Annotated in this window: 55 protein-coding genes (2 of these 55 running past the window's edge); 26 read left to right on the top strand and 29 right to left on the bottom strand. The window is 64.3% G+C overall.

Features of this window, described 5'->3' with window-relative positions; translation table 11 throughout:
• A protein-coding gene (locus tag ACFQL3_RS17440) for an MATE family efflux transporter (RefSeq protein ID WP_377056644.1) crosses the window boundary here: on the top strand, window positions 1–1,437 show its 3' portion. The gene continues 54 nt to the left of window position 1, outside the view; the window shows 1,437 of its 1,491 coding nt (coding positions 55–1,491); its start codon lies off the left edge, out of view; the stop codon is at window positions 1,435–1,437.
• A gap of 24 nt (window positions 1,438–1,461) precedes the next feature.
• Here ACFQL3_RS17440 and ACFQL3_RS17435 read toward each other — a convergent pair whose 3' ends face one another.
• Window positions 1,462–2,745: an adenosylhomocysteinase gene (locus tag ACFQL3_RS17435; RefSeq protein ID WP_377056642.1), complete on the bottom strand. Its 1,284-nt coding sequence runs from the start codon at window positions 2,743–2,745 to the stop codon at window positions 1,462–1,464.
• Window positions 2,746–2,879: 134 nt separating this feature from the next.
• On the opposite strand from ACFQL3_RS17435, the gene ACFQL3_RS17430 reads away from it, so the two are divergent.
• Together ACFQL3_RS17430 and ACFQL3_RS17425 are read left to right on the top strand one after the other, a co-directional pair.
• Entirely contained in the window at window positions 2,880–3,152 is a 273-nt protein-coding gene (locus tag ACFQL3_RS17430) for an AbrB/MazE/SpoVT family DNA-binding domain-containing protein (RefSeq protein WP_377056640.1), read from the top strand.
• Complete coding sequence (locus ACFQL3_RS17425) at window positions 3,152–3,589, top strand: type II toxin-antitoxin system VapC family toxin (protein ID WP_377056638.1); 438 nt, start codon at window positions 3,152–3,154, stop codon at window positions 3,587–3,589. Before ACFQL3_RS17430 ends, ACFQL3_RS17425 begins: the two co-directional genes overlap by 1 nt.
• 24 nt (window positions 3,590–3,613) lie before the next feature.
• On the opposite strand, the gene psmB is transcribed toward ACFQL3_RS17425, so the two are convergent.
• Both psmB and psmA read right to left on the bottom strand, forming a co-directional pair.
• Entirely contained in the window at window positions 3,614–4,303 is a 690-nt protein-coding gene (gene psmB, locus ACFQL3_RS17420; RefSeq protein ID WP_377056636.1) for an archaeal proteasome endopeptidase complex subunit beta, read from the bottom strand.
• Window positions 4,296–5,027, bottom strand: coding sequence for an archaeal proteasome endopeptidase complex subunit alpha (gene psmA, locus ACFQL3_RS17415; protein WP_377056634.1), 732 nt, complete (start codon window positions 5,025–5,027; stop codon window positions 4,296–4,298). Before psmA ends, psmB begins: the two co-directional genes overlap by 8 nt.
• A 312-nt stretch (window positions 5,028–5,339) precedes the next feature.
• Between psmA and ACFQL3_RS17410 the strand changes: the two genes are divergently transcribed.
• Window positions 5,340–6,659 (top strand): MATE family efflux transporter, encoded by a 1,320-nt coding sequence (locus tag ACFQL3_RS17410; protein WP_377057139.1) that lies wholly within the window; start codon window positions 5,340–5,342, stop codon window positions 6,657–6,659.
• Window positions 6,660–6,687: 28 nt separating this feature from the next.
• On the opposite strand, the gene ACFQL3_RS17405 is transcribed toward ACFQL3_RS17410, so the two are convergent.
• Both ACFQL3_RS17405 and ACFQL3_RS17400 read right to left on the bottom strand, forming a co-directional pair.
• Window positions 6,688–7,638, bottom strand: coding sequence for a hypothetical protein (locus tag ACFQL3_RS17405; protein WP_377056632.1), 951 nt, complete (start codon window positions 7,636–7,638; stop codon window positions 6,688–6,690).
• Window positions 7,639–7,782: 144 nt separating this feature from the next.
• Entirely contained in the window at window positions 7,783–9,084 is a 1,302-nt protein-coding gene (locus tag ACFQL3_RS17400; protein WP_377056630.1) for an amidohydrolase, read from the bottom strand.
• An 83-nt stretch (window positions 9,085–9,167) separates the two neighbouring features.
• On the opposite strand from ACFQL3_RS17400, the gene hisG reads away from it, so the two are divergent.
• Window positions 9,168–10,028: an ATP phosphoribosyltransferase gene (gene hisG, locus ACFQL3_RS17395; protein ID WP_377056628.1), complete on the top strand. Its 861-nt coding sequence runs from the start codon at window positions 9,168–9,170 to the stop codon at window positions 10,026–10,028.
• A gap of 4 nt (window positions 10,029–10,032) precedes the next feature.
• Here hisG and ACFQL3_RS17390 read toward each other — a convergent pair whose 3' ends face one another.
• From ACFQL3_RS17390 to ACFQL3_RS17380, 3 genes are all read right to left on the bottom strand, one after another.
• Window positions 10,033–10,389, bottom strand: coding sequence for an SHOCT domain-containing protein (locus ACFQL3_RS17390; RefSeq protein ID WP_377056626.1), 357 nt, complete (start codon window positions 10,387–10,389; stop codon window positions 10,033–10,035).
• Between the two features lie 242 nt (window positions 10,390–10,631).
• The gene (locus ACFQL3_RS17385; RefSeq protein ID WP_377056624.1) at window positions 10,632–10,988 is read right to left on the bottom strand and encodes a DUF7473 family protein; all 357 of its coding nucleotides are present in this window, start codon (window positions 10,986–10,988) and stop codon (window positions 10,632–10,634) included.
• A gap of 72 nt (window positions 10,989–11,060) precedes the next feature.
• Entirely contained in the window at window positions 11,061–11,621 is a 561-nt protein-coding gene (locus tag ACFQL3_RS17380) for a TATA-box-binding protein (protein WP_377056622.1), read from the bottom strand.
• A 137-nt stretch (window positions 11,622–11,758) separates the two neighbouring features.
• Here ACFQL3_RS17380 and ACFQL3_RS17375 point away from each other — a divergent pair, with 137 nt between their 5' ends.
• A complete protein-coding gene (locus ACFQL3_RS17375; protein ID WP_377057138.1) occupies window positions 11,759–12,829 on the top strand; it encodes a methyltransferase domain-containing protein in 1,071 nt (356 codons plus the stop codon).
• A 77-nt stretch (window positions 12,830–12,906) separates the two neighbouring features.
• Here ACFQL3_RS17375 and ACFQL3_RS17370 read toward each other — a convergent pair whose 3' ends face one another.
• Complete coding sequence (locus tag ACFQL3_RS17370) at window positions 12,907–13,926, bottom strand: AAA family ATPase (RefSeq protein ID WP_377056620.1); 1,020 nt, start codon at window positions 13,924–13,926, stop codon at window positions 12,907–12,909.
• Window positions 13,927–14,011: 85 nt separating this feature from the next.
• Here ACFQL3_RS17370 and rnz point away from each other — a divergent pair, with 85 nt between their 5' ends.
• The 3 genes from rnz (at window position 14,012) to ACFQL3_RS17355 (ending at window position 17,261) form a co-directional block, all read left to right on the top strand.
• Window positions 14,012–14,938, top strand: a complete 927-nt coding sequence (gene rnz / locus ACFQL3_RS17365) for a ribonuclease Z (protein WP_377056618.1) — start codon at window positions 14,012–14,014, stop codon at window positions 14,936–14,938.
• A gap of 80 nt (window positions 14,939–15,018) precedes the next feature.
• On the top strand, window positions 15,019–15,237 hold the full coding sequence (locus ACFQL3_RS17360) for a hypothetical protein (protein ID WP_377056616.1): 219 nt from the start codon (window positions 15,019–15,021) through the stop codon (window positions 15,235–15,237).
• A 41-nt stretch (window positions 15,238–15,278) separates the two neighbouring features.
• The gene (locus tag ACFQL3_RS17355; protein ID WP_377056614.1) at window positions 15,279–17,261 is read left to right on the top strand and encodes a DUF460 domain-containing protein; all 1,983 of its coding nucleotides are present in this window, start codon (window positions 15,279–15,281) and stop codon (window positions 17,259–17,261) included.
• Here the strand turns inward: ACFQL3_RS17355 and ACFQL3_RS17350 are convergent.
• Window positions 17,258–17,446, bottom strand: a complete 189-nt coding sequence (locus ACFQL3_RS17350; RefSeq protein WP_377056612.1) for a DUF7470 family protein — start codon at window positions 17,444–17,446, stop codon at window positions 17,258–17,260. The genes ACFQL3_RS17355 and ACFQL3_RS17350 overlap by 4 nt on opposite strands.
• Window positions 17,447–17,540: 94 nt before the next feature.
• Here ACFQL3_RS17350 and eif1A point away from each other — a divergent pair, with 94 nt between their 5' ends.
• From eif1A to ACFQL3_RS17335, 3 genes are all read left to right on the top strand, one after another.
• Window positions 17,541–17,825 (top strand): translation initiation factor eIF-1A, encoded by a 285-nt coding sequence (gene eif1A / locus ACFQL3_RS17345; RefSeq protein WP_377056610.1) that lies wholly within the window; start codon window positions 17,541–17,543, stop codon window positions 17,823–17,825.
• 61 nt (window positions 17,826–17,886) lie between these two features.
• Window positions 17,887–18,765 (top strand): serine/threonine-protein kinase Rio1, encoded by an 879-nt coding sequence (rio1, locus tag ACFQL3_RS17340; protein ID WP_377056608.1) that lies wholly within the window; start codon window positions 17,887–17,889, stop codon window positions 18,763–18,765.
• A complete protein-coding gene (locus tag ACFQL3_RS17335) occupies window positions 18,762–19,319 on the top strand; it encodes a GNAT family N-acetyltransferase (protein WP_377056606.1) in 558 nt (185 codons plus the stop codon). The genes rio1 and ACFQL3_RS17335 overlap by 4 nt, the downstream gene beginning before the upstream one ends.
• Here the strand turns inward: ACFQL3_RS17335 and trpB are convergent.
• Window positions 19,316–20,476, bottom strand: a complete 1,161-nt coding sequence (gene trpB / locus ACFQL3_RS17330; RefSeq protein ID WP_377056604.1) for a tryptophan synthase subunit beta — start codon at window positions 20,474–20,476, stop codon at window positions 19,316–19,318. The genes ACFQL3_RS17335 and trpB overlap by 4 nt on opposite strands.
• A 76-nt stretch (window positions 20,477–20,552) precedes the next feature.
• Window positions 20,553–20,750 (bottom strand): ubiquitin-like small modifier protein SAMP2, encoded by a 198-nt coding sequence (samp2, locus tag ACFQL3_RS17325; protein ID WP_377056602.1) that lies wholly within the window; start codon window positions 20,748–20,750, stop codon window positions 20,553–20,555.
• A gap of 96 nt (window positions 20,751–20,846) precedes the next feature.
• Between samp2 and ACFQL3_RS17320 the strand changes: the two genes are divergently transcribed.
• The gene (locus tag ACFQL3_RS17320; RefSeq protein WP_377056600.1) at window positions 20,847–21,845 is read left to right on the top strand and encodes a replication factor C small subunit; all 999 of its coding nucleotides are present in this window, start codon (window positions 20,847–20,849) and stop codon (window positions 21,843–21,845) included.
• Between the two features lie 51 nt (window positions 21,846–21,896).
• Here ACFQL3_RS17320 and ACFQL3_RS17315 read toward each other — a convergent pair whose 3' ends face one another.
• From ACFQL3_RS17315 to ACFQL3_RS17305, 3 genes are all read right to left on the bottom strand, one after another.
• Complete coding sequence (locus ACFQL3_RS17315) at window positions 21,897–22,388, bottom strand: hypothetical protein (RefSeq protein WP_377056598.1); 492 nt, start codon at window positions 22,386–22,388, stop codon at window positions 21,897–21,899.
• 152 nt (window positions 22,389–22,540) lie between these two features.
• Window positions 22,541–23,299, bottom strand: a complete 759-nt coding sequence (locus ACFQL3_RS17310; protein WP_377056596.1) for a helix-turn-helix transcriptional regulator — start codon at window positions 23,297–23,299, stop codon at window positions 22,541–22,543.
• A 64-nt stretch (window positions 23,300–23,363) separates the two neighbouring features.
• Entirely contained in the window at window positions 23,364–23,873 is a 510-nt protein-coding gene (locus tag ACFQL3_RS17305; protein ID WP_377056594.1) for a TspO/MBR family protein, read from the bottom strand.
• 80 nt (window positions 23,874–23,953) lie between these two features.
• Here ACFQL3_RS17305 and ACFQL3_RS17300 point away from each other — a divergent pair, with 80 nt between their 5' ends.
• Entirely contained in the window at window positions 23,954–26,140 is a 2,187-nt protein-coding gene (locus ACFQL3_RS17300) for an ATP-dependent DNA helicase (protein ID WP_377056592.1), read from the top strand.
• 41 nt (window positions 26,141–26,181) lie between these two features.
• Window positions 26,182–26,949, top strand: a complete 768-nt coding sequence (locus ACFQL3_RS17295; protein WP_377056590.1) for a DUF7537 family lipoprotein — start codon at window positions 26,182–26,184, stop codon at window positions 26,947–26,949.
• Window positions 26,950–26,967: 18 nt separating this feature from the next.
• On the opposite strand, the gene ACFQL3_RS17290 is transcribed toward ACFQL3_RS17295, so the two are convergent.
• The 3 genes from ACFQL3_RS17290 to ACFQL3_RS17280 form a co-directional block, all read right to left on the bottom strand.
• The gene (locus ACFQL3_RS17290; RefSeq protein WP_377056588.1) at window positions 26,968–27,543 is read right to left on the bottom strand and encodes a GNAT family N-acetyltransferase; all 576 of its coding nucleotides are present in this window, start codon (window positions 27,541–27,543) and stop codon (window positions 26,968–26,970) included.
• A 198-nt stretch (window positions 27,544–27,741) separates the two neighbouring features.
• Entirely contained in the window at window positions 27,742–28,254 is a 513-nt protein-coding gene (gene cgi121, locus ACFQL3_RS17285; RefSeq protein ID WP_377056586.1) for a KEOPS complex subunit Cgi121, read from the bottom strand.
• Window positions 28,255–30,600, bottom strand: coding sequence for an ATP-dependent DNA helicase (locus ACFQL3_RS17280; RefSeq protein WP_377056584.1), 2,346 nt, complete (start codon window positions 30,598–30,600; stop codon window positions 28,255–28,257).
• A gap of 121 nt (window positions 30,601–30,721) precedes the next feature.
• Between ACFQL3_RS17280 and ACFQL3_RS17275 the strand changes: the two genes are divergently transcribed.
• A complete protein-coding gene (locus tag ACFQL3_RS17275) occupies window positions 30,722–30,967 on the top strand; it encodes a ferredoxin (RefSeq protein ID WP_377056582.1) in 246 nt (81 codons plus the stop codon).
• Between the two features lie 286 nt (window positions 30,968–31,253).
• On the opposite strand, the gene mdh is transcribed toward ACFQL3_RS17275, so the two are convergent.
• The gene (mdh, locus tag ACFQL3_RS17270) at window positions 31,254–32,168 is read right to left on the bottom strand and encodes a malate dehydrogenase (protein ID WP_377056580.1); all 915 of its coding nucleotides are present in this window, start codon (window positions 32,166–32,168) and stop codon (window positions 31,254–31,256) included.
• A 177-nt stretch (window positions 32,169–32,345) separates the two neighbouring features.
• Here mdh and ACFQL3_RS17265 point away from each other — a divergent pair, with 177 nt between their 5' ends.
• The 3 genes from ACFQL3_RS17265 to ACFQL3_RS17255 all read left to right on the top strand — a co-directional run bounded on the left by ACFQL3_RS17265 (window position 32,346) and on the right by ACFQL3_RS17255 (window position 33,924).
• On the top strand, window positions 32,346–32,840 hold the full coding sequence (locus ACFQL3_RS17265) for a hypothetical protein (protein WP_377056578.1): 495 nt from the start codon (window positions 32,346–32,348) through the stop codon (window positions 32,838–32,840).
• Window positions 32,841–32,892: 52 nt separating this feature from the next.
• Window positions 32,893–33,498: an Sjogren's syndrome/scleroderma autoantigen 1 family protein gene (locus ACFQL3_RS17260; RefSeq protein WP_377056576.1), complete on the top strand. Its 606-nt coding sequence runs from the start codon at window positions 32,893–32,895 to the stop codon at window positions 33,496–33,498.
• Between the two features lie 66 nt (window positions 33,499–33,564).
• Window positions 33,565–33,924 (top strand): hypothetical protein, encoded by a 360-nt coding sequence (locus ACFQL3_RS17255; protein ID WP_377056574.1) that lies wholly within the window; start codon window positions 33,565–33,567, stop codon window positions 33,922–33,924.
• Between the two features lie 48 nt (window positions 33,925–33,972).
• Here the strand turns inward: ACFQL3_RS17255 and fmdA are convergent, their stop codons facing one another.
• From fmdA to ACFQL3_RS17230, 5 genes are all read right to left on the bottom strand, one after another.
• Window positions 33,973–35,247: a formamidase gene (gene fmdA, locus ACFQL3_RS17250; protein ID WP_377056572.1), complete on the bottom strand. Its 1,275-nt coding sequence runs from the start codon at window positions 35,245–35,247 to the stop codon at window positions 33,973–33,975.
• Between the two features lie 125 nt (window positions 35,248–35,372).
• On the bottom strand, window positions 35,373–37,052 hold the full coding sequence (gene thsA / locus ACFQL3_RS17245) for a thermosome subunit alpha (protein WP_377056570.1): 1,680 nt from the start codon (window positions 37,050–37,052) through the stop codon (window positions 35,373–35,375).
• A gap of 99 nt (window positions 37,053–37,151) precedes the next feature.
• Window positions 37,152–37,691 (bottom strand): peptide-methionine (S)-S-oxide reductase MsrA, encoded by a 540-nt coding sequence (msrA, locus tag ACFQL3_RS17240; RefSeq protein WP_377056568.1) that lies wholly within the window; start codon window positions 37,689–37,691, stop codon window positions 37,152–37,154.
• Window positions 37,692–37,761: 70 nt separating this feature from the next.
• Entirely contained in the window at window positions 37,762–39,108 is a 1,347-nt protein-coding gene (locus ACFQL3_RS17235; protein WP_377056566.1) for a cytochrome P450, read from the bottom strand.
• Window positions 39,109–39,167: 59 nt separating this feature from the next.
• On the bottom strand, window positions 39,168–41,582 hold the full coding sequence (locus ACFQL3_RS17230) for a DEAD/DEAH box helicase (protein WP_377056564.1): 2,415 nt from the start codon (window positions 41,580–41,582) through the stop codon (window positions 39,168–39,170).
• Window positions 41,583–41,689: 107 nt separating this feature from the next.
• Here ACFQL3_RS17230 and ACFQL3_RS17225 point away from each other — a divergent pair, with 107 nt between their 5' ends.
• The 3 genes from ACFQL3_RS17225 to ACFQL3_RS17215 all read left to right on the top strand — a co-directional run bounded on the left by ACFQL3_RS17225 (window position 41,690) and on the right by ACFQL3_RS17215 (window position 44,653).
• Window positions 41,690–42,787 carry a mechanosensitive ion channel family protein gene (locus ACFQL3_RS17225; protein ID WP_377056562.1) on the top strand — a complete coding sequence of 366 codons (1,098 nt, stop codon included), beginning with the start codon at window positions 41,690–41,692 and terminating at the stop codon, window positions 42,785–42,787.
• A 72-nt stretch (window positions 42,788–42,859) separates the two neighbouring features.
• A complete protein-coding gene (locus ACFQL3_RS17220) occupies window positions 42,860–43,378 on the top strand; it encodes a cation:proton antiporter regulatory subunit (RefSeq protein WP_377056560.1) in 519 nt (172 codons plus the stop codon).
• Window positions 43,379–44,653, top strand: a complete 1,275-nt coding sequence (locus ACFQL3_RS17215) for a cation:proton antiporter (RefSeq protein ID WP_377056558.1) — start codon at window positions 43,379–43,381, stop codon at window positions 44,651–44,653.
• A gap of 45 nt (window positions 44,654–44,698) precedes the next feature.
• Here ACFQL3_RS17215 and ACFQL3_RS17210 read toward each other — a convergent pair whose 3' ends face one another.
• Both ACFQL3_RS17210 and ACFQL3_RS17205 read right to left on the bottom strand, forming a co-directional pair.
• On the bottom strand, window positions 44,699–45,937 hold the full coding sequence (locus tag ACFQL3_RS17210) for a cation:proton antiporter regulatory subunit (protein ID WP_377056556.1): 1,239 nt from the start codon (window positions 45,935–45,937) through the stop codon (window positions 44,699–44,701).
• Window positions 45,934–47,172, bottom strand: a complete 1,239-nt coding sequence (locus ACFQL3_RS17205) for a TrkA C-terminal domain-containing protein (protein WP_377056554.1) — start codon at window positions 47,170–47,172, stop codon at window positions 45,934–45,936. Before ACFQL3_RS17205 ends, ACFQL3_RS17210 begins: the two co-directional genes overlap by 4 nt.
• 181 nt (window positions 47,173–47,353) lie before the next feature.
• Here ACFQL3_RS17205 and ACFQL3_RS17200 point away from each other — a divergent pair, with 181 nt between their 5' ends.
• Window positions 47,354–49,612, top strand: coding sequence for a response regulator (locus tag ACFQL3_RS17200; RefSeq protein WP_377056552.1), 2,259 nt, complete (start codon window positions 47,354–47,356; stop codon window positions 49,610–49,612).
• 55 nt (window positions 49,613–49,667) lie between these two features.
• On the top strand, window positions 49,668–50,510 hold the full coding sequence (locus ACFQL3_RS17195; protein ID WP_377056550.1) for a universal stress protein: 843 nt from the start codon (window positions 49,668–49,670) through the stop codon (window positions 50,508–50,510).
• Window positions 50,511–50,514: 4 nt separating this feature from the next.
• On the opposite strand, the gene ACFQL3_RS17190 is transcribed toward ACFQL3_RS17195, so the two are convergent.
• From ACFQL3_RS17190 to ACFQL3_RS17180, 3 genes are read right to left on the bottom strand one after another with little or no spacing between them, the layout of a single operon-like run.
• Window positions 50,515–51,090: a dolichol kinase gene (locus ACFQL3_RS17190; protein ID WP_377056548.1), complete on the bottom strand. Its 576-nt coding sequence runs from the start codon at window positions 51,088–51,090 to the stop codon at window positions 50,515–50,517.
• On the bottom strand, window positions 51,091–52,839 hold the full coding sequence (gene glyS / locus ACFQL3_RS17185; RefSeq protein ID WP_377056546.1) for a glycine--tRNA ligase: 1,749 nt from the start codon (window positions 52,837–52,839) through the stop codon (window positions 51,091–51,093).
• The gene (locus tag ACFQL3_RS17180; protein WP_377056544.1) at window positions 52,832–53,683 is read right to left on the bottom strand and encodes a CBS domain-containing protein; all 852 of its coding nucleotides are present in this window, start codon (window positions 53,681–53,683) and stop codon (window positions 52,832–52,834) included. The genes glyS and ACFQL3_RS17180 overlap by 8 nt, the downstream gene beginning before the upstream one ends.
• Before the next feature lie 151 nt (window positions 53,684–53,834).
• Here ACFQL3_RS17180 and ACFQL3_RS17175 point away from each other — a divergent pair, with 151 nt between their 5' ends.
• Entirely contained in the window at window positions 53,835–54,002 is a 168-nt protein-coding gene (locus ACFQL3_RS17175; RefSeq protein WP_377056542.1) for a DUF7556 family protein, read from the top strand.
• A gap of 58 nt (window positions 54,003–54,060) precedes the next feature.
• Window positions 54,061–55,507: the 5' portion of an NAD-dependent DNA ligase LigA gene (ligA, locus tag ACFQL3_RS17170; RefSeq protein WP_377056540.1), read on the top strand. The gene runs 623 nt beyond the window's last position; 1,447 of the gene's 2,070 nt are visible here — the first part of the coding sequence; the start codon lies at window positions 54,061–54,063; its stop codon lies beyond the right edge, outside the window.

Raw genomic sequence — 55,507 nt, 5'->3', positions numbered from 1 at the left:
CTCGTTCTTGCGGGTCCCATAGTCGCCTCACAGCTCCTGCAGGTCACCTACAACCTGATCGACACGTACTTCGTCGGACGCCTCGGTGCGGACGCCGTCGCCGCGCTCGGCTTTGCGCTTCCCTTTGCCTTCCTGATGATCAGCGTCGGGAGCGGGCTGACCGTCGCCGGAACGGTGCTGGTCGCCCAGCACAAGGGTGCGGGCAACGAGGAGAGAGTCGCCCGCGTCGCCGGCCAGACGATCACGTTCGTCTCTATTACCTCCGTACTACTGGCCGCGATGGGCTACCTGCTCGCGCCCATCCTGCTGCCGTACATCGGCACCGATCCCGGCACAGCGACCCATCAGATGGCCGTCGAGTACACCCGGACTATCTTCATCGGCGTCGTCTTCATGTTCGGCTTCTTCATCTTCCAGGCCATCCTCCGTGGGTGGGGCGACACGCGGACACCGCTGTATCTGATGGTGCTCAGCGTGAGCATCAACGTCCTGCTAGATCCGTTCTTGATCCTCGGCTTCGAGGGCAACCCGTTGTTCGCGTGGGTCGGTCTGGTCGACCTCCAGGCTGACCTGCTCGCCGCGACGGGCTTTACCGGCTACGGCGTGCAGGGTGCTGCCGTCGCCACCGTCTTCTCGCGGGGCGTCGGCGCAGCCATCGGCTTCTGGTTGCTGTTTACCGGCCGGGTCGGCATCGACCTCTCGCTCGCGGATCTCAAACCCGAACTCGACGTGGTCCGGAAGATCATCGACGTCGGCGGGCCCTCCGGCCTCGAACGCGGTGCGGACTCGCTGGCGTACACCGGTATGACGGCGCTGGTGGGGCTGGTGAGCGCCGACGCCGTCGCCGCCTACGGGATCGGAAACCGGATCAACACGCTGGTCTATCTCCCCGCTGTCGGCCTGGCACAGGGCACCGAAACCGCAGTCGGACAGAGCCTCGGCGCAGGCAAACAGGGCCGAGCGCGCAAGGCCGTCCTGCTCAGTTCGGGGATTATCTTCGGCGTCCTCGCCGTCTTCAGCCTGCTCGCGTTCGTCTTCGCCGAGGCTATCGTCTCGGTCTTCATCGAGGGCGAGGGGGCCGAGGCCGTCGTCCGGATGGGGACGGACTACTTCAAGATCATCGGCCCGACCTACGTGTTCATGGGCCTGTTTCAGGTCATCAACGCCGGCTTTCGCGGCGCTGGTAGCACTCGCACGGCGTTTCTCTTTTCCGCGCTCGCCCAGTGGGGCCTGCGGATCCCGCCGACGCTGGTGTTCATCACGGCGCTCTCGATGGGCGCGATGGGCGTCTGGTGGGGCATCGCCTTCTCGCACGTCGCCGCCGCCGGCGTCGTTGCTGTCTGGTTCGTCGTCGGGAACTGGGATCAGGGCGTGATCGACAGCGACGAGAGCGAGGAATCAGCAGACGCTACCACAGCCGTCGAAACCGCAGAATAGCCGCAAAGAAGCGGGTTTGAGCGCTTACGTCCCGTGGTCCCAGCTACTCATGTACTCGGCCTGCTCGTCGGAGAGCGAGTCGAACTCCACACCCTCGGCGTGGAGTTTGATCTCGGCGATCTCCCGGTCCAGGTCGTCCGGGACGTCGTGGGCGCCGGCCGCGTACTCGTCACCGTTCTGGGCGATTTCGCGGGCGGCGACGGCCTGAATCCCGAAGCTCTGGTCCATCACTTCGACGGGGTGGCCCAGCGCGATGGGGCTGGCGAGGTTGACCAGACGACCCTCGGCGAGGACGTTGAGGCGGCGGCCGTCGTCGAGTTCGTACGTCTGGACGCCGTCTCGGGCCTCGTAGGTGTCGACTGCGAGGTCCGATAGCTGATCGAGGTTGACCTCGACGTCGAAGTGGCCCGCGTTGGCGAGCAGAACGCCGTCCTGCATGGCCTCGAAGTGTTCATCGGTGATGACGTCGCGGTTCCCGGTCGTGGTGATGAAGACGTCGCCCTCTTTCGCGGCTTCGGCCATCGGCTTGACCTCGTAGCCTTCCATGTGGGCTTCGAGCGCGCGGCGTGGTTCGACTTCGGTGACGATGACGTCCGCGTTCTGGCCCGAGGCCTTCTTCGCGACGCCGCGGCCACAGTCGCCGTAGCCGGCGACGACGAGGGTCTTGCCGGCCCACGAGAGGTTCGTCGTCATGGCGATGTTCGCCAGCGAGGACTCACCGGTGCCGTGAACGTTGTCGAACAACCGCTTCATCGGCGTGTCGTTGACGGCAAAGACCGGGTAGTCGAGCGCGTCGTCCTCGTCCATCGCGCGCAGGCGGTGGACGCCGGTAGTGGTCTCCTCACAGCCACCGACGATGGAGTCGATCAGTTCGGGGTACTCCTCGTGGATGCGGAAGATCAGGTCCGCGCCGTCGTCGACCGTAATCGTCGGTTCGTGGTCGATAACGGCGTCGATGGCGGCGTAGTACTCCTCGTCGTCGACGCCGCGTTTCGCGTAGCTACTGATGTGGTCGTGCTCGTCCAGCGCCGCGCTGACGTCGTCGTGGGTGGAGAGGGGGTTACAGCCGGTGATCGCCACGTCAGCACCGCCTTCCGCGAGCAGTTCGACCAGACACGCCGTCTTCGCTTCGACGTGCATCGCCATCCCGATGCGCTGGCCCTCCAGGGGCTGGTCGGCGACGAAGTCGTCGCGAAGCGCGTTCAGAATCGGCATGTGCTGGCGTGCCCAGTCCATCTTTCGGTGGCCGTCCTCGCGAGCGCCCTCGACGTCGTCGAGGTGCTCGGAGATCGGCTGGTAATCACTCATGCTCGAACGGAGGGCCAGCATCTCCTTTACGCTACCGGACCTGTCTCGGATCTCGGTACGAAGTGATTCGTTATTAACGAGTGCATATCACATGTAGGGCAACATGTATATGAAGAGACGCAGTATTTCGTGATATGGCAACCGACGGAACACCCGAAGAAACGAAAGTTAGTGACCGTGGGATGGTCACTGTCCCCGCTTCGCTCCGCCGACGGCTGGACATCGAACCTGGCGACAGGCTCCGCTGGGACGTCGACAAAGAAGGAAATCTGTCCGTAGAGATCGTTCGCCAGCGATACGGGGCATTCGACGACGACGATCTACAGGCCGATCTCGGGAGCGATGGCCTCGAGGGACACGATGTTGCAGGATACGAATCCGATCCAACGTTTGAAGAGGATAACTGATGGGAAGAGCTGTCGTCGATACGAACGTCCTCATTGATTACAAGAACACGAGAGCAGACGATCGCCACCGACGAGCAGTCGATATCGTTCGGGGCATCGACAGCGGAGAACTACCGACCGGTGTGGTAACAGATAGTGTCCTGCTAGAGACGTTGAACTGGATTCACGAGCGTCAACGTCACGATATTGCTATCGACCTCCGTCAACGCCTGTCCGAATCAGCAGGCTTCGAGATCGTTCACTCGGCACAAGCCGACTTTCACCGAGCAGTAGAACTGTTCGAAACCTACGAGGGCCTCGCCTTCGGAGATGCGACGATCGCGGCATACATGGAACGGACGGAGTTAGAGTATCTGTATACCTGGGACGATGACTTCGACGCCCTCGATAGTTGTATCCGGCTATCGAGCGCCGAAAACCCGTTCGACAGCCAGTAGACGGCCCAATGGAAAAACCCGACGCTACAGCACGTCGTCGAAGTCCTTGTGGCCCTCGATCTCGACGCCGTCGCCCGTGATGTCGGCGAGGAAGACGCCGTTGCCGCTAGCGGTGTCGCGCTCGGTCGCGCTGTGGACGGCGCGAGCGACGAGTGTGCGGGTCTCCTCCAGCGAGAGGCCCTCCTCGTAATCGTTTTCGAGGACGCCGTAGGCGACCTGCATCCCGCTCCCCGTGACCGTGTAGTCGTCGGAAACGACGCCGCCTGCGGGGTCGATGCTGTAGACGTGACTGCCCTCTGCGTCGACGCCGCCGAGGATCGGGTTGATCGCGCGGAACGGGCCGCCGCGGGCGTAGTTGCCGGCCATCGTCGCCAGCGCGGGGATGCTCATCGATTCGCCACGGCGGGTCTCGTACAGCGCCGCCTCCGACCGAAGCGAGCGGATGAACGACTGTGCACCGCCGACGGAACCGACGAGCGTCATCGCCGCCGTCGGGTGAATCGGCTCAACCTTCTGGACGTCCTTGTTCGAGACGAAGCGGCCGCCGAGACTGGCGCGCATGTCGGTACCGATTACGACGCCGTCCTCGGTGGCGATGCCCACCGTCGTCGTTCCGGTCGACGTGACCACATCGTCGTCGTTTCGGGATTCGTGACCGTTTGGCGGGCCGAGTTTGGGGTCCATCGGCGACCGACCGGTGTTCCAGTTACTCATCGAAGCTCATCTCCGCAAAGATCGCTTCGAGGTCGTCGTGGGCCACGGTCCGGTAGGTTTCGTCGTCGACCGGCACGGTGGCGACCTCCACGTCGTCTGCAGTGAGGTCATCCTCGACGGTCTCCTCGAGCGCGCCGAGTGCGAGGTCGATCCCGCCGTCGAGATCGAGATTGTCGTCGTAGTGGTCGTCCAGGAACGCCTGGCTGTCCTCGCGGCCGCCGCCGATGGCGACTGCCTGCCACTCGTAGTCGGTACCCGAGGGGTCAGTCTCGAACAGGCGCGGCGTACCGTCTTCGACACCCGCGACGAGCAGGGCGACGCCGAACGGGCGCGCGCCGCCGGTCTGGGTGTACTCCTGGATGTGGTCGGTTACTGCGCGGGTCAGCGTCTCGACACCGATCGTCTCGCCGTAGCGGAGCTGTTCCGTCTGAGCGCGCTGGCGCGCGACGTCGACGAGTTTGCGCGCGTCGGCGACGTGGCCGGCGCTGGCGATACCGACATGATCGTCGGCTCGGTGGATCTTCTCGACGCTGGAGCGCTCCATGAGCGGCGAGCGAACGCTTCGGTTCGCGGCGATCACGACGCCGTCGGGCGTCCGGACGCCGACGCTCGCGGTACCGCGCTTGACTGCTTCGCGGGCGTACTCGACCTGATAGAGGCGACCGTCGGGCGAGAATATCGTCGTCCCGCGGTCGTAGGCCTGCTGTTGGGATTGATTTTGCATTTGAGTACGGTCACCGGCCGATCGACCGGCTAACCTTACCCATGGTAGGGTATTTTAAGGTAAAGGCCTTGCGTAGCACGAAGATCGTGCGACGGCCGGAGCGACGCGCGCCCGGGCATCCGGCGTCGCGTTCGAAGGCCGATCACGATCCCCACGGGCAACAAACTCCGGTCGACCGGTAGTTCCCCTTCCTCAACGTTCAACTATCACCTCCACCAAGCGGAGTTAGTGAGCGATTCGAGCACCGATTCGACCGGATGGGCCCGCCTCAGATCGGTCTGGCAGTCGGTGTTCGCTCTCTCGTGGCCGGTGATGACCGAGCAGGTGTTGCGAACGCTGATGCGGACGACCGACGTGATCGTCGCTGGGTTCTTTTCGCCAGCGGCCATCACCGCCGTCGGGCTAGCGGATATCTACGCCCGGCTACCGCTCTGGTTCGGGTTGGGCGTCGGCGACGGCGCGATTGCACTATCGAGTCAGGACACCGGCAGTGGCGCGAGCGCCAACCGCGACGAAGCGGTGAGCACGGCGCTCACGCTGGGCCTGCTCGCCGGGATCCCCTTCGTCGTCTTCGGGTTGCTGTTCGAACAGGCCGCCATCGGCGTACTCGGAGCCGAACAGGACGTCGTGGTGATCGGCGCGAGCTATCTCGCCGTCATCCTCTTTTCCTCGCCGGCGCGGCATACGACCCTGATCGCCGCCAAGTCGATCCAGGGCACTGGCGACACGCGGACGCCGATGTACGTCAATCTCGCCAGCAACGTCCTCAACATCGGACTGACGGTCGGGTTGGCGTTCGGCGTCGCCGGGATACCCGAGTACGGCGTGGTCGGTATCGCAATCGCGACGGCGGTCGCGGACGTCTTTGCGGCGGTCGTCTTCCTGCTGGTCCTCGGAAGCGAGGCAAGCGAGATCAGTCTCATCCGCCCCTCCGATCACGTCATCGCTAAACAACTCGTGGTCATCAGCGCGCCGCGGATCGCGGAAGGGCTCTCGGAAGTCGTCGCACAGTTCCCCTTCAACGCCATCCTGCTCACGTTCGGGACGGAGGTCAACGCCGCCTACCACATCGGGATGCGGCTCTACCAGCAGGTCGCCGCACCGCTCTCGCGGGGCTACGGCGTCGCGGCGAACGTCCTCGTCGGGCAGGCGCTCGGCCGCGGCGAACCGGAGAGCGCCTACTACGACGGGCTGGCGACGGCTGCACTGGGGGCGCTCACCGTGGGCGGCCTCGGCGGTGTGCTCTTTTTCGTCGCCGACGAGTTCGTCCGCATCTTCACGCGTGATCCGGTGACGATCGGCTATGCCGTCAACTTCGCTCGGGCCTACGCCGTCGCTACCGTGCTCATCGGCCCGTACGCCATCCTCGCCGGTGCGCTCCGGGGCGGTAGCGAGACGCGCCCGCCCTTCGTCGCCAAAGTGACCGGGACGTTCGTCTTCCTGCTCGGCGTCACCTACGTCGGCGGCGTCCACCTGGAGTACGGCGTCCTCGCCGCCTACGTCGCCATCGTCGCCGACTACGTCTGGCGCGACCTATTCCTCGGGAGCGTCTACTACCAGCGGGACTGGCTCAACCGTGGCACCAGACTGATGCGCGAACGTGGGAGTATAGACGGCGCTAGCGAGGAGTGAGCTACAAAAAGAAACGCTACGGAACCGATCAGACGTCGGCGTCGTCGCCGTCAGTCTGCTCTTCGGTGTCGTCCGCGTCAGTGTCGTCCTCTTCCGTTTCGTCCTCGTCCACGTCGTCACCGCCCGGTCCAGCGTTGGCCGGCGGACCGCGTTTGTCTTCCTCGTCGTCTTCGTCGGCGTCGTCATCGCTCGGTCCTGCGTTGGCCGGCGGTCCCTGCTTGTCGTCGTCCTCACCGTCAGGACCTGCGTGCTCTGGCGGACCCGCGTGGTCCGGAATCTTGTCAGCTGCCGGGTTGTTGTCAGTCACAAACTGGGCGACCTGCAGACCCATCGGCCCACTAACGTCTTCGTCCTGCAGGGTCGCGACGAACGAGGACACTTCCTGTCCGAAGTTCGTCGCTGCGTCATCAGGCGATAGCGTGACGGTCGTCTCACCGGTTCGCTCGCCGTCGGTCGCCGTCAACGTGACTTCGACCGCATCCTCGGGCGTGGGGAGTTCGACCGTGCCGTTCTCGTCGGTCGTGTACTCCTCAGTACCGTCGTAGGTGTAGTCCTCTTCTTCCTCTTCAGCCTCGTCCTCTTCTTCCGCTTCGTCTTCCTCAGACTCTTCGTCGTCTTCGGATTCTTCCTCGTCTTCGTCCGATCCGTCGTCCTCAGTCTCTTCTTCCTCTGTAGACGTTTCATCGGACTCTTCGTCGTCCGATTCGTCGTCCTCAGTCTCTTCTTCGGTCTCTTCTTCCTCTTCAGTCTCTTCTTCATCCTCGACATCGTCGTCGACGATTTCGAGAGTCACGTTCGCGCCCTCGACGGGCCCGTCGGTGTCGTTGACCGTGACGACGTTGTCATCGGAGACGGTGATCGTCAGGTCCTCTGTATCATCTTCTGCCACAGCCGCTCCCGCGGCCGCCGGTGCCACGAGCGACGCAATCATCAGCACGGCACCGAGGATTGCGAACAGTTGAGTACGGTTGCGTGTCATCTGTACTGATACCAGACAGGTCAGTATGATAAAGGGAGAGTCTCGTTCAGTCGGTTCAGACGATCTGGCAAGTAAATTGCAACCTATCAAAAGCCGTTACAGAGTTTAATACCTCTTCTAAACGTTTAACTTCGATATGCAGAGTCAGTCGTCCGCTTCCGCACGGGCGACCAGCGATGCGGCGTGGTCGGTCGCGGATTCGATTACGGCCTCCTCGTCGAGGGACAGAACCTCGCGATTGCGCATCAGAACCTCGCCGTCGACCACCGTATGCCGGACGTCACTGCCCGAAACGGCGTAGGACAGGTGGCTCACGAGGTCGTGGGGCGGGGACAGTCGCGGGGCGTCGAGGTCGATGACCGCGAGGTCGGCGTTGGCACCGGGTTCGATGCGGCCGCTGTCGAAACCGAGCGCGTCGGCGCTACCGGTCGTCGCGAGCGAGAAGGCGGTTTCGGCGTCGACCGCGCTGGCGTCGTCGGCCGCGAGTTTGCCGATCATGGCGGCGTCGCGGATCTCGTCGAACATGTCGAGGTCGTTGTTCGAGGCCGCGCCGTCGGTGCCGAGACCGACTGTGACGCCCGCGTCGAGCAGGTCCTGAACTGGAGCCATCCCACTGGCGAGTTTCATGTTCGAGGCCGGACAGTGGATCGCTGCCGCGCCCGAGTCTGCGAGCAGTTCGATCTCCCGGTCGTCGACGTGAACGCAGTGAGCGAGATAGTCGTCGGCACCGAGCATCCCGTGTTCGTCGGCGAACTCGATGGGCCTGAGGCTCTGCTCGTCGACGATAGGGGCGACCTCGCCCGGCGTCTCGTTGGCGTGGTAATGCAGCGGGACGTCGAGGCCCCGCGCCCCTTCGACGAAGTCGGAGAAGTACTCGGTGGCGACGGTCGTCAGGCTATGGGGCATCACGGCAGTAGTGATCCTGTCGTCCTCGATGTCGTCGTACTTGCCGGCGATTTCGACGCTCGTCTGGACGTCTTCGGCGGCCGCCTCGTCGTCTTTCGCGACGGTGACGGTGGCGTGACCGACACGGGCGCGCAGACCGCTTTCCTCGATCGCCTCGACGATGTTGGGCACCATGAAGTACATGTCGCCGAAGGCGGTCGTCCCGGACTTGATCATCTCCAGCACGCCGAGTTTCGTCCCGGCGTAGACGTCCTCGGGCGTCAACTCGGCCTCGGTCGGCCAGATATCCTCCTGTAGCCAGCGGTCGAGCGGCTTGTCGTCGGCGTAGCCACGCAGTAGCGTCATCGCGACGTGACAGTGGGCGTTGACGAGGCCGGGAATCACCAGCGAGTCCTCCGCGTCGAGATACTCGTCCTCGCCCTCGATATCGGGGCCGATCTCCAGGATCTCGCCGGCGTCCTGATCGACCAGCACGTCGGCGTCTATCACGGACATATCGGGACGGAGAACCTTCCCGCCCGCGATTCGCAATGTCGTCATGGCGCGGAGTTCGGAGGGGAGCCAGTTAACCGAACCGGTGCAGGCCGAAACACAGTTGACCCGGGGCCGCGAAGCCACTGGCAATGCGAATCGCTGTCCCCAACAAAGGTCGTCTACACGAGCCAGCACTCGATCTGTTGGAGCGCTCGGGCCTGCACGTCGTCGATGGCGCGGATCGGAAACTGTACGCCGAGACGGTCGATCCGGATGTCACGCTACTGTTCGCCCGCGCGGCTGACATCCCAAAGTACGTCAGCGACGGCGCGGCCGACGTGGGCATCACCGGCCACGACCAGCTCGCGGAGGCCGCCCCCGAAAACGTCACCGAACTGCTGGATCTCGGCTTCGGGCAGTGCCGACTCGTCCTCGCATCACCCGAAGAGGGAGACATCAAGAGCGTCGAGCAACTAGATGGGAAGCAGGTCGCCACCGAGTTCCCGACGATTGCTCGGAACTACTTCGACGAGCAGGGTGTCGACCCCGACATCGTCGAGGTTACCGGTGCGACAGAGCTCACCCCGCACGTCGAGATGGCCGACGCCATTATCGACATCACGAGCACGGGGACGACGCTCAAAGTCAATCGGCTCGGGATCATCGACGAGGTGCTCGACAGTTCAGTACGGCTGTTCGCCCGCGACGACGTGCTCGACGACGACAAGGTCGGCCAGATCGAGACCGCGCTCTCGTCGGTGCTGAGCGCGGACGGCAAACGCTATCTGATGATGAACGTCCCCGAGAGCCGCCTCGACGCGGTCCGTGACGTGATCCCCGGTATGGGCGGCCCCACAGTCATGGACATCGCCAGCGAGAACGGCACGGACGGGATGGTCGCGGTCCACGCGGTCGTCGACGAGCGGGACGTCTTCGAGACGATCACCGAGGTAAAATCCGAGGGGGCAAGCGATATCCTCGTAACAGAGATCGAACGACTCGTCGAGTAACGCCTCAGCGCTCCTCACGAAGCCGTTCGCGCCGGCGCTCGAACTCCTCGTCGGAGAGGTCCCCCCGAGCGTACGCGGTGCGGAGTTCTTCGAGCGCAGCGTCTTCTTGCTCCTGTCCACCGTCGCGGAGGCCGACGTACAGCAGATACACCAGCGCGATGAACAACAGCAGCGGCACGATGCCGAACAGGCCGAACCAGCCGCCGCCACCGGGTGCCATGTGGCCGCCGACGCCGCCGACGCCGCCGACGCCGCCGAAGCCACCGAACAGGATCATCGATCCCATCCACAGCATCGGCAGGAGGACGAGGAGACCGACGACGAGCAACACCGCGCGCAGCACACCGCTGTCGTTGCTCATGCTACCACCGCCGCCGCTGCTGTCGCGTTCCGGTGTGTCATCCCGACGTGAGTGCCGGTCACCGAACTGTCGATAGCGTCTGCGAGGGCGTGGTGAATCATACGAGTCACGCTAGTACGTACGACGGCTTCTCAGTTAGCGGTGGGGGTGAAAACTCATCTGTGAAAACAGCCCATGGCGTTTCTAAGCATATTTAACACCGTTTTAGTGACGAGACCGTTCGTGCAGCCGTTTCTGCGGCGTCAGATAAGCAGCGAAGTGAGCACGGACCCGAGCAGAATGCTGATCGCGAAGTGAGAGATCGTAATCGCGCCAGCGAAGCGTCGGTCGGTGTCGTACAACCGCTTGATAGCGAAGTAATCGGCGACGAGTGCCGCGATAATGACGAGGAGTACTTCGGGACCCCCACCCAGCAACTGGACCCCGACGACGATGAGGACGGCGGGGACAGCACCGACCATCAGTCCGTGCTCGATGCGGACGTCGCCGAGCACGAACCGGGCGGCCAGATGCGCGGTAATGCCGTAAAAGACGGTCACGATGAGAAGCGTCCCGAGCACGGCCGGAATCGTCTCGGGAACGACAGAGAGAGCTATCATATGTCGGTGTTCCAGTGGGTGAACTTGTAAATGCTGATCTACTGTGCTCGAAGAATCGGTATCGAAGAGTCGTTACTCCAGCAGGCCGAGGTCTTCGAGGCGGGAGACGATCTTGTCGACGGCGTGCTCGGCGTCGACGGGCTTTTTGCCGCCGGTGATGACGAGTTTGCCGCTACCGAACAGCAGCGCAACGACTTCCGGATCGTCGAGACGGTAGACGAGGCCGGGGAACTGCTCGGGTTCGTACTCGATGTTTTCGAGACCGAGACCGATCGCGATGGCGTTCAGATTGAGGTTGTGACCCAGATCCGCAGACGTAACGATGTTCTGGACGACGATTTCGGGATCCTCGTTGACGTTGATCTCCAGGTCACGGAGTTTGTCGAAGACGATCCGCAGACTCTCGTGGACGTCGTCGGTCGACTTCGCGCCAGTACAGACGATCTTACCGGAGCGGAAGATGAGCGCGGCCGACTTGGGCTCCTGGGTGCGGTAGACGAGACCGGGGAACTGCTCGGGATCGTAATCCGCGCCTTCGAGGTCCATTGCGACGCTCTGGAGATCGAGCTCCTGTCCGATCCCCGTCGAAGCGACGACGTTTTCGATATTGATAGTTTCCTTGGGGTCGCTCATAGTACGTTTAAAGGTTGTATTTAAGCTTTATAAAGGTTGATGCCACGGAACCATACGTTGGGTTCCTTGCAGGTCAACGATCCGAAATGACAGCCGAAACCGGCCGATTCTTGAGCGACGGCGACCCATCATCACGTGTGTACCTGCTGGAACTCGGCGGCGAAGACGACCGGTTCGGGGCCTGTGAGGCGGCGAGCGCCGCCAGCGGTGCCGAGTTGATCGCGCCGGGCGTCGTACGGGCACCCGCAATCGACCGCGAGAAGGTCTCGAAACTCGCGTACACGCGCCGAGCGAGCGAACTCGTCGGGACAGCAGACGCGGACGTCCGGAGCGCCGAGGCGTTGCTCTCCGCGGCACCGCTCGACCGCTCCGGCTCTGTCGCGGTGCGCGCCGTCGACGTCCGGGCGAGCACCGGTATCGATACCCAGCGCGTCGAGCGCGCGCTCGGCGACGTGCTCGTCGACCGGGGGTTCTCGGTGGACCTCGACGACCCAGACCACGTCCTGCAGGCGGTATTTTCCGGGGAAGTGGCGTGGGAGCGCGACGGCGATATCGACCCACGCGAGGCCGTCACGGCCGGCACCGCCACCCCCGTTCCGATCGAAGACGACCCCAAGAGACTCTGCGCTCTGGGCTGGCTTGCGGTCGAGAGCGTCCGGGAGTACGGGTCGCGCGCGCCGACCGACCGCCCCTTCTTCCAGCCTGGAAGCATGGATCCGCTGCTGGCGCGCGCACTGGTGAACATCGCCGGTGCGGAGCCCGGTCGAACGCTCGTCGATCCGATGTGTGGCACCGGCGGCGTCCTGATCGAGGGAGGACTGGTCGGCGCGTCGGTGCTCGGCGTCGACGCCCAGGACAAGATGGTCCGCGGAGCGGCCCGGAACCTCGCCGACGCCGTCGACGAGGAGCACGTCCTCGGCACCCTGCGCGGCGACGCGACCCACCTCCCGCTGCCAGACGGCGCCGCCGACGCCGTGGTCTTCGACGCTCCCTACGGTCGCCAGTCGAAAATCGCCAATCTGGATCTCTCGGATCTGGTCGCGGGCGCGCTTGCCGAAGCGCGCCGCATCGCGGACCGCGCGGTCGTCGTCGCGGACCGCTCGTGGGAACAGGAAGCGAGAGCGGCCGACTGGACGGTCGACGCGCGATTCGAGCGACGCGTCCACCGCTCGCTAACGCGCTATGTCCTCGTACTAAGTAGCGAGTAACCCGTTTCTCGGCCAATACTACGTCTATTGAAGTGTAGAGCTGCGGTTCCCGAAGTGTATGACTACAAAATTCGCAGTTAGGCTTCGGCCGACCAGGTCAACTCCGGCAGTCGCGAGAGCAGATGCGAGACGTGCAGGCGGTCATTCGTTCCCTCGGTGAGATCCAGATCGATCTCGCCCGCCAGGCGATAGAGCTTCGTCTGCCGGTCGCCGTCGTATCGGGACTGTGCGATCCGCAGGATATCCTGAACGACTTCCTCGCCCGAGAGTCCCTCGTCGACGAGCAGGTCATCGAGCGTCGAGCGGGCGTCGGTGAACTCGCCCGCCTCGGCGGCGTCTAGCATCTCCTTGACCTGATCGTCGGTACCGACCTCGCCGAGCGCCTCGTAGGCGGCGTTGCGGGTGATCTCACCCTCCTGCTCGTAGGTCGTCTGCACACCCAGAATCGCCTTGCGGAGGTCGCCATCGGCGTAGCCCGCAATGAACTTGATGCCGTTCTGGTCGAACTCGGCGTCCTCGGCGACGGCGATCCGTTCGAGCACGGTCGCTATCTCCTCGTGGGTCGGTGCGCGGACCGGTACCGGGAAACATCGCGAGCGGATCGGCGGGATGAGCTTGGTCGGCTGACGCGTCGTGATGACGAACTGCGTGGTCTGGTGATGCCGCTCCATCACGCGCCGCAGCGCCTGCTGGAAGTCCTCGCGGATCGCCTCGGCGTTGTCCAGCACGATCGTCTTGTAGGAGCCGGAGACCGGCGCGTAGCTGGCCGATTCCTTGAGGACGTGATTGATCATGTCGCGTTTCGCCATCGAACTGCGCCCCTCGAGAAACGAGGCGAAGCGCGGGTCGTTCTTGATCTCCGTCTTCGTCCGGTCGAAGAAATCCGCGACGTTGATCTCGATCAGATCGTTGTCCGGGTCCTCGTGGGCTTCGGCAGCGAGCGCGCGGACGGCGGCGGTCTTGCCGCTCCCCGGCGGGCCGTGAAGCACCAGGTTCAGCGGGTCGTCGACGCCGCGCTGGAGATACTCGCGGACGTCGTCCTGGGGCAGCTCGTCCAGATCGGGGGCGTGCACGTCGGTCCACAGCGGCGAGTCCATTACCCGGTCGTAGCGCTCGCGGGGGTAAGAATCGGTCGGTCGGGATCCGAAGCCGGTTTACCGGGCGGGCGACCAGTGAGAGGTAATGACGCTTCGCGTGACGTTTCTGGGGACCAGCGGGGCCGTACCGACAACCAGACGCAACCCCAGCGCGATTTCGGTCGCCCGCGAAGGCGACCACCTCCTGTTCGACTGCGCCGAGGGCACCCAGCGCCAGATGATGCGCTTTGGCACCGGCTTCGACGTCTCGCATCTCTTTATTACCCATACCCACGGCGATCACACCTACGGGCTGCCCGGCCTGCTGGACACGATGGATTTCAACGACCGCGAGACGGGGATGACGATTCACGTCCCGCCGGGCGAAAAGGGCAGTATCAAGGCCTTCATCGAGTCCGCAGGCGGGCGACCCTCCTTTCCGCTCCGGATCAACGAGGTCGGCTACGACGACGTGGTGCTCCGGACCGACGAGTACGTGGTCCGCACCTTCCCCGTCGACCATCGGACGACCGCAGTCGGCTACGCCCTGATCGAGGACGACCGGAAGGGCCGCTTCGACCGCGAGCACGCCGAGGAACTCGGCGTTCCCGTCGGGCCGAAGTTCTCGCAACTCCACGAGGGCGAGCCAGTAGAACTCGACGACGGGGCGGTCGTCGACCCCGAGCAGGTCGTCGGTGAGCCACGGCCCGGCCGGACGTTCGTCTACACCGGCGACACTCGACCCAGCGACGAGACAGTCGATATCGCCGAGAACGCCGACCTGCTCGTCCACGACGCCACCTTCGCCGAGGACCGACTCGACCGCGCTCTGAAGACTGGCCACTCGACGGCAAGCGAGGCCGCCGGGGTCGCCCAGCGCGCGGACGCGAAACGCCTCGCACTCGTCCACATCTCCTCGCGGTATACCGGCGACGTGAGCGACCACCGCCTGGAGGCCAGCGAAGCGTTCGACGGCGAGGTGTTCGTCCCCGACGACGGCGATACCGTCGACGTGCCGTTTCCGGACTCCTGAGCGCCTCAGACCGGGGCAGCGCCGATACTTAGCGCTGAAAAACGGGAGATTTTATCAGCTAGTCGTCACGATATCCGAATATGGCGAGCGAGCCCTCCACCGAAGAGCTCGAACAACGGATCGACGACCTGGAAACACGACTCGACGCCACTATCACGAAAATTCAGCTCCTCGTCGCGGCGGGAATCACACTCCCCCTCGTCCTGATTGCGTTCCTGATTTCGCCGGAGGTAGGGATCGTTCTCGGCCTGACAGTGCTGTTCGCCGGGGGCGCAGTCTGGGGTCAGACGAAGGGGTAACGGGGACAAGATTCACTTACCGTCACCGCTTACCACGGTACGTGAGCCATCGAACGAGTGCGCTCGACGCCGTCGTCTTCGGCGTCGACATCCAGAGTGGGGATGTTCGGGGATCGACACCTTCCTACGCGCTGTGTATCCACGACGGCGAGTCGCTCGAACGCGACGTCGTCACCTATCGAAAGCTCCGTCGGCTGATCGAGGATCGCGAACCGGCGATGCTCGCCACCGACAACATGTACGAACTCGCCGAGAACAAGGATGCCCTCGTCGGGTTTCTGGGGAGCCTCCCCGACGGAACCCGCCTCGTGCAGGTAACCGGCGACGAACAGCCCGAACCACTCTCGCGGGTCGCCAAGCGCCACGGCGTCCCCTACGGCAAAGAGCCGATGAAAGAGGCCGAGGCGGCCGCGCGACTCGCCGCCCAGAACGTCGGCCACGAGGTGTCGGCCTTTACAGATACGACGGAAGTCAAGGTCTCTCGCGGCCGCTCGACCGGCAAGGGCGGCTTCAGCCAGGACCGCTACACGCGCCGGATCCACGGCTCGGTCAAGCGTCGCGCCCGCGACGTCGAGAGCGTACTCGACGACGCGAATCTGGAGTACGAGATGGACGTCACCGAGAAGTACGGCGGCTACAGCAACGCCGTCTTCGAGGTATCGGCGCGGCCACAGGACATCCCGCTCTCGCGCGAACGCTCGGGGGACACGCGGATCGAAATCGAGCGCGAACGCCGCGACGGCATCGAGTTCCATCCCCTCGCCAAGCGCCGGGATCACGTCATCGTCGGGATCGATCCCGGCACGACGACCGCGGTCGCAGTCGTCTCGCTCGACGGCGACCTGCTGGACGTGCTGAGTACCCGTACGGCGGACACCGCGGCGGTGATCGAGTGGATCATCGAACGCGGGCGGCCGGTCGTGCTTGCCGCAGACGTCACGCCGATGCCCGAGACCGTCGAGAAGATCCGGCGAAGCTTCGACGCCGCACCGTGGACGCCCGACACTGATCTGCCGATCGACACCAAACAACACCGCACCCGCGATCACAGTTACAACAACGATCATGAACGGGACGCGATGGCCGCCGCGCTGTTTGCCTTCGACGACCACGAGGACCAGTTCCGGCGCATCGCCCGCAAGGTGCCGAGCGCGTTCGAGCGCGGCGAGGTGACCGCCGAGGTGGTGCGCAACGACGAGTCCGTCGAAACGGTGATCCAGCGCCTGCGCGAGGACGAGGAAGAAGAGATTGCGGAGTCAGAGCACACGCCGCGCGAACTAACCGACGACGAAAAACGGATCCGCGACCTGGAGCGCCAGGTCGAGCGCCTCGAAGAGCACGTCGAGAGCCTCGAAGGCACCATCACCGAGAAGGACGACCGGATCGAGGAACTCGAAAGCGAACTCTCCGACGCGCGACGCGAGGAGCGCCGCGAGGCGCGTGAACGCCGCGACGTCACGCGCTTGCAACGGAAGAACGAACGGCTCGAACGCCAGGTCGAAGACGCCGAAGAGCGGGCCGAGGACATCGAAGCGAAACTCGACCGACTCAAAGAGCTCTGGAAACTCGATCACTCGAACTTCGCGGACGTCTCGGCGAAGAAGAAAGACCTCGTTCCGGTCAAGCCCGTCGAGAAATTCACGACGAACGCGCTCGAAGCGGCCCACGAGCAGTACGGACTCGCCGAGGACGACGTGATCTATCTCCGGGACGCCAGCGGTGCGGGCCGCAGTACGGCCGAACGGCTGGTCGACGTCGAGCCACAGGTCGTCCTGAAAAACGGCGGAAACCTCTCGGACATCGCCGACGAGATCCTCTTCGAGCACGGAATCCCGGTCGGACCGGTGTCGGACGTCCGGATGCAGGAAGTGGACGAACTCGCGGTCGCTCGGGGAGCAGACATCGAGAGCGTCATCGACGACTGGGAGGACCGGGCCGAGGAGCGCCGCAAAGAACGGAAAACGGAGATGGTCGATCAACTCATCACCGAGCATCGGGCCGACGACGAGCGCTCTAGCCTCTAGAGCATCCCGCCCATTCCCATCGAACCCATCACGCTCTGGATCAGCGAGCGCACCACGAGGCCGAGACCGGCGACGATCAGCGCCAGGCCGCCCGCGATAAGGAGGTTCTGAGTGGCGATAAGCACGATTCCGCCGAGCAGTGCCAGCAGGCCGACGATGCCGGCCGCACCGAGTCGTTTGATCATACCGTCGGTGGTCGGGGCGCGTACAATAATCCGATGGTTTCGGGCCGGAAGCGACTCCACCGAATTTAAAACCTCACCTGACCAATATTCCAGTATGAGCGACGACAACGGACGAAACGACCTCAGGATGCCCGACGAGGACGAGGTCTTTGCCGAGGTCACGAACATGCTCGGAGCGAACCGCGTGAAAGTGCGTTGTGCAGACGGCGAGGAGCGGACGGCACGGATTCCCGGCAAGATGCAAAAACGCATCTGGATCCGCGAGGACGACATCGTTCTCGTCGAACCGTGGGACTGGCAGGACGAGAAAGCCGACATCACGTGGCGCTACGAGAAGCAAGAAGCGGACCAGTTGCGCGAGGAAGGCCACATTAGATAGCGCGGTCCGCGCCGGACCCAGAACGCATCCTTTTACCGCTGGATCGCCAAGGGAATGGTAGATGACAGGCGAGTACGGCTTGCTCGAACCCAACGAGTCGGACACCCCCGACGACGAATTCGAGCAGATCGACGTCAGCGATACCGAGGCCGATCGGATCGCCCGCAAGCGGGATCGGAAGTTCAGCCAGTTCCGCGAACGGATCAAGGACTCCGACGGGTTCAAAGTCGACGACGGAGCCTTCGACGATGCCACATTCGCCGCGCTGTACAAACTCGTTCAGGACGGCTACGTCGACGCCATCGGCGGGCCGCTCTCGACCGGCAAGGAGGCGAACGTCTACAACGCGCTCGCCGGCGACCGATCGCTGGAGATGCTACGAGAGGGCGAAGAGGAGGTCGCGATGAAGGTGTACCGCACCCGCGCGACCAACTTCCAGGACATGCGCGAGTACCTCATCGGCGACCCGCGCTTCGAGGAACTCGGCGACAAGAGAAAGATCGTGATGGCCTGGACGCGCAAGGAACTCTCGAACCTGGAACGCGCCCGGAAAGCCGGGGTTCGCGTCCCGCGGCCGATCACCACGGAGCGAAACGTCCTCATCATGGAGTACATCGGCACCGAGGACAGTCGCTCGAAGCGGCTTGCGGAAGTCCAGATCGAGAACCCCGAGACGGCCTACGAGGTCGTCCGCGAGTACATCCGCCGACTATACTCCGCCGGACTCGTTCACGGCGACCTCAGCGAGTACAACGTGCTCTTTTACGACGGCGAACTGGTCGTCATCGATGTCGGGCAGGCGGTGACGATCCACCATCAGAACGCTGAAGAGTTCCTCGAACGGGACTGCGAGAACGTCGCCTCGTTTTTCCGCCGGCAGGGGATGGAAGTGAGCGGCGACGAACTGCTGGACTGGGTTCACGAGAACGCCGACGTATGAGCGGCCTCGTCTGTCGGTCGTACGACCCACGGGACGCGAGCGCGATCCGCCGCGTCGACGAACTGTCCCTGGCCGAGACCGAGACCAACCCGGACGACATTCCCGATAACGACGACCTCGCGGACGTACAGGCGTCGTATCCCGACGCTGGCGGCGAGTTCGTCGTCGGCGTCGTCGAGGACAGGGAGATGCTCCCCGGTGCGGACGACCGCTCGTTCGAGGACGTCGGAACCCACGACGGCTATGTGGTCGCAATCGGCGGCTACCTCCCCAGCGAGACGGGCTACGCCGACGAGCGGAGCGTGGCGGGCGGGGCGGAACTCCACCGGATGCGCGTCCATCCCGCCGCTCAACGACAGGGGTTCGCGCGCAAGCTACTGGCCGACCTCGAATCACGTATCGTGGCGGCAGGATACGATCCGATACTGGCGACGACGGCGCGACGACAGCGCAAGGCCGTCGCGTTCTATCCCAGCGCCGGCTACGCGCAGGTCGGCGAGTCGACGATGGGCGAGTACGACCTCGTCCACTTCGAAAAACGGATCGAGTCCTAGCTCAGATCGAACCGCTCGGCGGCGGTCTGCATGTCCTTGTCGCCCCGGCCACAGAGGTTGACGAGAATCGTGTCGTGACGGTCTTCTTCGGCGAGTTTGATCGCGAGCGCGATAGCGTGACTCGGCTCCAGCGCGGGGATGATCCCTTCGGTCTCGCTGAGTTCGCGAAAGGCCGCCAGCGCCTCCTCGTCGGAGACGGCGTGGTACTCGGCACGTCCGAGTGCCTGCAGGGCGGCGTGTTCGGGGCCGACGGCGGGGTAGTCGAGGCCCGCCGAGATAGAGTGGTTCTCGGTGTCGTCGTCGATCATCTGCGTCTTCATGCCCTGGAAGATCTGTGGCTCTTCCTTTCGCGTCTTCGAGAGCGGCGCGGAGTGGTGTTCGTCGTCGATCCCCCCGGGCTCTGCGCCGTAGAAGGCGACGTCGTCGTCCTTGAACGCGTGCCAGAGACCGAGAGAGTTCGATCCGCCGCCGACACAGGCAACACAGGCATCCGGCAGTTCGCCGTGTTGTTCCTGGATCTGTTCGCGGGCCTCCTCGCCGATCACCGACTGGAACTCACGAACCATCCGCGGGAACGGGTCGGGGCCGACCACGCTCCCGACCAGATAGTGGGTCTCCTCAGTGTTCTCGACCAGATCCTCCAGCGCGGCGTCGACGGCCTCGGCTAGCCCCTCGTTGCCACGAGTGACCTCCCGGACCTCGGCGCCCATCAGGCGCATCCGGAAGACGTTCATCTCCTGACGCTGGATATCCTTGCGACCCATGTAGATTGTCGTATCGATGTCCAGGAGCGCGCCGACCATCGCCGTCGCAGTGCCGTGCTGGCCGGCCCCCGTTTCGGCGATCAGCCGTTCCTTTCCGGCGCGTTTCGCGAGGAGGGCCTGTCCCAGCGTGTTGTTGAGTTTGTGCGCCCCACCGTGGAGGAGATCCTCGTGCTTGAAGTAGATCTCAGCGTCGTAGCGCTCGCTAAGGGATTCGGCATAGAACACCGGTGTCGGGCGGCCCGCGAAATGTTTCAGGTAGTAGGATAGCTCCGACTGAAACTCCTCGTCGTCGACGAACCGATCGAACGCCGCTGCTAGCTCTTCGAGCGGTTCTTCGAGCGGTTCCGGCACGTGTCGTCCGCCGAACTCTCCGAACTTGCCATCAGATGACATACCCCACCATTGGAGCGAATCATCCTAAATCGTGTGGTGGCGGCTGTCTGGAAACGAACAGTCGGGACCCGCCGGGCTATCCGCCCTTGATCAGTCTGAGAACGGTGACGTGCTCTGCCTCGACCGGTTGATCCTCGGGGACCGGGCGGCCATCGACCAGCACCGACGCCTCGTGCGGGCTGATGTCGATGCGGTCCAGTAGCTCAGCGTAGGTCGCGTCCTCGACATCGAGTTCGACCGTCCGCTCGCCTTTCACCTCGACGGTGACCTGCATATCCCACGGTTGCGCTGACAGTGGCTTGAGACTGTCGTCCGGATCGTCGGGATCGCTCTCGGACGTTTTATGACGCGGAGGGACTTGACTGGAACTATGAGCGACGCCGAAGCCGAGCAGGACTCTGTGGGGGGCCGTCAGGACGTCTGGACGGAGAAGTACCGGCCGCACACGCTCGAAGACGTGGTTGGCCACGACAACATCACCGACCGCCTGGAGAGCTATATCGAGCGCGACGACCTGCCGCATCTACTCTTCGCCGGGCCGGCAGGCGTCGGCAAGACCGCCAGTGCCGTCGCCATCGTCAAAGAGCTCTACGGCGACGACTGGGAGGAGAACTTCCTCGAACTGAACGCCTCCGACGAGCGTGGGATCGACGTCGTCCGCGAGAAGATCAAGAACTTCGCGAGCACCGACTGGAGCGGCCGCGCAGGCTCGAAACCCAGCATCATCTTCCTCGATGAGGCCGACGCGCTGACCAGCGATGCCCAGTCCGCGCTGCGCCGGACGATGGAGCAGTTCTCGAACAACACCCGATTCATCCTCTCGTGTAACTACTCCAGCAAGATCATCGACCCGATCCAGTCCCGGTGTGCGGTCTTTCGCTACGCGCCGCTGGGCGACGATGCCGTCGAGGCCCAGATCCGAAAGATCGCCGACGCCGAAGGGATCACGCTCACGCAGGACGGCGTCGACGCGCTCGTCTACGCCGCGGACGGCGACATGCGAAAGGCGATCAACGCCCTGCAGGCCGCCGCAGTGATGGGCGAGACCGTCGACGAGGAGACCGTTTTCAAGATCACCGCGACGGCGCGTCCCGAAGAAGTCCAGGAGATGGTCCAGACGGCTATCGACGGCGACTTCATCGCCGCGCGAAGTCAGCTACGGGACCTGATCGTCGACAAGGGAATCGCCGGCGGCGACATCATCGACCAACTGCACCGCTCCGTCTGGGACCTGGAAATCGAAGAGGAAGCCGCGGTCCGCCTGATGGACCGGGTGGGCGAAGCCGACTACCGGATCACGCAGGGTGCAAACGAGCAAGTGCAGTTAGAAGCGATGCTAGCCTCGCTGGCGCTCGAAACGGACGAGTGATCGAAGAGCGGTTCAGAAAAGTCGAATCGTTGTCTACTGCTGGATCAGTGGTTAGCAGTGCCCACCGTGCCCGCCATACCCGCGCTGGCGGTCCTCAGGCGCGGAGTCGGCGTGACGGTCGCTCTCGGTCCGCTCCTCCGAGTACTCCGCGTGGTCGTAGTCATCCTGGTACTCGCCGGCGTGGTCGTGCTCTTCGTACTCACTGTGGTCTTGTTCGTCGTGGTACTCGGCATGCTCGCCGTCCTCGTACTCGGCGTGGTCAGCGTGGTACTCACCCGCGGAGGTCGCGTGATGCCCACCCTGATGATGCGCGCCGCGGTCGTCATCGGCCTGATGCACACCGGGCACGTGATCGGCCGCGAAGCCGTGCATCATCTCGCCGAACTGGCCGGGCGCGTAGTCGGCCATCGTGCCGACCGGACCGTTCGCGTGGGCGTTGGTATCCTGCTGGCTGGTCACGTCGGCGCTGACGAAGCCGACGGCTCCGATCAGCGCGACGACGAGTGCGATCGCGACGACGATTGTGGTCAGTGTAGATCTCATGGTGGTTCTCCTCATTCGTAACAAAGGGAGTGGAGTGGTTATGACCACGGGCGTGAACTCACCCACGAGAACGTTTTAGAACGTTTTTAACGTCTTCTACACCGTTCGTTTCGAAGAGACCGTTCGTCCGGCCGGGTTTCGGGCTCTGGGAGCTACGACTCGTCGAGATCGTCGGACGGGTAGATTCGATACGTCCGGCCCTGCGGTTCGCGATACAGCAACCCGCGCTTTTCGAGGTCGCTTACGGTCTGGCTCACCTTGCTCTTCGAGAAGTCAGCCCGGTCCCGAAGTTCGATCTGGGTCAGTCCCGGCGAGTCGACGACTGGCTGGAGGATGCGGCGTTCGTCCTCCGGCAGGACGTCGAGCAGCGGACGCGTTGGGTGGGCCGAGTCTTCGGGACCGGCTCCGGAGTCGGCGTCCGTATCGGCAGCGTCGGTCGTCTCATTCGGCCGTTGTCCGGACTCTTCGGCCCCAGTCGACGGCTCTTCGGGTGTGTCTGCGGGAGATCCCTCAGCAAATTCCTGTCCAGAAGAGCCCTCGACGGCGCCCTGTCCAGCGGAGCTTTCCGCTGTGTCCGGCTCAAACGAACTCCCGACGCCGGTAGCAGCCGTCCGGGAGGAATCTGCGGACGCCGTGCGCTCCTCCGTCCCGACGAACTGCTCGCGCAAGGCCAGGTAGCCGCCGCCGACGGCCGCTGCGGTGACGAGCGTCCCGAGAAGGTACCACACCGGGTGTGTGCCGTGCATCGACGTCGTGTCCATCCCCATCCGCCCGCTCATGTCGCCCAGCGCGACCCACTGCTGGTAGTTCTGCCAGGTGATCGCGAGTCCGATGACGAGCACGGCCCCGACGATTGCGAGTGCGACGTAGTCGGCCTGTCTGACGTTCACGGTCTTGGGGTGATCTTGCACGTGAACGTTTCAATACTTTCCGCTTTTGATTGCGAAAACAACAGAGACGGAGAGTAGGCAGTGGTTACCCGCTCAGTCGCCAGATCTCGTAGTTCAACACCGCGGCGAACGTGACCCACGCGAGATACGGCACCAGCAGCGCGGCGGCCCGCCGGTCCACCCGGTCGAAGGCGTAGATCGTCGCGACGATCAGCGCCCAGAGTGCGACGATGATCGCCAGCCCGAGGCCCGGTTCCTGCTGGCCGAAAAAGACCGGCGTCCACGTCACGTTGACCGCCATCTGGGCGGCGAAGACGCCGACGGCGATCTTGACGTCGCGGCGCTCGATCCCCCGCCGCCAGAGGGTAAAGAGCGCGACGCCCATCAGGGTGAAGAGGAGCGTCCAGACGACCGGGAAGGCGACCGCCGGCGGATAGAACCACGGCTGTTCGATCCACGACGTGTCCGTTCCGGCGAAGACGGCCGGGAGCGCCCCCACGACGTTGACTGCGACGACGAAGCCGACCAGCGTGAGCAGGTCGCGGCCCCCGAGGTCTCCAGGGAGGCCCGTGCTGTCGGAGGTGGTGTGGCTCATGGCTGTCTAGAGGGGTGGGAGGCGGGTATCCGTTTGGGTCGGGCGAACCCTTTTAGTCGGTTACGCACCATCCCAGAGATGTGCCAGAGACCAACGGGTATATGCGCTTTTTCCCGTACGACGCGCCCTACGAGAACCAGCGCGCGGCGATGGACCGCATCTACAACGGGCTTTCTCGCGGGCAGGACGTCCTCTTCGAGGGGGCCTGCGGGACCGGGAAGACACTCTCGGCGCTCGTACCCGCGCTGGAGTACGCCCGCGAGGAGGACAAGACGGTCGTCATCACGACCAACGTCCACCAGCAGATGCGCCAGTTCGTCCACGAGGCCCGTCAGATCACGAAACGCGAGGCGATCCGTACCATCGTCTTCCGCGGAAAATCCTCGATGTGTCACATCGACGTCGACTACGAGGAGTGTCAGGTGCTCCGGGACAACACCTACGACCTGGTCGACACCGAACGCGACAGGAACCAGCTCGAACGCCGCGAAGGGGAGCTACTGGAGGCCAGCCAGGAGGGCGACGAGCAGGCGACGGAAGCCCGGAGCGCGGTGATGGACGAACTCGACGCCCTCGAAGAGCAGGTCGAGACGCTGGAAGAACAGAACACCTGTGATTACTACTACCAGAATCTCACCGCGGACACCGATGCGTTCTACAGTTGGCTCTACGAGGACGTCCGAACGCCCGACGAGATCTACGAACACGCCCACGAGCAGGGGTTCTGTGGCTACGAACTACTCAAGGAAGGCATGGAGGGCGTTGACCTGGTCGTCTGTAACTACCACCACCTGCTGGACCCAAACATCCGCGAGCAGTTCTTCCGATGGCTGGGCCGCGACCCCGAGGACGTGATTACGGTCTTCGACGAGGCCCACAACGTCGAGGGGGCGGCGCGCGAACACGCGACGAAGACGCTGACCGAGAACACGCTCGACGCCGCGCTGGACGAACTGAAGGAGACCGACGACCTGCGGGCCGACCAGGCCGAGAACGTGATCCGCACGTTCCGCGACGCGCTGGTCGAGACCTACGAGGACTCCTTTGGCTTCGGCGGCCGCGAGCAGGTCGACGAGAACTGGGAGGACGTCCCTATCGCCAATGAGGAAGGCCGGGACGACCTCACGCGAGCGTTTCTGCAGGGCTACACCGGTCGGGGAATCGACGACGATATCGAGTCCGCCAGAAAGCTCGGTCGCGAACTCGACGAGGAGTACGAGGAGGCCTACAAGAGCGGCAAATCGAGCACCCGACAGGAGTGTCAGACGCTCGCTGCGGCCGCCTTTCTGGACTCGTGGATGTCCGACGGCACCAAACTCGGCCAGTATCCCGTCGTCTCCGTCCGTCGAAACGAGGGGACCGGCGAGGTGTACGGCCGGGCGGAGCTATACACCTGCATTCCGCGGGAGGTGACCGGCGAACTGTTCGAGGAAGTGTACTCCTGTGTGCTGATGAGCGCGACGCTGCGCCCGTTCGACGTGTTCGAGGACGTGCTCGGACTGGAGAGTCCGGTCACGCTGGCCTACGGCCTGCAGTTCCCACCGGAGAACCGCCGGACCTACGCCGTCGGGACGCCGCCGCTGTTCGCCAGCGACCGGGAGGACCCCGAGGTACAGGCCGCCGTCTCCGACGCCCTCGTGGATGCCGCCGAGTTCACGCCGGGGAACCTGCTCGCGTTCTTCCCCAGTTATAGCGAGGCCGAACGGTATCACAGCCACCTGCGAGAGAGCATCCCGTCCGACCGACTCTATCTGGATCGACCGGCGACGAGCGCCGAAGACCTCCGGCAGTCGTTCGTCGACGACGACGACGGCGTCCTGCTAACCTCGCTGTGGGGGACGCTCTCGGAGGGCGTGAGTTTCGACGGCGACGACGCACACACGGTTGCGGTCGTCGGCGTCCCGTATCCGCATCTGGACGACCGCTCCGAGGCCGTACAGGACGCCTACGAGACGGCCTTTAGCGACCGGGCGGGCGTCGACGACGCCGGCTGGCGCTACGCCGTCGAGATTCCGACGGTCCGGAAGACCAGACAGGCGCTCGGGCGGGTGCTTCGCTCCCCCGAGGAAGTCGGGGTCCGGATCCTGCTCGACGCGCGCTACACCGAAGAACAGGAGCGCGAACTGGGCAAGTACAGCGTCAAGGACACGTTCCCGGCCGAGGAGCGCGACGAAATGATCGACGTCGACCCCGAGAAACTGAAGTTCGCCATGCTCAACTTCTACACTGACCACGACGCCTACGACGGTTCGGCGCCGACGCCCTAACGGCCAGAAGCGCTATGATCGATGCGAATCGCCTTCTATCCATGCGCCGTCACTTTGCCGTGCTCGGAGTGGTGTTCCTCGTCGTACTCGCAGGCTGTAGTGGCCTGCCGATGGGCGACGACGGGGCCGACGCGCCGCCAAACGATACGGAAGGCGATGCACCGACCGACGAACTGACCTACCCCGCTGGCTACGACGAGAGCGGCGTCGCCAATGCCAGCGAGGTACTCGCAACCCATGACGCCGCAATCGCGGATCGACCGACGCAGGCGCAGACCACGATTCGGCTGACGATACCGGGCGAGAACGACGGTGAGGAGACCGTCCAGCAACTCAGCATGGAGACCCAGACCGACGGCACCGGGACGGAGTACGCACGCATCGAACTCACCGAGAGCGTCGCCGAGACGTACCGGAGCGGCGATGGGGTCGTCTACACCCGAATCGACGACGGCGAGAACGTCCAGTACACCGCCGACGAAGTCCAGACGCCCGACGCACTCTCGCCCCGCACCTTCGGCGAGGCGCTCGCAGTCGCCAATCTGTCGCTCGACACCGTCTCCGAGGACGAGCCACGACGCCTGACCTACAGCGGAAGCGGCGTTCTCGACGAAGAGACCTCCTTCGGCGACGTCGAGGACGTCGAGACGGAGGTCGTCGTCGACGAGGAGGGGGCGATCCACTCCTTCAGCGTCTCTTACACCGTCCCCGACGGCGCGGACGTCGAGGCCAGTTTCGAGTTCGAGTACGACGACGTCACCGTCGAAGAGCCCGACTGGCTCGATGAGGCCGCACAAACGGCGGGATAAGGTGACCCATCTCGACGGTCAGGGCTCGCCGTCGAGCACTGCCTCGGGGCCAGCCCACTCGTCGACCAACAGTCCGTATCGCTCCACGTCGACGAACTCGCCGTCTGCGAACTGGCTCTCGCGGGCGGTGCCTTCGTGGTCGAAGCCAAGCCGTTCACAGAGCCGGATCGACGCCTCGTTTGTGACTGCCGCGGTCGCGGAGATGCGGTGTAGCCTGAGCGTCGAAAAGCCGTATTCGATGAGATACGCGCTGGCCTCGAGAGCGTAGCCATTGCCCCAGGCCTTCGGGTGGAACCAGACGCCGAAGTTGGCGTAGCCGTCGTCGGTTTGGATCGGATGCAGTTGTACCGATCCGACGGGGTCCCCCGCGAACTCGCCCGTTTTCGGCACGGCGAGCAACGACACGCTCCCCTCGCCGTTTTCGATGGGCCACAGTTCCTCACGATACCGATCTTCGGTGTAGGGCGTCCTGAAGACGCCGATATACCGGCGGACGTCAGGATGGTTCACTCCCTGCTGGAGGAACCCGATGTCGTCTTCTTCGGGCGGTGCGAGATCAAGTCGATCGCATTCGATGAACGTCGCTCGTGTCATTATCACGGATTCTTCTGATCTGTCGACTACCGGTGCGACGAGCGTGATCGTCCCGTCACGTGCGGACGGCGGGGACGTGACGACCAGATCAGGGACGATGTGTAGAGGTCATCAGTCAGCCCTACTGACAGATCTATCGCATCGAAAATAATTCTTTGCCCGCGCAAGAGCCTGCCAGCACCGTAGTCCAGCGCTACCTCACTTCTCGACGTCCAGGAGGGCGACCCGCTCCAGCACCAGATCCGGGAGACCGGCGTCGGTCGCCGCCAGTTCGGCGACACCGATATCGAAGAACTCCCGAAGCAGTTCCTCCTCGGCGTGCTCGACGCCGAGTGTCGGTTCGGGCGTCAGGTCGAGGCGTTCCCGGAGCGCCGTCACCGCGCCCGCCTCGTCCGCAGATTCCCGCTTCGCGTCGACGAGCACGACTGCACGGTTCTCGCCCGAATCGAGCCCCATCCGGAGCGCCCTGTTGATCTGTCGCCGACCGGCGGCGTACAGCAGTATCTCGACGGCCCGGTCCCGGGCCACGTTCTCCTCGCGCTCGATGGCTCGGTCGGCGAGGGAAACGGCGCGTTCGAGATGCTCGCGTCCGGCGACGTAGCGGGCGTCGAACGCCTGGATCGTACAGTCGTGTTTCTCGCCGATGGCCGAGAGCGTCTCGACGAAGCCGTCGATGTCGTCGACGACGATTTCGCCCTCCACGAACTCCATTCAGAAATCACCCAGGCTGGCCTGTCCGGTGTCGTCGGTGTCGGAACTGTCCTCGGCGTCCTCCCCCGCTCTCTCCCCACTCGATCCGTCGGACGGGCGGGCGCTGTCGTCCGCGCTCACGCCCTCCATCGAGTAGTTCTGGCGGCCGGCGTTTTCCAGCACCGTCTCGGCGGTCTTCTCGCGACCGCGAAGCGCGCCGAGGACGACCGATTTGTCCGCCTCGCGTAGCTGTGCCCGACTCTCGATGCCCGCGTCGAAGAGCCGTCGGGCGCGCTTGCGGCCGACCGAGCGCACGCCTGCGAGTTCGAGCAGTTCGTCGCTCACGCCGTACTGGACCCGTTTTCTGGCCTCGCGGATCGCCGGCGTGACGTCGAGGTCGAGGTCGGCCGCGAGCTGTTCGGCCCCGTTGAGCAGCCACTCGGCGGTGTCGACCTTGCCGCGGATATCGCCCGGCCCGACGCCATACCGTTCGGTGATCCGGTCCTCGTCGACTTCGCGCGCCCAGTCTTCGAGCATCAGGGCGGTCTTGAGCGCCGACAGCCAGTCCTCGAAGCGGACGTCCTCGAACTCGCTGGGCATCGGGCCGAGGAACTCCCCCTCGCGCTCGTAGGCGAGTTCAGTGTACTCCTCGCGGTCGCCCGACTTGAGGTAGAGTTCGTACATATCCGGGGTGCGGGAGACGAGGTGATAGAGACCGAGTGGGGTCGGAGCGCCATCGCTCGCTTCGAGTCCGTCGACGATTTCGGCCGCGGTCATCGGGTCGAGGTAGAGCCGCGAGACGGTGTGGCCCAGCCCGGTCGCATCGAGTTCGTCGCCGTCATTACTTGCGGCTCCACCACTCGTAGTTTCCGCGGAGCGTGACTTCGCGCTCTCGATGAAGTCGTTGCGCTCCAGATACTCGATCACCGTGTCGGTCACCTGCTCCAGTCGCTCGGGGTCGTTCGCCTGGCTGGCGTGCAGCGTCTCTTCGAGGAAGCCAAGCAACTCCTCTCGGGTGCGGGCGAACCCGCTGGCGATGGTCGCGAGGACGTGTGTGCGAAGGGCTGGCTCGGCCGCGAGTTTCGAGCGCACCGGTTCGGGCTCGGCGTAGACGTACCGGTCGAACAGTTCGTCGAGTTCGTCGTGGCTGCTCGCCAGCAGGACCGCCTCGCCGTAGGGGTCCCGTCCGGGACGGCCCGCCCGCCCCATCATCTGGTGGACTTCGAGCACGTCGAGGGGCTGCATTCCGCCCGCAGTGCCGTCGTAGCGCCGCCAGTCGCGCACGATGACGCGTCTACTCGGCGTGTTCACGCCGGCCGCGAGCGTCGGCGTCGCAGAGACGACTTTCAGCAGTCGGTCCCGGAAGGCGTCCTCGACGAGCGAGCGGTGCTCGGGCGCGAGTCCGGCGTGGTGAAAGGCTCCGCCGCGTATCACGCATTCGGCCAGGTCGTCGCTCGTCTCGGTATCGGAGACGTCGCGGATCTCCTCGGCAATCTCGTCGAGTTCCTCGCGCGCCTCGGGCGAGAGCGAGGGGTCGACCACGTCCGCCAGCCGTCGCGCCGCGGCCTCGGCATTGCGCCGGGAGTTGACGAAGACGAGCGAGGAACCGCCGTCGTCGAGCGTATCCCGGACGATTGCGGCAGTCTGTTTCTCGCTGTTGCGGACCGGTAGCTCGTGCTGTGTCCCGTCATCGAGATGCAGGGCGTTGCCGAAGTGGACGCCCTTCTTCAGATCGATCGGTCGCCACGTCGTGTCGACGAGTTCGGCATCGAGCCACTCGGCCATCTCGTCGGCGTTGCCAACTGTCGCCGAGAGTGCAATCGTCTGGAGGTCGGGGTTGAGCTGGCGCAGTTTCGCCATCGTCACTTCCAGCGTCGGCCCGCGATTCGAGTCGTCGATCAGGTGGACCTCGTCGGCGACGACGCAGTCGACGTCGTCGATCCAGCGCGCGCCGTTTCGCACCAGCGAATCGACTTTCTCGCTGGTGGCGACGATGATGTCCTTGTCGGCGAGCCACTCCCCGTCCGACTCGTAGTTGCCCGTCGAGACGCCGACAGAGACGTCGAAGGCCTCGAACGCCTCGAACTCGGCCTTTTTCTCGCTGGCGAGCGCCCGTAGCGGCACGATGTAGAGTGCTCGGCCGCTCGATGCGCTGCCCGACCCCCCGCGCTCGATGGCGGAAAGCATTGCCAGCTGTGCGATCAGCGTTTTCCCGCTGGCGGTCGGCACGCTGGCGACAACGTTCTCGCCCTCCAGGATCCCGGCCTCGACGGCCGCGGCCTGAGGCGGGTATAGCTCCTCGATTCCCTCCGCCTCCAGGTACTCGGTAAAGCCGGGAGGGACGCCCGATAGCTCCGCGATATCCATTACCCGTCCGTTGGCCCCTCTTGGGGTTTAAACTTGCGTACCGGTGGCGGGTGAGTCCGAGAGAAACGCACGACCGCCCCTCTCCGCCATGATTTTAGTAGTGTCGGACGAACTGTCCGCTATGCAAATCGAATTCGATCGGGACACCTGCATCGGAATGTTCCAGTGTGTCGCAGAGTGGGACGCCTTCGAGAAGGACGAAGACGCCGGGAAAGCAGTGCTGGCCGACGGCGAGGAGGTCGAAGAGGACCGCTTCGTCCGCGATGTTCCGGAGGGAGCCGAACTAGACGCGAAGTTCGCGGCCCGGGCCTGTCCAGTCGACGCCATCGTCGTATACGACGACGACGGGGAACAACTGATCCCGTGACTACTCCCACGACTGAAGTCGTGGGCTTTCTCCTCGAATCTCTGTAACGGCGACCTGCGTCCTGTCGAACAGATCTTCAGCGGCTTGCAATCGGCGAAAAAGTTATGATAGATCATGTGAGATACTCACGTAGCTATGACAGGGGAACAGGACCACCTCATAGAGTGGGCAGAGTTCGTCGATGCGGAGGTTCCGGAGTCGGTGCGGGCCGGAGAGCGCGGCGACGCTCCCGATCCGCGTGCCGGAAACTGACCGGCGCGCGCTCGATACCGACCGGTCGAGCGGGTTACTCTATCTTCGCATACTGCTCGGATAGCTTGTCCGCCGCTTCGCCGAGCTGTTCGCGCTCGAAGCTATCGAGTTCCCACTCGACGACCTCCTCGACGCCGTTCTCGCCGAATCGGATGGGGACACCGAGTGCAACGTCCTCGTGACCGTACTCGCCAGCGAGCGGGATCGAACCGGGCAGTACCTCGCCGGTGTCGCGTAGGACGGCCTCGACCATGTGCCCGACGCCGGTGGCTGGGCCCCACTCGGTTGCACCTTTCTTCTCGATGACGTTCATCGCGCTCTCTTTGAGTTCTGCCAGAATCTCGCTTTTCTCGTCGTCGGTAAACTCCGGATCACGGCCGTCGACGCGGACTTTCGAGAACACCGGGACCTGTGCGTCGCCGTGTTCGCCGAGGATGCTCGCCTCGACGTTCTCGACCGGCGCGTCGAAGCGCTCGGCGAGGACGTAGCGAAAGCGCGCGGAGTCGAGTCGGCCGCCGAAGCCGATTACCTTCTCGCGGGCCCGGTCGCCTGTCTCGTAGAGATGCCGATTGAGCAGGTCGACTGGGTTCGAGGTCGTAATCGTCACGAAGTCGTCGTTGTGTTCGGCCAGCGACGAGCCGATATCCTCCATGATCGGCGCGTTGTCGCCGGCGAGGTCGATCCGTGTCTGACCCGGTTGTCGCGGGATACCGGCTGTGATGACCACTACGTCCGACCCGGCCGTATCCGCGTACGTGCCCTGCCGAATCGTCGTGTTCGAGTCGTAGGCGGTTCCGTGATTGACGTCCGCCGCCTGTCCGACCGTGTCGTCTTCCTTGTCGGGAATATCGACGAACACCAGTTCGTCACAGACGTCGCGCAGCGCGATATTATACCCTGCAGCAGCGCCGACTGTCCCGGCCGCACCGACTACGCTTACTTTGGTCATACCACCTAGAACTGACCCATCCATGATGATTAAAACTTTGGAACCGGCGGTTCGGCCCGTCATGGGGCGGTTTTGACCTGTCGTTTGGCGGGTATATTTATACCTGATCCGAAAGTGTGTACCGAACACCCAACTGAAAAGCGTTCACGTAGGACAGCAGTCATCGTGAAGATACAGATGGCAACGACGACCGATCACCGTCCGACTTCGACCGTTGCGACGACTGAACTCGCCGCCGGAGCCGTGGCCGGCTTCGTCGGTAGCGTGTTGTTCGGACTGCTCATGCAGTTCGTGATCCCGGCCCCGATGCTAAAGATGGCGATTCCCGCAATGTACGGTATCGAAGGGCCGGCCCTCGCCGCAGGCTGGGCGCTCCACCAGTTCCACGGCGTCGCCCTCGGCGTCGCGTACGTCCTGCTGGTCAGCAACACCGGACTGCGAGCACGAGCCTCGACGCTCCCCGATGCGATCCCGCTTGGGGCCCTCTACGGCGTCCTGACGACCCTGGTGCTTGCCGTACTCGTCATGCCGCTCTGGCTGGGCGCGGTCGGCTTCGGCGGCGCACCGCCGTTCCCGAACGTCGGCTTCCCCGGCACGCTGATGAGCACGCTCGGACACGTCGTCTTCGCCGCCCCGGTCGCTATCGGCTACACGCTGGTCGCTGGCGAATAACGGCCAGACCGAACTTGCTGGTTTTTAGTCCGTGCGCCACCTGCATACGCACATGAGCGAGTTCGACAAGGAAGCCGAGCGCGAAAAGCTCCGGCAGAAGTACGAAGAGGACGCCGAGGACAGGCAATCGACAGAGCACATGAGCGAACTGCTCCTGCAGGGTGCGACGATGACGAACAAACACTGCAACAACTGTGGGGACCCGCTCTTCCGGCAGAACGACCAGGAGTTCTGCCCGACCTGCCAGCAGGCCGCCGATCAGGACGTCGCCAACAGGACGGCCCAGGTCGAAGAGGAGACTGCCGAGGGACAGACTCAGGCGGGTGCCACGAGGTCCAACGCACACGACCAGAGAGCGGAGCGAACCGACGCCACGGCCGCCGCAGGCGCTCAGTCCCAGCCACCAGCGGGTGCTGGACAGCCGAACGAGACCCCGGGCGAACCGTCGGAAGCGCGCCAGCAAGCCAACAGTTCGGCCACGAATCAGCACGGAACCGCGCGGTCAACCGGTTCCCTGCCGGAGGCCGAGGCGGCGCTAGCGGATGCGGTGACCCAGTTAGCACGGCAGGCAGCGCAGGAATCGGATCCGCGCCAGGCCAAAGAGCAACTCGCCGCGGCCCGTGAGGCGGCCGAAGCGCTCGGTGCGCTCCCGCGGTAAGCGCCACCCGAGACGGGCGTCTCCCCCCACCCTTATTTTTGCCCACATGTGATATCTTATCACACGATGGAAACGAACGACTCCGAAGTTACCGCGGCGCTCTCACGGTTCCACGAGGACGTCCCACACCGGTTTCAGGTCTCGCTGACGATGTCGATGCAGTCCCGAGAGCTACTGAGTGCGATCCGTGACGAACTGAACGAGACTACTGGAGAGCAGGTCGCGACGACCAACGACGTGCTCCAGATCGCACTGCTCGCGGCGACGCGGTATCACGCGCTTGCGGCGGAGGAGGTCGGCGGAGCGGACTCGACGGACGGGGCTGGGAGCGCGGGCCAGACAGAGGATGACCTGCTCCCACTCGCAGGCGTAGTCCGAACGGTCGTCGAGGACGCGGATATCTCCGAGGGGATCGAGGAAGCATAAAAAATTCGGCGGGGGGTCGATACCGACGCCGTCGTTCGACCGGCGACGTTAGCCGAGCGGGTCGTCCGTGATCTCGATCTGGCCGCGGTCGTCGGCGCTGTCCGCGAGCGAATCCGGGCTGATATCGAAATCGAACACGCCCTTCGGGACGGCGATCGTCGAACAGGCGTTGGGAATGTCGACGATACCGCTCTGTCGCCCCTCGATCGGCACCGTTCCGAGGATCATGTACGCCTGCTCTCGGGTGTAGCCGAACTTCGTCAGATATTCGATCGCGTCCAGCGCTGCACGCCGGTACGCGACGTGGGGGTCCATATACTTCTGCTCCCCATCTTCGGTGACCGAATAGCCCTCGAAAACGACGTAATCGGAGAAGTCCGGACCGCGGTGGCCGGGTTCGAAGATCGGATGGTCGATACCGAACTCGTCCATGCCGTTCTTCACGACGTCGAACTCCAGATCGACGTAGCCGGCCATCTCGATCGCACCACAGAACGTGATCTCGCCGTCTCCCTGGGAGGCGTGGATGTCGCCGATGCCGAACTTCCCACCCTCGACGTACACCGGGAAGTAGATCGTCGAGCCAAGCGAGAGATCCTTGATGTCGCAGTTGCCGCCGTGTTCGCGCGGCGGGACGGTCCGTGCACCCTCCTCGGCGATCCGGTCGGCGGCGTCACCGGTCGCCTCACCGGGCTGTGCGCCGTCAGCCGTCGGTGGACTCGCCACCGGCGGCTCCGACTCGCCAGTCGGGTGGTTGTTGATCGACTCCGGATCCTCCGCGTGGCGCTCGATGAGTTCGTTCTCGCGCTCGTTCCACTCGTCGAGTAGCTCCTGGGAGGGCGCAGTGCCCATCAGGCCGGGATGAATCATCCCCTCGTATCGCACGTCCGGGACGTGCCGCGACGAGACGAATGTCCCGTCGAGATCCCAGACTGCCTTGGCGGCATGCGGGAAGTGATCGGTCAGGAAGCCGCCCCCGTTCTGCTGGGAAAAGATCCCTGTAAACCCGAACTCGGACCGGTCGTTCAGTGGGCCGATGTCGAGCAGGGTCACTTTCAGCAGGTCCCCCGGTTCGGCCCCCTCGACCTCGACGGGCCCGCTCAGGTAGTGAACCTGATTCAGGTCGACGTCGCGGACCTCGTTCGCGTTGTCGCTGTCAGTGATCTGCCCACCCGTCCAGTCCAGACATTCGAGCCGAACTCGGTCGCCTTGCTCTGCGGTTACAACCGATTCGATCTCCGGATGCCAACGATTGAACGGCTTGTAATCCGGCTGTTCGTCCGGTGGTTCGTCCGTATCCACCTCGAAGTGTACTTCTGGCATTGCTATCATAAGGCCGTGAAGCCCATGCATCGTGTCAACGACCACCACAAAAACCGATGTTACCAGTGACGTATGTTTAGTTCGGCCCGGTCCAAACCGCGGCGTCGAGAGCGGGCGGACGGGTATCAGTGACCGATCGTCCAGGGATACCCCCCGCCAGCGCTCCGGAGACCGCCGGCTCCGTGGTCGTGATCGTGGCCGGCGTCGTCGCTCTCCCGACGCCGGGCAGCGATAAGGTCGTCGACCCGCAGGAGCAGGACCGCTGCCTCGCTGGCACCCTCGATCGCCCGGCACGTCAGATCGGCGGGTTCCAGCACGCCTCCGTCGACCATGTTCGCGACCCGCCTGTCGTGGACATCGAAGCCGGCGTCATCACGGCCCTCGTGGTGGGCCTGCCGTAACGCAGTGATCGCGTCGATCGGATCGGCACCGGCCCCCGTTGCGAGCGTCCGCGGAATCGCTTCGAGCGCGTCGGCGAACCGGCGGACAGCCAGTTGTTCTCTCCCCGATACCCCGGCGGCGTCCGATCGAAGCGCCCGGGCCACCCCGATCTCGGCCGCACCGCCCCCCGGGAGGACCCGCCCGGTTTCGAGGACGAGTTCGGTAACGTCGAGACAGTCCTCGACGATCCGCTTCGTTTCGTCGAGAACGTGGTCTGTCCCGCCGCGAAGCAGTATCGAGACGGGATCCGCGTCGACGCAGTCAGTGAGTATCGTCAACTCGGTTCCCGCGACCGAGCGCCGCTCGACACTGCCGGCGGCCCCGACGTGTGCGGGCGTCAGCTCCTCGGTGTCTGCGACCGCCCTCGCGCCGGTCGCACGCTCCAGTGCGTGCAGTTCGTCTCGTCGGGTGCGTTCGACCGCGAGTACGCCCTTGCTGGCGAGCAACGTCCGGACGGCGTCGTCGATTGACTTCTGTGCGAACACGACGTCGGCACCGCTCTCGACGATCCGATCGACCTGTTCGCGGTAGACCGCGGCCTCGTGATCGCGGAGCCGTTCCAGCTCGTCGGGATCGGTCACCGTCACGTTCGAGACGGCCGCCGCCGTTTCGATCGTCAGCGGCGCGTCGACGATCGCGATTCCGGCATCCGTCAGCTTTCGCGGCGCGTCGAGGTCGCGCGTCGAAACCGTCGTCGACGACTGGGCCATATCGATGACGACGCCGTCGAGGGCGGTCGATTCACGCAACGACCCGCCGAGAACGGGCCGAAGTAACAGGTCCGACCGATCGACGCGTCCATCGGTAGTGACGGCACGAACACCGTCGACGGCGAGACCGGCCATAAACGCCGTCGAGTCCTCGTCCCATCGGCCCGTGATCGCCGTCGTCGCAACCGATTCGAGGAGCGAGCGGTCCCCCGTATCGATGTCGTGGGCGGCGTCCTCCAGATACTGCAGGGCTCGGTCGCTCGCCCGCCGATAGCCGGCGGTGATCGAAGCAGGATGGACCCCTTCGTCGAGCAGTCCTTCGGCCTCGTCGAGCAATGCGCCGGTCAGGAGGACCGCGGACGTCGTTCCATCACCGATCGTCTCGTTCTGACTGGCCGCGACGTCGATGATCGCCTCGGCTGCCGGATGGTCGATCTCCAGCCGATCGAGAATCGACGTGCCGTCGTTCGTCACCACTACCGCGCCGTCCGATCCGACGATCATCTTGTCTCGGCCGTTCGGCCCGAGCGTCGATCGGACCGTCTCTGCGAGCGCTCTCCCCGCCTGAATATTCTGGCTCCGCGCGTCGTCCCCACTGACGCGTATGGCGTGGTCCGAGAGTGTCGTCGAAGCCGCTGAGCTCTCCCGTTGCATACTGACACGTCTACGATCAACGACACGACATAAATAGCTGCGTCAGTCGCCGTACTGGCGGGAGAAATGCGTGGCTATGAGGGGCGACAGTACGGCCGATCAGGCGCTCTTGCCGAACTGTTCGCGCACTTTCTCGACTTTCGGCGCGGCGTGCATCCGACAGTAGGCGTCCTGCGGGTTCTTCTCGAAGTAGTCCTGATGGTGTTTTTCGGCCTCGTAGAACATCTCCAGGGGTTCGATATCGGTGACGATGGAGTCGTCGTAGAGGCCCGACGCGTCGAGTTCGTAGACGAAGTCTTCGACGATTTCGCGCTGTTCGTCGTCGTGATAGAGCACGATCGAACGGTACTGCGACCCGATGTCCGGCCCCTCCCGGTCCTCGGTCGTGGGGTCGTGAATCTTGAAGAAGACTTCCAGCAGGTCGACGTAGCTGATCGCGTCGGGATCGTATGCGATCTGTACGACCTCGGCGTGACCGGTCGTCCCGCGACAGACCGCTTTGTAACTGGGGTCGTCGTCGTGGCCGCCCGCGTAGCCGGAGGTGACCGATTCGACACCGTCGAGTTCCTTGAACGCCGCTTCGGTACACCAGAAACAGCCACCGCCGAGCGTGGCGTGGGCGAGTGAATCGTCTGTCATCGAGGGTCAGTACGGGCCAGAGCGGAAAGTATTGTGCGGTGGCCGAAGCCATCCCGGACGACACACCACGCTACCGCCGGCGAGGGATCATCTCGACCGGACCGTCCGGCCGCAGCGTGATCGAGGGGGCAAACGAGAGTTCGTCGACGGTCGACTCGACGGTCCACTCCTGGAGCATCGTCGCCAGCACGAGCCGGGCCTCCATCATTGCGAAGCGGTCGCCGATACAGCGCCGCGGCCCGCCGCCGAAGGGGAAGTACGCGAACGCCGGCAACTCCTGTTCGAAGTCGTCGGTCCAGCGCTCCGGGCGGAACGCGAGCGGGTTGTCGTAGTACTCCGGATCGCGGTGGAGCACCCACTGCTGGAACGACACCGTGGTGCCCTCGGGGATCCGGTAGCCACCCACCGTATCCGGCTCTGCGGCCTCGCGGATCAGATCGTACACCGGCGGGTAGATGCGCATCCCCTCCCGGACGACCTGCTCGGTGTAGCTGAGTTCGGGCAGGTCTCTCACCGTCGGCCGGTCGCCGCCGAGCACGTCGTCGAGTTCGGCCTGCAGGATCGCGCGCTGGTCGGGGTTCTTCGAGAGCAGTTGGAGCGTGTACGTCAGCGCGAGCGCGGTCGTCTCGTGACCCGCCAGCAGTATCGTGATCACCTCGTCGCGGATCTGCTCGCGGGACGGCGGGTCGTCCTGGGCCTGCAACAGTGAGACGACGTCGTCGCCGTCGCTACCGGTCTGCTGGTCGATGATCCGATCGGCGACGGCAGAGAGGTCCTCCATCGCCCGGTCGAACCGCCGGTTCCCCGGCGTCGGCGCCCAGTCGGGGATGTCGATCGGCCGCTGGATGCGGGTACTCGCGCGGTCCATCACCGTCTCCAGGGCGTCCGCGATCGCTTCTTCCTGCTCGCCGAGGTCGATGTCGAACAGCGCCTCGGCCGCGATCTGGACGGTCAGCGACATCATGTCGTCGTGGATGTCGCGCTGGTGGCCCGCCCGCCACTCCGCACAGAGTCGCTCGGTCGCGTCGACCATCACGTCGGCGTACCCCTGGAGGGCATCGGGGTGGAACGCCGGTTCGATCGTGTGTCGTTGGGAGCGCCAGAACGATCCCTCGCTGGTCAGCAGGCCGTTGCCCAGCGCCGGCCGGAGCGTGCTCTGGAACCGCTCGCCCTTGTCGTAGGCCGCGTTGTTGTCGACGAGGACGTGTCTGACGAACGCCGGATCGCTCAACTGAACGAACTCGAACCGGCCGATCTTGTACCGGGCGACCGGGCCGTGCGTGCGGGCGACCCGCGTGTAGAAGGCGAGCGGATCGGCGGCGAACTCGGCGGTGTTACCCAGTAGCGGGTCACCCTCGGGGCCGGGGATCGACCTGAACGCCCGGGGAGGCGTCTCGGATGGGTCATCTGTCGTCATCGCTACATTGACATGGAGCGTCCCACCCGAAGGATCTTTGGGGGAACTGCCGTCGATGGTTACAGCCCAGTATACTCGCTACCGATGACCTCCCGGAGCCGCTCCGCGGTGACCTGGCCGACGCCCTCGGCCTCCAGCAGGTCCTCCTCGCGGGCGGTCATCACCGCCTCGACGGTGCCGAACTCCGAGAGCAAGGATCGGGCGGTAACGGGGCCGATATCGGCGATAGCGGCCACCACGTACTCCTGCTGTTCGGCCAGCGTCTTCGACTGTTTCTCGCCGTGGACCGAGACCTCGCGGTCGTCCTTTTGCTGTTCGCGCCCGGCGATCACCGCCAGTAGTTCGCGGGTCTCCGCCTCGTCCTCGGTCTGCAGGATGCTCGCACCGAAGTCGACTGCGAGACTCGACAGCGCACCGCGGATCGCGTTCGGGTGGACGTCCCGTTTCCCGTAGAGATCGGAGCCCTCGATGATCACGACGGGCCGAGAGTAGTGCCGGGCGGCGTCGCCGACCTGCTCAAACATCGAGCGGTCGCCGCCGGTGAGCGTATCGAGGAAGTCGTCGACGGTCTTTCGCTCGACGGCGACGCGATCGGACAGGATATAGTCGCCGACAGCCAGCGTCTCTAGTCTCGTCTGGACGTCGTCGCGCTTCGAGAGTTCGCGGGCGATGGTGGCGTCGAGTTCGCGCTGGTCGGCGACGATCTCGATTTTCTCGTCGTCGCGACTGGCGGTTGCGACGACCGCGTCGTCGACGTCCTCGTCACTCTCCGTATCGGCGTCTTCGTCGTCTTCGTCCGCGAACTCCTGTAAACCGGGCTGATCCCCGGAGTCGCTCGCCGCGACAGCGCCGCCGTCGGCCGACGCCGTTTCGGCCGCACTGCCGAAATCGCCGAGTTGCTGCTGGCTGTCGTCGAGTTCCTCGACGATTTCGTCGGTCGCTCCCTTGAGTTCGCGGAGTTCGTCCTCCATCTGTTGTTCGCGCCGCCGCGAGATCCAGAAGTACGCCTCGTCGCGGGTGTCTTCGGCCAGCAGGACGACGACGCGGCCCTCGTCCTGTCGTCCGGTTCGGCCCTTGCGCTGGATCGAGCGGATCGCCGTCGGGACGGGTTCGTAAAAGAGCACGAGATCGACCTCGGGGACGTCGAGGCCCTCCTCGGCGACCGACGTCGAGACGAGCACCTCGAACTCCGCGTTGCGGAAGGCGTCGAGGGTCTCCTGTTGTTCGTTCTGGGTCATTCCGTCGCTCCCCTCGCGGTCGCCCTGGCCGACGAACCGGCGGGCGTCGAAGTTCTCGTTCAAAAACTCGGTGAGAATCTCGGCGGTGTCACGCGACTCGGTGAAGACGATGACGCGCTCGCCCTGCTCGATGCCCAGCGTCTCGGCGAGCAAGACGTGCATTCGCGAGAACTTGGGGTGGATTTCGTCGTAGGCCTCGACGTCTTTCATCGCCTGCCGAATGCGCGGGTCGGAGACCAGTCGCTGGTCGGCCTTGGACGCGCCCGACGACCGGGCGGCGTTGCGCAGGCGGTCGAAATACCGCTCTAAGGCCTCGACGCTCTGGGTCTCGACGTAGGTGACGGCGGTCTTGACTTTGCGGATCTCCGCGTGTAGCGACATCCCCTTGTACCCCTCCGACTGGTCGTTGTTCATCAGTTTCTGCAACTCGGCGCGCATCGACTGGAGGTCGTTCTCCGAGAGGCTTGCACTGCGTTTGCCGGTGACGCCGAGTTCGCGCAGTTTCTCCAGTCGGTCCTCGATGACCTCGTTTAGCGCGTCCCGGATGTCGGTTATCTCGTCGGGCAGTTCGATGCGCTCCCACTCGACCTCCGTCTCGTGGGTGTACTCGTCCACGTCGGCGTCCTCCTCGGTCATCACCTCGACGTCGCCGATGCCGAGGTTCTCACAGACTTCGAGGATCTCCTCCTCGTCGCCGCCGGGCGAGGCGCTCATCCCGGTGACGAGCGGGTTGCTCGCGTCGGCGTGATAGCGCTCGGCGATGTAGTTGTAGGCGTAGTCGCCGGTCGCGCGGTGACACTCGTCGAAGGTGAGGTGGGTGACGTCGCGGAGGCTGATCCGACCGCCCACGAGGTCGTTCTCGATGACCTGTGGCGTCGCGATGACGATGGTCGACTCCTCCCAGAGTGCGGCGCGGTCGTCCGGGCTGACGTCGCCGGTAAAGACGACGATGTCTTCTTCCGGCATCGAGAGCGCCTCCCGGTAGAAGTCGGCGTGTTGCTGGACCAGCGGCTTGGTCGGGGCGAGAAAGAGCACCTTGCCACCGACCTCGTCGAGCCGTCTGGCGGTGACGAGCAGGCTCACCGTCGTCTTGCCGAGTCCGGTCGGCAGGCAGACGAGCGTATGGCCCTCTGCTGCTGTCCCGGCTAGCTGGAGTTGGTAGAGCCGTCGCTCGATGAACGAGGGCGAGAGCATCGGGTGGTCCACGTACTGTTGGTCTCCGTCCGTGGAAGCCATTTGCCGGTCGTTCGGCGTCGGCGAGGTTAAGCGTTCCCGTACCGCGGTGAAAGTAGTTGGCGGGACAGCGAGCAAGAGTTAACACCGTCGCCGCAGTCGAAACGAGTATGCAGGCGTTCGTTACTGGTGTTGTCGATGCCGTCCAGGAACTCTCGGTCTGGCGACAGGTGGCAGTCGTTATCCTCATTTCGGCGGCGCTGGCGACGGCCATCGAAATCGTCGCCCGGTCGTGGCTCAAGCGACGGCCGGCGGACGACATTTCGACGGTCGTCTTCGACGTCCTCCACGTACCGGTGTATCTCTCGGTGATCCTGGCGGGCGTGTACACGGTGGTCCAGTTGCTGCAACCGCCGGGGGTTACGTTCTTTCTCACAGCGACGACGCAGTCGCTACTGGTGGTCCTGTGGGCGCTGGGTAGTCAGCGGCTTGGTGCGGAGTGGCTCACCCGACTGGACGAGACCAATCCGGTCTACGACATCGCACCCGTTCTGAAAAACCTCTGGGCTGCGACGGTCGTCGCCGTCACGGTCGGCGTGTTACTCTCGGTCTGGCGGATCGATCTGACGCCGCTTCTGGCCTCCGCTGGACTGTTTGGCATCGTCCTCGGCTTCGCCGCTCGGGACGCCATCGCCAACTTCGTCGGCGGAATCGCGCTGTTCGTCGATGGCACGTACAAGCCGGGGGACTTCGTCGTCCTCGAATCCGGCGACAAGGGGACCGTCATCGACATCGGACTCCGGAGCACGACGATCCTCACTCCGGATCGCGTGATGGTGACGGTCCCGAACGCCGTGTTGAACTCGACACAGGTCATAAACGAGTCCTCGCCCCATCGCTACAAGCGGATGAACGTCCCAGTCGGCATCGAGTACGGAGCCGATCCGGAGTACGTCGAGGAGGTCCTCCTGGAGGAACTCGAAGCCGAAGACGATATCATGTCGTCGCCGCCGAGCGAGGTCAGGTTCATCGAGTTCGGCGACTCGGCGCTCCTGTTCGAGGTCCGCGGCTACATCCCCCATTCCACCCGGGAGCCCAGAGCGCGCCACGCCGTCAACAAGCGCATCCACAGGCGACTCCGCGAGGAGGGGATCGAGATCCCGTACCCACAGCGGACGATTACCTACGGCGACGACAGCGAGGAAGCGGCCGGGACGGATCGAGACGCCGTCAAGGAGTTCGATCCGACGCCGGACGACGACGAGTGACCGACGCGAGCGCACGCCGGCCCCGAAGCCGTTCCCCCTGACTTTAGGACCGGTGGGTCCAATCACCACAGCATGGTAGTCCACGAGAGCGACCTCCCCGGCGTCGGCAAGAAGTTCGAGGTCGATCTGCAGGGAGAAGAGACGCTCGTCATCGTCATTCACAACACCGGCAAGCGCGAGTTGTTCATTCGAGAGACGCCGAATGCGGACTCGGAGAAACTGTTCGAACTATCGGACAAGCTTGCCCGACAGGTGGGAACGATCATGGAAGGGGCGTACTTTCAGCCGATCAGAGATACTGATATCAGCACGGCGCTCGGCGAGGATACACTGATCGAGTGGGCGAAGGTCACCGAGGACGCCGAACTCGCCGGCAAGACACTAGAAGCAGCACAGGTGCGAAACAGAACTGGCGCGTCGGTTATCGCGATCCAGCGCGGCGAGGAGACCATCGAGAGCCCCGCCGGAGACACCGTCATCGAGGCCGACGATACGCTCGTCGCGCTGGGTGACAGGGCGAGCCACGGGAAACTCGAACAGTTCGCCGGCGGCAAGGAGCTCGACGAAGACGAACTGGACGACGGCCAATAGATGGCCGAGCTAGAGCTGATTCACGTCGGCGTGATGTTCGCGGTCATCGCCGTGGCGGGCGGGCTCGCGAACAGGATCGGCCAGTCGGTGATCCCGTTCTATCTGGTCGCCGGGATCGTGATGGGAGAGGCAGTACTGGGCAGCGTCGGAACGCTATCGATCGACGCCGTCGGGATGGCGATCTCGGGCGGCGACCTCTGGCTCGATCCCGAGTCCGAGTTCATCCACCTCGGTGCGGAGCTCGGAATCGTCTTTTTGCTCTTTTTTCTCGGTCTGGAGTTCAGTATGAACCGTCTCATCGAAAGCGGAGAGCGGATCGGCAGGGCCGGGACGATCGACCTGTTGAACTTCCTCCCCGGCCTGGTGATCGGCTACGTCGTCTTCGGCGGGTTCGTCGAAGCGATCCTGCTGGGCGGGATCGTCTACATCTCCTCGTCCGCGATCATCACCAAGTCGCTGATCGATCTGGGCTGGATCGCCAACGACGAGAGCGGCGCGATGCTCGGCACGCTCGTCTACGAGGACCTGATCATCGCGCTGTATCTCGCCGTTGTCACCGCTATCGTGCTGGGTGCCGGCGGACTCGCGGGTGCGATCACGGATATCCTGCTCGCGATTGCGGTCCTGTTCGTCCTCGTGGTCGTCGTCTATTTCGGCACAGAATACTTCCAGCAGTTCCTGGCGGTCGACTCGGTCGAACTCACCCTACTCCGAACGGTCGCGATCACGGTACTCGCCGCCGGCGTCGCACTCGCGCTGGGCGTCAGCGAGGCCGTTGCGGCCTTCTTCATCGGAATGGGTTTTTCGAGCACGGATCACGTCCACCAGATCGAGGAGCTACTGCGCCCGCTCCGAGATGTCTTCGCCGCGGTGTTTTTCTTCTGGATCGGACTCCTCACCGATCCGTTCGTCTTCCTCGACGCGACCGTCACGGGGCTGATACTCGCGACCGTCGCGCTCTCGGGGCCGACGAAGTTCGTCACCGGCTACCTCGCCGGACGTGTCTACGACCTCGACGAACGCCGCTCGTTCCGGGTCGCCTGCGGGATGACGACTCGCGGCGAGTTCTCGCTGATTATCGCCTCGGTTGCGGCCGCCGCGAGCGCCGAGTTATGGGGCGACGCTATCACGCAGACGATCCCCTCGATAGCCGTCGGCTACGTGCTGGTAATGAGCGTGCTCGGGACGCTGGCGATGCAGTACGCGGACTGGCTATGGACGCTTGCGGAGCCGTTTCTCGTCGACGAGGAAGCGGCGGCCGGAACTGCGGACTGAGCACCGGCGGGACGGTTCCCGGCGTCCCGACGTGCGCGACACTGTTTAATCGTCTTTTCGCTGGCGGGCTTCGGCGGACGTCGCATCGAAGCCCAGGGGATCGGTAGTCGCGTCAGCACCCCCCAGTTCGTCGTCGGTATCGACCATCTGTACCCCGTTCGCGGCCTCCAGTTTTCGAAGTTCGTCGGGCCGACCGATAGCGAACAGAGCGTCACCGATCTCGATGGAACGCTCGCGCTCCGGGATGGTCTCGACCGCACCGCCGTGGCTCCGGACGGCGATGATCGTCGCGTCGAGGGCACCGATCGGTTTCCCGACGAGCGGGCTGTCCGCCCCGATTTCGACGACGCCCATCGTCTCCTCCCCCCGGCGGAGCATCGCCGCAAACTCGCGGTCGGGGTGGGGATCGGCTGAGAGCGTCATCAGTCGGTACTCGGTGGTCGGGTCGATCCGCGCGGCCACCGTCTCGTCGGTCGCCAGCGTCGCGACGGAGTCGACGCTCGCGCGCAGTTCGGCCGTCCCGATCCGTTCGTCCCGTCCATCGGCCACATCCCAGATCTGGACGGTGTCGCCCGGTGTCGCGCTAAACGGCGGATCGGCGCGAACCGCGACCGCGGCGGTCTTCGGCGGGAGCGTCGGACCGATGCCCGCGACCCGGCGGCCGACCGCGAAATACTCGACGGTGCCGTCGAGCGCGAGGTCGACATCGACGTAGCCGATATCGTGGCCCTCCTTGAGTCGGGCCGTCAACCCTGACTCCAGTTCGGTCACCGTGAGTCCGCGCGGGAAATCGAGTTTGCGCCCCGCGAGCGCCTGTCTGGTTTCCTCCTCGACGGGATCGTACCCCTCGATGTCGTCGATTTCGTCGGGAAGCGTAACGGTGATGAACCGACCCGCCGCACGCACGATCGGACTGAAATCCGGCTGCAACCGCCCCCAGGAGATCCGCTCGGACGTACCCGCCCAGTCGCCGAGACGCCGGCCGCCGTAGGACGCGATGCCGGCGACGACGAACACGCCGACGTTGACGAGCGCCTCGCTGACGCTGAACGGATCACCCGTCCCACCGACGAACTGGACGAAGACGAGGCGCGTGTTGAGGTAGATCGCGACCACGCCGAGGCCAATGATGAGCGTCGCGCCTTCGGGTAGTTCGGTGCGGGCTCTGACTCGATACATGTAGGTCGCGAGCGTCGTCACCGCGCCGGCGAGGAGCGCCAGTCCGGCGATCCGGATCGCCGCCGCGACGAGCGGATGCGAAACGAGCATCGTGAGGAAGTTCATTGGCCCATCGCCTCGAACTCGCGTAGCTGATTCGGTCGACCGACGACGATCAGCGAGTCGCCAGCCTGCAACTCGGTGCCGCCATCGGGGGCAACGATACGCTCCATCGACCGGCGGATCCCCAGAATGGCGACGCCGTACGTATCGCGGACCCGCGCCGTCCCGATGGTCTGCCCGACGAGGCTACTCCCCTCCGCGAGCACCACCTTCCGGAACCGGTTCCCGTGCTCTTTGAGGACGCCGATCGCCTCGTACTCCCGTTGCTTGCCCCGCGAGTGGAAGACGGTTGGCGCGAACTCGGCCCGGATTACTTGCCGGGCATCGTCGGCAGGGAGCGCAACGGTGACCTGCCCCTCGCCACCGGTAGTCGTCGGCGCCGACGGTACGGGGGGATTGGTCTCGTCCGCAGTGGCCGGCTCAGCCGTCCCATCTCCCGCCACGTTCGGTTTCTGCTCCGTGGTCCGGGGCTCCCCGCCGCTCGTCCGGGCGCTCACGACCGGGCCGGTGACGTCTCCGTCGGGAAGCCGGAGCGTCACGGAATCGCCCCTCGCGACCCCGCTCGGCAGGAGCGTCCGGATCGAGACGGCGCGTTTCCCGGCGGGCACGCGACGGGAGAGGCCCGCCGCGCTCGGTGCCGCGGCGATCTGTGCCCGGCCCTGCTCGTCTATCGTCACCGCGACGGCGGCCAGTTCGTACTCGGTCGTAAGCCGCTCTTCGAGTCGGCTTTCGAGTTCCGGCAACGAGAGGCTCGCGGGGAACTTCCAGGAGTCCTCGTGGAGCGCCTCCCGGACGCTGTCGGACAGCGCCGGATAGCCCTCGACGTCGAGCACCTCCCCGACCGGACGGATACGGATCTGTCCGTAGGAATCAACGCGCTCGATCAGATCGGTCGACAGTCGACTCTCCCGGAGCGACCTGAGTGTAAGCCTGCGCGGGGTCGCCGCCGCGAGTGCGTCACCCTGCCCGTGGGCCCACAGGCAGGCCATCAGGATGACCAGTACGGCGGTGATCCCGGTCCAGCTATCGGCCAACTGTGGATCCACTAACCCCATGAGACCACCGGAGATGCCGGCTAGCGCGCCGCCCAGAACGACGACACCGAGTCCGGGGACGGTGACGTTCGTGAAATATTTGAAGCCAAACCCGATCGAGAAGGCGATAAACCCGGGGAAGATACCGGCAAGCAGCCCGAGATAGATGCCGACGAGCACCTCCGCAATCTGTGCCGAAGCCATTGCACCGTGTCAGTCACCGATGAGTTAAAGAGATGTGGATTTATGTAAGTAAAGTTATATATTTTCAGTACGCGAACGACCGAATTCGCAAGGTGTTGACGCCAGTATCGAATCCGGATCGGACTACAGGGATATGGATTACCCACAAGCGTTATCATTTGGAGTGAGCTAATAGGCCGCTATGGGTGAACCGGTCCGGATATTACACGTGGACGACGAAGCCCGTTTCGCGGGGCTGACAGCGACTCATCTGGAGCGGGCCGACGAGCGCTACGTCGTCGAGACGGCCGCTAGCGCCGACGAAGGACTATCGGCGCTAGAAGAGGAGACGTTCGACTGCGTCGTCTCGGACTACGACATGCCGGGCCGGAACGGGATCGAGTTCCTCCAGACGGTTCGCGAGACCCATCCGGATCTCCCCTTCGTGTTGTTCACCGGCAAAGGTAGCGAGCAGGTCGCCGGTGAGGCGATTTCGGCCGGGGTGACGGACTATCTGCAAAAGGAGACGGGGACAGAGCAGTTCGAGTTACTGCACAACCGGATCGAGAACGCCGTCACACAGTACCGGGCCGAGAGCGAACTCGAACAGCACCGGTCGGTTCTGGAAACCCTGATCGAGAACCTGCCTGCGGGGATCCTCGTCGAGGACGAGTCCCGAGAAATACTCGCCGCCAACGCAAGCCTCACCGAGATGTTCGGCGGGAACAGGTCTCCCGAGGAGTTCGTCGGGGCGGACTGCGAACGACTGGCGGACGAACTCAAGGGCGTATTTCGCCGGAGCGAGGAGTTCGTAACGACGATCGACGAGCACCTCGAGGCGCGCGAACCAGTCAGGGGTGAGGAGTTCGCCCTCACGGACGGCCGCATCATCGAACGCGACTACGTCCCCTACGAACTGCCGAAAGGGAAGGCGAACCTGTGGATGTATACCGACGTCACTGACGCTCGGGAGACCGAGCAACTGCTCACAGGACTCTTCGAGCAGTCACTGGACGGGATCGGCGTGAGAGATATCATCACCGACGAGGCGGGTACGCCGGTCGATTACGTGTACAGACGGGTCAACGACCGGTTCGGGCAGTTGACCGGTCTCGACGCTGACGAGGTCGTCGGCCAGCGCGCGACGGACGCGATAGACGGGATCGAAGAGACGGGGTTCATCGAGACCTTCGGCGAGGTCGCCCTCGGAGGGGAGCCGATGCGGTTCGAGCAGTACTCCGAACCTCTCGACAGACACTACGAGATCGCCGTGTTCTCGCCGAAGCCGGGACGGTTCATCACGCTCTTCTCGGACATAACTGAGCGGAAAGAGCGGGAGGCCGAACTCGAACAGTTCAAGTTCTTCGTCGAGCACACGCCCGACTTGATACTCGTTCTCGGAGAGGACTTGACCGTCCAGTATCAGAGCCCGATCTCCCCAGCAGTCGACTACGAGCCACAGGTTGTGACGAAGAACGATCCGATCCAGCACGTCCACCCGGACGATCAGGAAAAAGCGATCAAGGGGTTCCAGCAGGCGATAGCGTCCCCGGACGAGGTCGTGACGACCGAGTTCCGGGCCGAGGACGCCGATGGCACGTGGCGGTGGTTCGAGACCCGTACGGAGAACCTGCTCGGAACCGAGCCGATCGACGGCGTGCTGGTGACCATCCGTGAGGCGACTGACCGAAAGGAGAAAGAACAACAGCTACGGCGACAGAACCAGCGCCTCGACGAGTTCGCGAGCGTCGTCTCCCACGACCTCAGGAACCCGCTAAGCGTGGCCAACGCCCGACTGGACCTGCTCGAAGCCGAGTCCGAGAGCCACCATACCGAGGAGATTCGGTGGGCGCTCGACCGGATGGATAGCCTGATCGACGACGTCCTGACGCTCGCGCGCCAGGGAGAGGCCGTCGGCGAGACCGATCGGGTCGTACTAGACGACATCGTTACCCAGTGTTGGACCGTTGTAGCGAACAGCGAGGCGACGCTTGCTAGCGAAATATCGATGGCAATCCGTGCCGATCGGAGTCGTCTCGCGCAGTTGTTGGAGAACCTGTTTCGGAATAGCGTGGAGCATGGCACCACGAACAGTCGGTCGCAGACCGACGACGCTGTCGAGCACGGCTCGACAGGCCCTGACTCACAGGTTCGTCAGGACAGCGTGGAGCATGGCTCCACGAACAGTCGGCCACAGGGCGACACCAAACCACTCCAGGTCACTGTCGGCGAACTCCCCGACAGGGATGGGTTCTACGTCGAAGATACCGGCTATGGGCTCTCCGAAGCCGACCAGGACAGGATCTTCGAGCCGGGCTACTCCTCGACGGAGGACGGGACGGGCTTTGGGCTCGCAATCGTCGAACAGATCGTTTCCGCACACGGCTGGGAGATGTCGGTGACAGAGAGCACGGCGGGCGGCCTACGTTTCGAGATCAGCGGCGTCGAACGCGTCGACTGACGACCGCTCGATTAGGGGTTATGAGGTTTATGCCGTCGCGTGACGATATCATAGTATGGTAGCCGAGAGCGCCACCGGCACGCTTCTGTTCCCCGTCGGGAACCCGGAGACGGTCGACCGGCTAATAGATACCGCGATCGATATCGCGAACGGTCAGTCGCTGCATATCCTCGTTCTACACGTGGTCGAAGTACCGGAACAGGTCCCACTCACTCAGGGCCATCGCCTCCTCGAGAACGGCGAGGAAGAGCAGTTGCTCGACGACGCGAGAAATCGGATCGAGGACGCTGACGTCCCCGCCGAGTCCCAGATCCGGTTTGCGCGGGACATCGCGACGGGGATTGTCGGGGGGGTTGATAAGCACGACGCCGACGCGCTCCTGCTGGGATGGCGCGGACGGCCGCGACGCCGGGACATCGTGCTGGGGAGTTTCATCGATCGCGTCCTCGGTGAAGCGCGCTGTGACGTGTTCGTCAAGCGGATCCGACGACCCCAGTGGGACGTCGACTCGATACTCGTCCCCGTCACGGAGGGGCCACACGCCGAACTCGCCGTGGAACTGGCCGGGACAATCGCGCCAGAGCGCAATGCCGACGTCCGGCTAGTACACGTTCTCCAGTCCGACGTTGGCGACTCGGCAACCGAAACAGCAGAACAGTTGCTCCGGGAGAGCGCCACCATCCTCCCCGAAGACGTCGACGTCGATACGGCGATCCTCCGGAACGACCACGTTGGGGGAGCGATCACCGACGAGACCGCGAAACACGACCTCACGATCCTCGGAGCGACACGGGCCCCGTTCCTCCGACGGAAACTCGTTGGCTCCATTGCAGAGGGCGTCGGGCGCTCGGCGGCGAGCGAGGTGATAATCGTACGGAGAGCGCTGGAAGAGCGGTAACCACTCAAACGACAGTCGGCATGAACTCGACGCCGATGTACGCCGCGAACCCGGCGACGATGGGAATCGTGAGGTTGTCGTCGATGACGAACCCACTGATCCGGGGCTTGACGCCGTCGGCGACCATCGCGCCAAGTGCGGCGACGGCCGCCGCGACGGGGGGCAGAAACGGCCACGCGATGATGAGGCTGATGACGAACATCGCCGCCAGCGAGCGGGGATGTTTGACCGTCCGGAGTGTGTCGGAGCCGAGCAGCCCGCTCACTGGGTCGCCGATGGTGAGCATCAGTATCGCCGGGACGCCGATCGGCGGCCCGAACGCCAGCACGACAACGGTGATGCTGAAGACCCCCAGCGCGTAGCCGGCAAGCGCGTCCTGCTCGTACTCGCGGGTGAGTTTCTCGAAGATCCAGAGATCGAGCGGCGTGAACAGGCGCACTGCCTCGATCAGGATCGTGCCACCGCTCGCCACGAGCATCAGGGTGCCCAGTTGCGCCCACGTCAGGACGTCAAGCAGGTACAACACCGGGATGATCGAGGTGCTCGCGTGGAACAGTCGGCGCTTGAGTTCGTCGGCCATCTACCGCTCCGCGAGTACGTCGAAGGACAGGTCGCCGGAGCGAAGCGCCGCAAGGGTCTCGGTCAGATCGTCGAGAGAGACCCTCACCTGCTCGGTCGAATCGCGCTCGCGAACGGTGACGGTACCCTCTTCGAGCGCCTCGTAGTCCACAGTGACGCAGAAGGGCGTGCCGACCTCGTCCTGGCGGCGGTAGCGGCGACCGATCGCACCGGAGTCGTCGTAGGCGACCGAGAGGCCCGCCTCGCGGAGGTCGGTGGCAACATCGCCGGCGAGTTCGCCCAGCCCTTCCTTGTCCATGAGCGGGAAGACGCCGACGAACGTCGGTGCGACCTCGGGGTCGAGCGCGAGGTAGGTGCGCTCCTCGCCGTCGACCTCGTCCTCGCGGTAACTGTGGGCGAGAATCGTGTAGAGCACGCGGTCGATACCGAACGACGGCTCGACGACGTGGGGCGTGATCTGCTCGCCCGCCTCGGTGACCTCCTCGACGGTGAACTCGGTTTTCTCGACCGGGATGGCGTACTCCTCGCCATCGGCGGAGACCGTGACGGTCTCGCCGTCAAACGCCGAGCGATCCTCCTCGGCGAGTGTCGCCAGCGCGTCGGCAATCTCGCCGGCCGCGCCGCCGAACTCGGGCCCGAGGTAGCTCATATCGGGATCGACCGTCGCTCGTTCGACGGTCTTCGGTTCGTCGTACTGCTTGAAGATCGTGAACTCCTCGTCGGAGTGTTCGCCGTGTTTGCTCAGGTCGTAGTCGCTCCGATAGGCGAAGCCGGTGAGTTCCACCCAGTCGCCATCGAGTTCGGATTCGGCGTCCCAGCAGTCCGCCGAGTAGTGGGCGAGTTCGCCGGGCAGGTGCTGGCGGAAGCGGAACCGGTCCATATCGATGCCGACGCGGTCGTACCACTGTTGGGAAATACCGAGATAGTAACCGATCCACGCGCTGGCGATGGTGCCGTCCGCGACGGCCTCGCCGACCGTCGTCGTGATCGGTTCGCCCTCGTCGTCCTGTTGCTCGGCGACGGGGTAGAGCGTCACCTCGACGTCCTCGACCGTGGCGAGGTCGGGTTCGTCCTCGTCGGGGTCGATGAACAGTTCCAGTTCGGCCTGCGTGAACTCCCGCGTTCGGATAACGGACTTGCGCGGGCTGATCTCGTTGCGGTAGGCCTTGCCGATCTGCGTGACGCCGAAGGGTAACTGATTGCGGGCGTACTCTTTGAGTTGTGGGAACTCGACGAAGATACCCTGGGCGGTCTCCGGGCGCAGATAGCCCGGCGAGGCGTCGCCAGGACCGATGTTCGTGCCGAACATGAGGTTGAAGCTCTCGACGGACTGGCCCGCGAGTCCGGTCCCGCAGTTCGGACAGGTCAGGTCGTGCTCGGCGATCAGGTCCTCGACTTCCGAAATCGGAATGGCTTCCGCGTCCTCGAGGTCGGTGTTGTCCTCGATCAGGTGGTCGGCCCGGTGGCTCTCGCCACACTCGCGACACTCGACGAGCATGTCGTCGAACGTGTCGAGATGGCCCGACGCCTCGAAGACGGGTTCGGGCATGATCGTCGGTGCGTCTATCTCCTGGTTGCCCTCCCTGACCGCGAAGCGGTCACGCCAGGCCTCCTCGACGTTCCCCTTGAGCGCCGCGCCCTGGGGACCGAACGTGTAGAAGCCGGAGACGCCGCCGTAGGCGCCCGACGCCTGCAGGAAGTAACCCCGTCGTTTCGCGAGTTCGACGAGTTTCTCGCCCGTATCAGTCATACAGCGCCTCCAGCAAGTCCATGTCTCGGACGACGCCAACGAGTTGGTCGCCGATGACCAGCGGGATCTGCTCGATATCGTGCGTGATCATCCGCTGGGCGGCCTCCTTGACACTCTTGCTCTTCGAGACAGTCACGAGGTCCGCAGTCATCAGGTCGGCGACGCTGTCGTCGGGAAGTTCGACGTTCCGGACCGTCATCGAGCGGCTCCCGACGCCCTTGATTCCCTCCCACATCCAGTCGTTGTCCTGATCCGCGAAACTGTTGCCCGTCCGCTCTTCCTCCTCGACGACACGGGCCACATCCAGGATGTCGACCTCGGTCAGCATGCCGGTGGGGTCGCCAGCCTCGTCGAGCACGACGGCGTAGGGAACGTTCGCGTAGAACAGTTCTCGCATCCCGACGGCAAGCGGTGCATCCTGATAGGTCGTGTTGATGTCCCGCGTCGCCAACTGCTCGACGCTGGTCTCGGTGTCGATGTCGCCGGTCGCGAGTGCGCGGATCACGTCGGTGATCGTGACGATGCCTTCGAGTTCACCATCGACGACGGGAATACGCCGGGCACCTTCGGTGGCCATCAGTTCGGCGAGTTGCTCGATGGTCGCGTCGTGTTCGATAGTCGGGACCTCCTCCATCAGCAGGGCAAGCTGGTCCTCGTCTGGCTGTTCGATCAGGCTCTCGCGGGAGACCAGGCCACGGTACTCCTCGCCACCGTCGGACTCTTTGACGACCGGAAGCGAAGAGAACTCGCGATCCTGCAGGTACTCTAGGGCGTCGTCGCGGCTGCCCGGAAGCGATACCGTGACGAGCTCCGAACGGGGTGTCATCGCGTCGGAAACATTCATACACCGGCGTACGTGCAAAACCGCCATAAACTCCGTGCTTCCAGCGCCGACCGAGACGGGACGCTCAGAGCGGGCTCGAACCGGTTCGAGCAGGGGATAGATTCAAAATCAATCCGATGGCTTTATAGATGTATGAAAGATAGTTACAGATATGTCCACGTCAGGCTACAGCGAGATGTCGACGGACACACGTGAGATCGTGGGAACGGTCGACGATGACGGTCACGGCGGCGAGTACGTGATCGCAGATATTACCCGAGACGGCGCGTGGATTTCGATGGACGTAGCCGACGCGGCGGAGCTATCCGACTGGCAGTAAGCCGAGCGGACTCTCCGGATGATCGATTTTTTTAGCGACGGGGCCAAACTCCCGAGCGATGCCGCCAGCACTCGAGGACAACCCGTATATCGAGGAGCCAGAGACGGAGTTCGAGGCCGTGGAGTCGCTCTCCAGAGAGGCTGCACGCGAGCAGGCCGAACAGCTCCGTGAGGCGATCCGATATCACGACCGACAGTACTACCTCGAGGCCGACCCGGTGATCGCAGACAGGGCCTACGACGCCCTGTTCGAGCGGCTACAAACGCTCGAAGAGACGTTCGACCTCGACCGAGAGGGGAGCCCGACCCAGCGCGTCGGCGGCGAGCCAGTCGAGGCGTTCGACACCGTCGAGCACGTCGCGCCGATGCTCTCGATCGAGGGGAGCGAGGACGTCAAGGAGATCCGCGCCTTCGCCGAGCGCGTCGAGAGCGAGTTCGCCGACGTGAGCTACGTCTGCGAACCGAAGTTCGACGGCATCTCGATCGAAGTCGTCTACAACGATGGCCAGTTAGAGCGCGCTGTCACCCGCGGCGACGGTCAGGAGGGCGACGACGTGACCGCGAACGTCCGGACGATCCGGTCGATCCCACTCCAACTGTCGGGCGACTATCCCGAGTTCCTGGCCGTCCGCGGCGAGATCTACATGCCCAGGGACGCCTTTCAGGCGTACAACCGCGAACTCGTCGAGCGCGGCGAGGACCCCTTCGCGAATCCCCGGAACGCGACGGCGGGGACGATCCGTCAGCACGACCCGACAGTCGTCGCGGAGCGCCCACTGGACTGTTTCTTCTTCGAGGTGCTCGACGCGAGTCGCGAGTGGGAGACCCGCTACGCCGAGGACGAGACCCTCCCAGAGTACGGCCTGCGTGTCAACGAACACACGACCCGCGTCGAGGGGATCGACGAAGCCATCGAGTACCGCGACGGGATGCTGGAGCGTCGCGACGACCTCAACTACGAGATCGACGGCGTCGTGATCAAGGTAAACGACCGGGACCAGCGCGAGACACTCGGCGCGACGTCCCGACACTACCGCTGGGCGATGGCCTACAAGTTCCCCGCACGCACCGAAGAGACGACGGTTCGCGAGATCGCAGTACAGGTCGGGCGCACCGGCCGCCTGACGCCGGTCGCACTGCTCGATCCGGTGGACGTGGGGGGCGTCACAGTCGCCCGCGCCAGCCTCCACAACCCCGACGAGATCGCCAGACTGGGCGTCGACGTCGGCGACAGGGTCCGCATCGAGCGTGCGGGCGACGTGATCCCGCAGGTCGCGGAGGTGCTCGAAGACGGGGACGACGGCCACTTCGAGTTTCCCGAGACCTGTCCGGTCTGTGACAGCGCCGTCGAGCGCGACGGTCCGATGGCCCACTGCACCGGAGGGATCGCCTGCGATGCCCAACTGCGCGAGTCGATCGTCTACTACGGAAGCGACGACGGCCTCGACATCGAGGGGCTGGGCGAGCGGACGGTTCGCCAGCTGCTCGACGCCGGGCTGATCGACG

This window comes from Natronoarchaeum sp. GCM10025321 (assembly GCF_042663585.1).
Lineage (GTDB): Archaea > Halobacteriota > Halobacteria > Halobacteriales > Natronoarchaeaceae > Natranaeroarchaeum.
The sequence above is the reverse complement of the archived record's forward strand: the minus strand, read 5'-3'. Positions and strand labels throughout refer to the sequence as shown.

Coding starts and splice junctions, on each gene's coding strand:
- ACFQL3_RS17435 (WP_377056642.1), bottom strand. CDS start 2,745: ATGAGTGATTACCAGCCGATCTCCGAGCACCTCGACGACGTCGAGGGC.
- ACFQL3_RS17430 (WP_377056640.1), top strand. CDS start 2,880: ATGGCAACCGACGGAACACCCGAAGAAACGAAAGTTAGTGACCGTGGG.
- ACFQL3_RS17425 (WP_377056638.1), top strand. CDS start 3,152: ATGGGAAGAGCTGTCGTCGATACGAACGTCCTCATTGATTACAAGAAC.
- psmB (WP_377056636.1), bottom strand. CDS start 4,303: ATGAGTAACTGGAACACCGGTCGGTCGCCGATGGACCCCAAACTCGGC.
- psmA (WP_377056634.1), bottom strand. CDS start 5,027: ATGCAAAATCAATCCCAACAGCAGGCCTACGACCGCGGGACGACGATA.
- ACFQL3_RS17410 (WP_377057139.1), top strand. CDS start 5,340: ATGACCGAGCAGGTGTTGCGAACGCTGATGCGGACGACCGACGTGATC.
- ACFQL3_RS17405 (WP_377056632.1), bottom strand. CDS start 7,638: ATGACACGCAACCGTACTCAACTGTTCGCAATCCTCGGTGCCGTGCTG.
- ACFQL3_RS17400 (WP_377056630.1), bottom strand. CDS start 9,084: ATGACGACATTGCGAATCGCGGGCGGGAAGGTTCTCCGTCCCGATATG.
- hisG (WP_377056628.1), top strand. CDS start 9,168: ATGCGAATCGCTGTCCCCAACAAAGGTCGTCTACACGAGCCAGCACTC.
- ACFQL3_RS17390 (WP_377056626.1), bottom strand. CDS start 10,389: ATGAGCAACGACAGCGGTGTGCTGCGCGCGGTGTTGCTCGTCGTCGGT.
- ACFQL3_RS17385 (WP_377056624.1), bottom strand. CDS start 10,988: ATGATAGCTCTCTCTGTCGTTCCCGAGACGATTCCGGCCGTGCTCGGG.
- ACFQL3_RS17380 (WP_377056622.1), bottom strand. CDS start 11,621: ATGAGCGACCCCAAGGAAACTATCAATATCGAAAACGTCGTCGCTTCG.
- ACFQL3_RS17370 (WP_377056620.1), bottom strand. CDS start 13,926: ATGGACTCGCCGCTGTGGACCGACGTGCACGCCCCCGATCTGGACGAG.
- rnz (WP_377056618.1), top strand. CDS start 14,012: ATGACGCTTCGCGTGACGTTTCTGGGGACCAGCGGGGCCGTACCGACA.
- ACFQL3_RS17360 (WP_377056616.1), top strand. CDS start 15,019: ATGGCGAGCGAGCCCTCCACCGAAGAGCTCGAACAACGGATCGACGAC.
- ACFQL3_RS17350 (WP_377056612.1), bottom strand. CDS start 17,446: ATGATCAAACGACTCGGTGCGGCCGGCATCGTCGGCCTGCTGGCACTG.
- eif1A (WP_377056610.1), top strand. CDS start 17,541: ATGAGCGACGACAACGGACGAAACGACCTCAGGATGCCCGACGAGGAC.
- rio1 (WP_377056608.1), top strand. CDS start 17,887: ATGACAGGCGAGTACGGCTTGCTCGAACCCAACGAGTCGGACACCCCC.
- ACFQL3_RS17335 (WP_377056606.1), top strand. CDS start 18,762: ATGAGCGGCCTCGTCTGTCGGTCGTACGACCCACGGGACGCGAGCGCG.
- trpB (WP_377056604.1), bottom strand. CDS start 20,476: ATGTCATCTGATGGCAAGTTCGGAGAGTTCGGCGGACGACACGTGCCG.
- samp2 (WP_377056602.1), bottom strand. CDS start 20,750: ATGCAGGTCACCGTCGAGGTGAAAGGCGAGCGGACGGTCGAACTCGAT.
- ACFQL3_RS17320 (WP_377056600.1), top strand. CDS start 20,847: ATGAGCGACGCCGAAGCCGAGCAGGACTCTGTGGGGGGCCGTCAGGAC.
- ACFQL3_RS17315 (WP_377056598.1), bottom strand. CDS start 22,388: ATGAGATCTACACTGACCACAATCGTCGTCGCGATCGCACTCGTCGTC.
- ACFQL3_RS17305 (WP_377056594.1), bottom strand. CDS start 23,873: ATGAGCCACACCACCTCCGACAGCACGGGCCTCCCTGGAGACCTCGGG.
- ACFQL3_RS17295 (WP_377056590.1), top strand. CDS start 26,182: ATGCGCCGTCACTTTGCCGTGCTCGGAGTGGTGTTCCTCGTCGTACTC.
- ACFQL3_RS17290 (WP_377056588.1), bottom strand. CDS start 27,543: ATGACACGAGCGACGTTCATCGAATGCGATCGACTTGATCTCGCACCG.
- cgi121 (WP_377056586.1), bottom strand. CDS start 28,254: ATGGAGTTCGTGGAGGGCGAAATCGTCGTCGACGACATCGACGGCTTC.
- ACFQL3_RS17280 (WP_377056584.1), bottom strand. CDS start 30,600: ATGGATATCGCGGAGCTATCGGGCGTCCCTCCCGGCTTTACCGAGTAC.
- ACFQL3_RS17275 (WP_377056582.1), top strand. CDS start 30,722: ATGCAAATCGAATTCGATCGGGACACCTGCATCGGAATGTTCCAGTGT.
- mdh (WP_377056580.1), bottom strand. CDS start 32,168: ATGACCAAAGTAAGCGTAGTCGGTGCGGCCGGGACAGTCGGCGCTGCT.
- ACFQL3_RS17265 (WP_377056578.1), top strand. CDS start 32,346: ATGGCAACGACGACCGATCACCGTCCGACTTCGACCGTTGCGACGACT.
- ACFQL3_RS17260 (WP_377056576.1), top strand. CDS start 32,893: ATGAGCGAGTTCGACAAGGAAGCCGAGCGCGAAAAGCTCCGGCAGAAG.
- ACFQL3_RS17255 (WP_377056574.1), top strand. CDS start 33,565: ATGGAAACGAACGACTCCGAAGTTACCGCGGCGCTCTCACGGTTCCAC.
- fmdA (WP_377056572.1), bottom strand. CDS start 35,247: ATGCCAGAAGTACACTTCGAGGTGGATACGGACGAACCACCGGACGAA.
- thsA (WP_377056570.1), bottom strand. CDS start 37,052: ATGCAACGGGAGAGCTCAGCGGCTTCGACGACACTCTCGGACCACGCC.
- msrA (WP_377056568.1), bottom strand. CDS start 37,691: ATGACAGACGATTCACTCGCCCACGCCACGCTCGGCGGTGGCTGTTTC.
- ACFQL3_RS17235 (WP_377056566.1), bottom strand. CDS start 39,108: ATGACGACAGATGACCCATCCGAGACGCCTCCCCGGGCGTTCAGGTCG.
- ACFQL3_RS17230 (WP_377056564.1), bottom strand. CDS start 41,582: ATGGCTTCCACGGACGGAGACCAACAGTACGTGGACCACCCGATGCTC.
- ACFQL3_RS17225 (WP_377056562.1), top strand. CDS start 41,690: ATGCAGGCGTTCGTTACTGGTGTTGTCGATGCCGTCCAGGAACTCTCG.
- ACFQL3_RS17220 (WP_377056560.1), top strand. CDS start 42,860: ATGGTAGTCCACGAGAGCGACCTCCCCGGCGTCGGCAAGAAGTTCGAG.
- ACFQL3_RS17215 (WP_377056558.1), top strand. CDS start 43,379: ATGGCCGAGCTAGAGCTGATTCACGTCGGCGTGATGTTCGCGGTCATC.
- ACFQL3_RS17210 (WP_377056556.1), bottom strand. CDS start 45,937: ATGAACTTCCTCACGATGCTCGTTTCGCATCCGCTCGTCGCGGCGGCG.
- ACFQL3_RS17205 (WP_377056554.1), bottom strand. CDS start 47,172: ATGGCTTCGGCACAGATTGCGGAGGTGCTCGTCGGCATCTATCTCGGG.
- ACFQL3_RS17200 (WP_377056552.1), top strand. CDS start 47,354: ATGGGTGAACCGGTCCGGATATTACACGTGGACGACGAAGCCCGTTTC.
- ACFQL3_RS17195 (WP_377056550.1), top strand. CDS start 49,668: ATGGTAGCCGAGAGCGCCACCGGCACGCTTCTGTTCCCCGTCGGGAAC.
- ACFQL3_RS17190 (WP_377056548.1), bottom strand. CDS start 51,090: ATGGCCGACGAACTCAAGCGCCGACTGTTCCACGCGAGCACCTCGATC.
- glyS (WP_377056546.1), bottom strand. CDS start 52,839: ATGACTGATACGGGCGAGAAACTCGTCGAACTCGCGAAACGACGGGGT.
- ACFQL3_RS17180 (WP_377056544.1), bottom strand. CDS start 53,683: ATGAATGTTTCCGACGCGATGACACCCCGTTCGGAGCTCGTCACGGTA.
- ACFQL3_RS17175 (WP_377056542.1), top strand. CDS start 53,835: ATGTCCACGTCAGGCTACAGCGAGATGTCGACGGACACACGTGAGATC.